The 57,671-nt window shown below is 43.9% G+C and carries 56 protein-coding genes, 1 tRNA gene and 1 riboswitch (2 of these 58 cut by a window edge); of the genes, 15 read left to right on the top strand and 42 right to left on the bottom strand.

What is annotated here, in order from left to right; genetic code table 11:
* The 4 genes from AMICO_RS02445 to AMICO_RS02430 all read right to left on the bottom strand — a co-directional run.
* Positions 1-113, bottom strand: the 5' portion of a protein-coding gene (locus AMICO_RS02445; RefSeq protein ID WP_013047890.1) for a cupin domain-containing protein. Its footprint begins 217 nt before the window's first position; only the first 113 of its 330 coding nucleotides appear in the window; the start codon lies at positions 111-113; the stop codon falls past the left edge of the window.
* Positions 114-333: 220 nt separating this feature from the next.
* Positions 334-1,005 (bottom strand): phenylalanine--tRNA ligase beta subunit-related protein, encoded by a 672-nt coding sequence (locus AMICO_RS02440; RefSeq protein ID WP_013047888.1) that lies wholly within the window; start codon positions 1,003-1,005, stop codon positions 334-336.
* A 115-nt stretch (positions 1,006-1,120) separates the two neighbouring features.
* A complete protein-coding gene (locus AMICO_RS02435; RefSeq protein ID WP_013047887.1) occupies positions 1,121-1,624 on the bottom strand; it encodes a L,D-transpeptidase in 504 nt (167 codons plus the stop codon).
* 70 nt (positions 1,625-1,694) lie between these two features.
* Positions 1,695-2,387, bottom strand: a complete 693-nt coding sequence (locus tag AMICO_RS02430) for a hypothetical protein (RefSeq protein WP_013047886.1) — start codon at positions 2,385-2,387, stop codon at positions 1,695-1,697.
* Between the two features lie 211 nt (positions 2,388-2,598).
* Between AMICO_RS02430 and AMICO_RS02425 the strand changes: the two genes are divergently transcribed.
* Positions 2,599-3,507 carry a DMT family transporter gene (locus AMICO_RS02425; protein WP_013047885.1) on the top strand — a complete coding sequence of 303 codons (909 nt, stop codon included), beginning with the start codon at positions 2,599-2,601 and terminating at the stop codon, positions 3,505-3,507.
* Positions 3,508-3,554: 47 nt separating this feature from the next.
* Here the strand turns inward: AMICO_RS02425 and AMICO_RS02420 are convergent, their stop codons facing one another.
* On the bottom strand, positions 3,555-3,767 hold the full coding sequence (locus AMICO_RS02420) for a hypothetical protein (protein ID WP_013047884.1): 213 nt from the start codon (positions 3,765-3,767) through the stop codon (positions 3,555-3,557).
* Between the two features lie 200 nt (positions 3,768-3,967).
* Positions 3,968-4,762, bottom strand: a complete 795-nt coding sequence (locus AMICO_RS02415; protein WP_013047883.1) for a mechanosensitive ion channel family protein — start codon at positions 4,760-4,762, stop codon at positions 3,968-3,970.
* 181 nt (positions 4,763-4,943) lie between these two features.
* On the opposite strand from AMICO_RS02415, the gene AMICO_RS02410 reads away from it, so the two are divergent.
* A complete protein-coding gene (locus tag AMICO_RS02410) occupies positions 4,944-5,414 on the top strand; it encodes a methylated-DNA--[protein]-cysteine S-methyltransferase (RefSeq protein WP_013047882.1) in 471 nt (156 codons plus the stop codon).
* A 54-nt stretch (positions 5,415-5,468) separates the two neighbouring features.
* On the opposite strand, the gene AMICO_RS10085 is transcribed toward AMICO_RS02410, so the two are convergent.
* The 3 genes from AMICO_RS10085 to AMICO_RS02400 all read right to left on the bottom strand — a co-directional run bounded on the left by AMICO_RS10085 (position 5,469) and on the right by AMICO_RS02400 (position 7,539).
* A complete protein-coding gene (locus AMICO_RS10085) occupies positions 5,469-6,428 on the bottom strand; it encodes a collagen-like triple helix repeat-containing protein (RefSeq protein ID WP_013047881.1) in 960 nt (319 codons plus the stop codon).
* 368 nt (positions 6,429-6,796) lie between these two features.
* Positions 6,797-7,045 (bottom strand): 4Fe-4S binding protein, encoded by a 249-nt coding sequence (locus AMICO_RS09800; protein WP_052292789.1) that lies wholly within the window; start codon positions 7,043-7,045, stop codon positions 6,797-6,799.
* Positions 7,042-7,539 (bottom strand): 4Fe-4S binding protein, encoded by a 498-nt coding sequence (locus AMICO_RS02400; RefSeq protein WP_052292788.1) that lies wholly within the window; start codon positions 7,537-7,539, stop codon positions 7,042-7,044. The genes AMICO_RS09800 and AMICO_RS02400 overlap by 4 nt, the downstream gene beginning before the upstream one ends.
* A 360-nt stretch (positions 7,540-7,899) precedes the next feature.
* On the opposite strand from AMICO_RS02400, the gene AMICO_RS02395 reads away from it, so the two are divergent.
* Positions 7,900-9,078: a hypothetical protein gene (locus AMICO_RS02395; protein WP_013047880.1), complete on the top strand. Its 1,179-nt coding sequence runs from the start codon at positions 7,900-7,902 to the stop codon at positions 9,076-9,078.
* A gap of 39 nt (positions 9,079-9,117) precedes the next feature.
* Here AMICO_RS02395 and AMICO_RS02390 read toward each other — a convergent pair whose 3' ends face one another.
* A complete protein-coding gene (locus tag AMICO_RS02390) occupies positions 9,118-9,933 on the bottom strand; it encodes an SDR family NAD(P)-dependent oxidoreductase (RefSeq protein ID WP_244392430.1) in 816 nt (271 codons plus the stop codon).
* Positions 9,934-10,085: 152 nt separating this feature from the next.
* Between AMICO_RS02390 and msrB the strand changes: the two genes are divergently transcribed.
* On the top strand, positions 10,086-10,607 hold the full coding sequence (gene msrB / locus AMICO_RS02385; protein WP_211204285.1) for a peptide-methionine (R)-S-oxide reductase MsrB: 522 nt from the start codon (positions 10,086-10,088) through the stop codon (positions 10,605-10,607).
* Between the two features lie 58 nt (positions 10,608-10,665).
* On the opposite strand, the gene AMICO_RS02380 is transcribed toward msrB, so the two are convergent.
* Both AMICO_RS02380 and AMICO_RS02375 read right to left on the bottom strand, forming a co-directional pair.
* On the bottom strand, positions 10,666-11,619 hold the full coding sequence (locus tag AMICO_RS02380) for a radical SAM protein (RefSeq protein ID WP_013047877.1): 954 nt from the start codon (positions 11,617-11,619) through the stop codon (positions 10,666-10,668).
* A gap of 110 nt (positions 11,620-11,729) precedes the next feature.
* Positions 11,730-11,987: a hypothetical protein gene (locus AMICO_RS02375; protein ID WP_169302791.1), complete on the bottom strand. Its 258-nt coding sequence runs from the start codon at positions 11,985-11,987 to the stop codon at positions 11,730-11,732.
* Between the two features lie 266 nt (positions 11,988-12,253).
* Between AMICO_RS02375 and AMICO_RS02370 the strand changes: the two genes are divergently transcribed.
* The 7 genes from AMICO_RS02370 (at position 12,254) to AMICO_RS10345 (ending at position 20,069) form a co-directional block, all read left to right on the top strand.
* Positions 12,254-12,952: a class I SAM-dependent methyltransferase gene (locus tag AMICO_RS02370; protein WP_013047876.1), complete on the top strand. Its 699-nt coding sequence runs from the start codon at positions 12,254-12,256 to the stop codon at positions 12,950-12,952.
* Between the two features lie 33 nt (positions 12,953-12,985).
* Positions 12,986-14,524 (top strand): ABC transporter substrate-binding protein, encoded by a 1,539-nt coding sequence (locus tag AMICO_RS02365; protein WP_013047875.1) that lies wholly within the window; start codon positions 12,986-12,988, stop codon positions 14,522-14,524.
* Positions 14,512-15,468: an ABC transporter permease gene (locus AMICO_RS02360; protein WP_013047874.1), complete on the top strand. Its 957-nt coding sequence runs from the start codon at positions 14,512-14,514 to the stop codon at positions 15,466-15,468. Before AMICO_RS02365 ends, AMICO_RS02360 begins: the two co-directional genes overlap by 13 nt.
* Positions 15,465-16,262, top strand: a complete 798-nt coding sequence (locus AMICO_RS02355) for an ABC transporter permease (protein WP_013047873.1) — start codon at positions 15,465-15,467, stop codon at positions 16,260-16,262. Before AMICO_RS02360 ends, AMICO_RS02355 begins: the two co-directional genes overlap by 4 nt.
* Positions 16,259-17,080 (top strand): ATP-binding cassette domain-containing protein, encoded by an 822-nt coding sequence (locus AMICO_RS09795; RefSeq protein ID WP_013047872.1) that lies wholly within the window; start codon positions 16,259-16,261, stop codon positions 17,078-17,080. The genes AMICO_RS02355 and AMICO_RS09795 overlap by 4 nt, the downstream gene beginning before the upstream one ends.
* Positions 17,080-17,766, top strand: a complete 687-nt coding sequence (locus AMICO_RS09790) for an ATP-binding cassette domain-containing protein (protein WP_013047871.1) — start codon at positions 17,080-17,082, stop codon at positions 17,764-17,766. The genes AMICO_RS09795 and AMICO_RS09790 overlap by 1 nt, the downstream gene beginning before the upstream one ends.
* A gap of 188 nt (positions 17,767-17,954) precedes the next feature.
* Positions 17,955-20,069 carry an LssY C-terminal domain-containing protein gene (locus AMICO_RS10345; RefSeq protein ID WP_013047870.1) on the top strand — a complete coding sequence of 705 codons (2,115 nt, stop codon included), beginning with the start codon at positions 17,955-17,957 and terminating at the stop codon, positions 20,067-20,069.
* A 90-nt stretch (positions 20,070-20,159) separates the two neighbouring features.
* Here the strand turns inward: AMICO_RS10345 and AMICO_RS02340 are convergent, their stop codons facing one another.
* From AMICO_RS02340 to AMICO_RS02230, 24 genes are all read right to left on the bottom strand, one after another.
* A complete protein-coding gene (locus AMICO_RS02340) occupies positions 20,160-22,760 on the bottom strand; it encodes a cation-translocating P-type ATPase (RefSeq protein ID WP_013047869.1) in 2,601 nt (866 codons plus the stop codon).
* A gap of 89 nt (positions 22,761-22,849) precedes the next feature.
* A riboswitch (NiCo riboswitch) is annotated at positions 22,850-22,930 on the bottom strand.
* A 76-nt stretch (positions 22,931-23,006) separates the two neighbouring features.
* Positions 23,007-24,185, bottom strand: coding sequence for a trans-sulfuration enzyme family protein (locus tag AMICO_RS02335; RefSeq protein WP_013047868.1), 1,179 nt, complete (start codon positions 24,183-24,185; stop codon positions 23,007-23,009).
* A gap of 75 nt (positions 24,186-24,260) precedes the next feature.
* Positions 24,261-24,851, bottom strand: coding sequence for a DUF6448 family protein (locus tag AMICO_RS02330; protein WP_013047867.1), 591 nt, complete (start codon positions 24,849-24,851; stop codon positions 24,261-24,263).
* Between the two features lie 251 nt (positions 24,852-25,102).
* Positions 25,103-26,404 (bottom strand): TRAP transporter large permease, encoded by a 1,302-nt coding sequence (locus AMICO_RS02325; protein ID WP_013047866.1) that lies wholly within the window; start codon positions 26,402-26,404, stop codon positions 25,103-25,105.
* Between the two features lie 9 nt (positions 26,405-26,413).
* The gene (locus AMICO_RS02320; RefSeq protein WP_273015724.1) at positions 26,414-26,872 is read right to left on the bottom strand and encodes a TRAP transporter small permease subunit; all 459 of its coding nucleotides are present in this window, start codon (positions 26,870-26,872) and stop codon (positions 26,414-26,416) included.
* Positions 26,873-27,023: 151 nt separating this feature from the next.
* Complete coding sequence (locus AMICO_RS02315) at positions 27,024-28,091, bottom strand: TRAP transporter substrate-binding protein (protein WP_013047864.1); 1,068 nt, start codon at positions 28,089-28,091, stop codon at positions 27,024-27,026.
* An 809-nt stretch (positions 28,092-28,900) separates the two neighbouring features.
* On the bottom strand, positions 28,901-29,902 hold the full coding sequence (locus tag AMICO_RS02310) for a uroporphyrinogen decarboxylase family protein (RefSeq protein ID WP_013047863.1): 1,002 nt from the start codon (positions 29,900-29,902) through the stop codon (positions 28,901-28,903).
* 121 nt (positions 29,903-30,023) lie between these two features.
* Entirely contained in the window at positions 30,024-30,644 is a 621-nt protein-coding gene (locus AMICO_RS02305) for a GntR family transcriptional regulator (protein ID WP_013047862.1), read from the bottom strand.
* Between the two features lie 513 nt (positions 30,645-31,157).
* Positions 31,158-31,949 carry a carbon-nitrogen family hydrolase gene (locus tag AMICO_RS02300; RefSeq protein ID WP_013047861.1) on the bottom strand — a complete coding sequence of 264 codons (792 nt, stop codon included), beginning with the start codon at positions 31,947-31,949 and terminating at the stop codon, positions 31,158-31,160.
* Positions 31,950-32,167: 218 nt separating this feature from the next.
* Complete coding sequence (locus AMICO_RS10140; RefSeq protein WP_013047860.1) at positions 32,168-32,317, bottom strand: hypothetical protein; 150 nt, start codon at positions 32,315-32,317, stop codon at positions 32,168-32,170.
* An 85-nt stretch (positions 32,318-32,402) separates the two neighbouring features.
* Positions 32,403-32,591, bottom strand: coding sequence for a YdbC family protein (locus AMICO_RS02295; protein ID WP_013047859.1), 189 nt, complete (start codon positions 32,589-32,591; stop codon positions 32,403-32,405).
* A 52-nt stretch (positions 32,592-32,643) separates the two neighbouring features.
* Positions 32,644-35,838: a type I restriction endonuclease subunit R gene (locus AMICO_RS02290; protein WP_013047858.1), complete on the bottom strand. Its 3,195-nt coding sequence runs from the start codon at positions 35,836-35,838 to the stop codon at positions 32,644-32,646.
* The gene (locus AMICO_RS02285) at positions 35,839-37,008 is read right to left on the bottom strand and encodes a restriction endonuclease subunit S (protein ID WP_013047857.1); all 1,170 of its coding nucleotides are present in this window, start codon (positions 37,006-37,008) and stop codon (positions 35,839-35,841) included. It abuts the gene before it with no gap.
* Positions 36,998-38,479, bottom strand: a complete 1,482-nt coding sequence (locus AMICO_RS02280; RefSeq protein WP_013047856.1) for a type I restriction-modification system subunit M — start codon at positions 38,477-38,479, stop codon at positions 36,998-37,000. The genes AMICO_RS02285 and AMICO_RS02280 overlap by 11 nt, the downstream gene beginning before the upstream one ends.
* Positions 38,480-38,492: 13 nt before the next feature.
* Positions 38,493-40,082, bottom strand: coding sequence for a restriction endonuclease subunit S (locus AMICO_RS02275; protein ID WP_041459312.1), 1,590 nt, complete (start codon positions 40,080-40,082; stop codon positions 38,493-38,495).
* A 225-nt stretch (positions 40,083-40,307) separates the two neighbouring features.
* Positions 40,308-40,394 (bottom strand) — tRNA-Leu (locus tag AMICO_RS02270).
* Between the two features lie 174 nt (positions 40,395-40,568).
* Entirely contained in the window at positions 40,569-42,134 is a 1,566-nt protein-coding gene (gene citF / locus AMICO_RS02265) for a citrate lyase subunit alpha (RefSeq protein WP_013047854.1), read from the bottom strand.
* Positions 42,131-43,018: an HpcH/HpaI aldolase/citrate lyase family protein gene (locus tag AMICO_RS02260; protein WP_013047853.1), complete on the bottom strand. Its 888-nt coding sequence runs from the start codon at positions 43,016-43,018 to the stop codon at positions 42,131-42,133. Before AMICO_RS02260 ends, citF begins: the two co-directional genes overlap by 4 nt.
* Positions 43,019-43,025: 7 nt before the next feature.
* A complete protein-coding gene (locus AMICO_RS02255; RefSeq protein ID WP_013047852.1) occupies positions 43,026-43,292 on the bottom strand; it encodes a citrate lyase ACP in 267 nt (88 codons plus the stop codon).
* Between the two features lie 63 nt (positions 43,293-43,355).
* A complete protein-coding gene (locus AMICO_RS02250; protein WP_013047851.1) occupies positions 43,356-45,296 on the bottom strand; it encodes a TRAP transporter permease in 1,941 nt (646 codons plus the stop codon).
* Between the two features lie 85 nt (positions 45,297-45,381).
* Entirely contained in the window at positions 45,382-46,332 is a 951-nt protein-coding gene (locus AMICO_RS02245; protein ID WP_013047850.1) for a TAXI family TRAP transporter solute-binding subunit, read from the bottom strand.
* A gap of 64 nt (positions 46,333-46,396) precedes the next feature.
* Positions 46,397-47,293 carry a DUF1932 domain-containing protein gene (locus AMICO_RS02240; RefSeq protein WP_013047849.1) on the bottom strand — a complete coding sequence of 299 codons (897 nt, stop codon included), beginning with the start codon at positions 47,291-47,293 and terminating at the stop codon, positions 46,397-46,399.
* Positions 47,294-47,308: 15 nt separating this feature from the next.
* Positions 47,309-48,022 carry an RraA family protein gene (locus AMICO_RS02235; protein WP_244392425.1) on the bottom strand — a complete coding sequence of 238 codons (714 nt, stop codon included), beginning with the start codon at positions 48,020-48,022 and terminating at the stop codon, positions 47,309-47,311.
* A complete protein-coding gene (locus AMICO_RS02230) occupies positions 48,023-48,910 on the bottom strand; it encodes an isocitrate lyase/PEP mutase family protein (protein WP_013047847.1) in 888 nt (295 codons plus the stop codon).
* 319 nt (positions 48,911-49,229) lie between these two features.
* Here AMICO_RS02230 and AMICO_RS02225 point away from each other — a divergent pair, with 319 nt between their 5' ends.
* From AMICO_RS02225 to AMICO_RS02215, 3 genes are all read left to right on the top strand, one after another.
* Entirely contained in the window at positions 49,230-50,033 is an 804-nt protein-coding gene (locus tag AMICO_RS02225; protein ID WP_013047846.1) for an IclR family transcriptional regulator, read from the top strand.
* Positions 50,034-50,090: 57 nt separating this feature from the next.
* Complete coding sequence (locus AMICO_RS02220) at positions 50,091-50,624, top strand: cob(I)yrinic acid a,c-diamide adenosyltransferase (protein WP_013047845.1); 534 nt, start codon at positions 50,091-50,093, stop codon at positions 50,622-50,624.
* Between the two features lie 92 nt (positions 50,625-50,716).
* Positions 50,717-51,409 (top strand): GntR family transcriptional regulator, encoded by a 693-nt coding sequence (locus AMICO_RS02215; RefSeq protein WP_013047844.1) that lies wholly within the window; start codon positions 50,717-50,719, stop codon positions 51,407-51,409.
* 42 nt (positions 51,410-51,451) lie between these two features.
* Here AMICO_RS02215 and AMICO_RS02210 read toward each other — a convergent pair whose 3' ends face one another.
* The 5 genes from AMICO_RS02210 to AMICO_RS02190 form a co-directional block, all read right to left on the bottom strand.
* Entirely contained in the window at positions 51,452-52,726 is a 1,275-nt protein-coding gene (locus AMICO_RS02210) for a replication-associated recombination protein A (RefSeq protein WP_013047843.1), read from the bottom strand.
* Positions 52,723-53,700, bottom strand: a complete 978-nt coding sequence (locus tag AMICO_RS09780; RefSeq protein WP_013047842.1) for an HAD family hydrolase — start codon at positions 53,698-53,700, stop codon at positions 52,723-52,725. The genes AMICO_RS02210 and AMICO_RS09780 overlap by 4 nt, the downstream gene beginning before the upstream one ends.
* Positions 53,701-54,020: 320 nt before the next feature.
* Positions 54,021-54,836 carry a formate/nitrite transporter family protein gene (locus AMICO_RS02200; RefSeq protein ID WP_013047841.1) on the bottom strand — a complete coding sequence of 272 codons (816 nt, stop codon included), beginning with the start codon at positions 54,834-54,836 and terminating at the stop codon, positions 54,021-54,023.
* 27 nt (positions 54,837-54,863) lie between these two features.
* Positions 54,864-55,421 carry an ATP-binding protein gene (locus AMICO_RS02195; protein ID WP_013047840.1) on the bottom strand — a complete coding sequence of 186 codons (558 nt, stop codon included), beginning with the start codon at positions 55,419-55,421 and terminating at the stop codon, positions 54,864-54,866.
* Positions 55,422-55,441: 20 nt separating this feature from the next.
* Positions 55,442-56,374, bottom strand: coding sequence for a hypothetical protein (locus AMICO_RS02190; RefSeq protein ID WP_013047839.1), 933 nt, complete (start codon positions 56,372-56,374; stop codon positions 55,442-55,444).
* Between the two features lie 140 nt (positions 56,375-56,514).
* Here AMICO_RS02190 and AMICO_RS02185 point away from each other — a divergent pair, with 140 nt between their 5' ends.
* Positions 56,515-57,231, top strand: coding sequence for a lipid-binding SYLF domain-containing protein (locus AMICO_RS02185; RefSeq protein ID WP_013047838.1), 717 nt, complete (start codon positions 56,515-56,517; stop codon positions 57,229-57,231).
* Between the two features lie 61 nt (positions 57,232-57,292).
* Here AMICO_RS02185 and AMICO_RS02180 read toward each other — a convergent pair whose 3' ends face one another.
* Positions 57,293-57,671, bottom strand: the 3' portion of a protein-coding gene (locus tag AMICO_RS02180; RefSeq protein ID WP_013047837.1) for a hypothetical protein. 62 nt of this gene lie beyond the right edge of the window; only the last 379 of its 441 coding nucleotides appear in the window; its start codon lies beyond the right edge, outside the window; it ends in the stop codon at positions 57,293-57,295.

Below are 57,671 nucleotides of genomic sequence, written 5' to 3'. Positions count from 1 at the left end.
ACTGTTCCTGTAGGATAGTCTATAAGAGTACGGCTGACAATCGCGCCCTCTTGAACCTCAACCATTTTTCCCGCTTCAAATTTTTCTCCTTTTTCAAAAGTCCCGTGGTTCATTTTTTCACTCCTCCTCTAGTAATAGAAATATGCACTGTGTATTTTTGACATGCTACCATAATTCCTACTACTTTACTAGTGTTTTTTAAATATCAAAATTGATGCTGAGAAGGCTCAGTTGCGAATGAACCCTGAATTTTTCCTCTATCAAAATAAAAAGCCTGTGTGAGAGGTGAACCTCTTTGATTTGCAATGAATCCACTGACTGCGCCCTCCACTATTATGGGGAAACAGCCATGAAATCGATTTTTGCTCTCGGAGAAAAAAGAAGTACATTATTTTTTATATCTTCCAAGTGGGATAAGGTGTCCTGTTTATCTATATTCTCCGGCGCATACACTACAAAAAGAACGTTTTGCGTTTCAGCAGTAATGGCTGTGCGCTTATCAGGGCCATAAATGACACTTGATATGACACCTTTATCGTCACAGATAAGCATATCGTTATCACAAACGAGTTTCTCCGTATCATTTATTAACGTGTAGTATCTATCACCATCTCCAATATCTGCAACTATGGGAAACTCAACTTTGTCGAAATCATGCCCTGCCGTAAGCAGCATATTTTTTAACTCAGCTATAAACATAGCGGTAACGAGACAATTGACAATGGGGATACTTCTCCCCTTTATTGCTACAGACTCAATCTGGTAAAGCACAGGATAATTCTGACCATACAACTTAAAATACTGGTCATAGACACGAAGTACTGGTTGATTTCGCAATTCTGCCCGAGACATCATACTAAATTTGCTTCGTAAATCTTCTTCCAGGTTCTCTCTCACGCGGTTAAGGCAATCATGACATGACCCGTTACTGACTTCTTTAATGATTAAAATACCAATATGGGCTTTCGGAAACTTCTTTAGAAAAGCATCAGTTGTTGTGATCATTTTCTTTCCCTCCTCTTCACGCTCTTCCCCAATCCCTCCTTGTTAATTCTAACCGTTTGCTGCCATGTCAAGAGGTTAATAATTAACTGTCATTCAACAATAAAAAACAAAGGCTTTATTCCTCAATAACAACAACCAAACCCGGCTCTACATGCTTAACTAAAAGTTCAAGATGATCATTTCTTAGCCGAACGCATCCTTCCGTTGCCCTTTGTCCAATAGAACCCGGATCATGGGTTCCGTGAATGCCTATGCCTGACCAGCCGGTCTTCAACCGGATAAACCATGGGCCATATGCCCCCTTAATGGGTCCCTTCCCATCCTTGAAATCGTGAACCCAATGGCTTGAGTCATGAATTCTTTCTACCATAAAAGTTCCCACGGGAGTTCGCAAATCTCCGACTCGCTGTTTATTACCCTTATTTCGCCCCACTGCTACGGGAAAAGACAATACTTCTTTCCCTTCTCTGTAGAGGGTGAGAACAAATTTTCTTTTTTCCACGACAATCCTGTCTGGAGGCTCATGAGCATAAGTCTTTTCTCCACTCAGGGCTGGATTGTTGGCCGCTGCGAAAAAGCAAAGGAAAAATGTCAACAGAATAAGGTTTTTAATCTTCATTGCCTAGTCCTCCAGTTTAGATTTATGCTCCATATCCCACGTTGTCTGGGTGCTGCTTTCTTAACCATTATCAATCTTGCGGCTGCATGCTCACCCCAGGAGGCATTCCCATGGAACTCAAATCTATATCCTCGTACTCTATGTTTCCAGGGGGGGTAAACTGGGATGAAGGAATGGAAGGATTCACCTCGAAAAGAGTGGCCTCCTCTTTCTGTTCCATAGTTCCCAAGCTCATCGCAGACTTTAAGGTGATGTGTTCCTCATATACCCACGTTCTCACGCCTGAAACCTCTGCTACCACGCATTCATACCCGAGTAACTTCTCTTTTCCCAGGATTTTCCCGCCCATTTCCTTAAACATTTCCTCCCCTTTTTCTTTCATTTGCTCGGGGGTCATGGCACCTGAATACATAGCTGCCATTTTTTCCATATCGCTATTTTTCATCCTTGTCCCCGTGTTCGTCAAAAGGTCAATGTTATATGTATAGCTATCAGTACGGATAAAAAGTGTTTTGTTTTGCGTTACCTCTTTTGTCCCACCAAAAGAAATAGTTGTTTCCTCATCTCGTAATTCATAATAATTTTTCCCATAACTATCAAAGAAAACCGTCTTTTTCCCCACTGTCTGTCCTGAGAGTTCGTACTCTATATGAGCCGATTTTACTGGGGGTGTAACTTTTGAGATCCCTTCTTGGGCATAACAAAAAATAAAGGTTACAAACAATACAAAAAATATTGCTCCCTTAAAAAACTTATTCTTCATTACTAGCGCCCCTCTCTATATGAATTCTTAAGCCACATACCCCTCTCATATTTACAAAATTCCCTTATCTGGTCGCTATGCAGTGTACTCATCTCTCCACCACCTTCTTCAAACAAATTTTAACACTGAAAAAATCAATGTAAATTAAACTTGTTTATTTTATCAAATTTGTATATTCTAAAAATATTATGGAAGATAAGAGGCTGATGAGATGAATAATGCCACAAATACTCAACAATCGAAATTGCCTGATCATTATAAGGGGGCAGCAGCGGCACTTTTATCAGCTTTTTTGTTTGGCTTTATCCCTATTCTAGCAGTATCTGCCTATAAAAAAGGCATTACCGTCATGACTTTTCACTTCATGCGATTTATCATCGCATCAATTGCTCTTTTCTGCCTGCTTTATTTTCAGAAGGGCCATCAGGTAGTAATGGTGGGCAAGAAGAACTTTTTACAGCTTTTTGTACTTGGCGGTATTCTTTTCACTCTCACAAGTTTTAGCTACTTCTCTAGTTTTCAGTATATCCCGGCATCCATGGCAGCGCTTATTTTTTACTCTTATCCAGCTCTTGTTGCTATTGGATCCTTGTATGTCAATAAAGAACCTCTTACAACAAAGATTATTCTTTCTATTACGCTTTCTACTGTGGGTCTTATATTTCTTTCTGGAAAGATTGACGCTTCGGTTAGTATGAAAGGTGTTCTTTTAGCAGGTTTTGCTGCTCTTTCTTACACATCCTATATCCTTTATGGAAACTCTCTCATGAAAAAGACACCATATCAAGTAGTTGTTGCCTTTGTCTGTTTCTTTTCAGCCGTGTCTTTTTTTATAGTAGGAAAAGCAACTCATAATCTTATTCTTCCTCACACTACTTCTACATGGCTGCTATTTTGCATTATTTCTCTTGTTTCCCTTTCTGGTTTCCTCGCGTTTTTTCTTGGGGTGAAACTAACAACCCCGTCAATAGCGGCCATTCTCAGCATGGCAGAACCCCTTGTAACTGTAGTTTTATCTCTATTAATCTTTAAGGAGTACCTGACCATTCTTCAATATCTGGGGGGGATTCTCGTGCTTGCTGGGTCTTTTTTAGCTCTCAAAGCATGTGCCTTGAGATGAAAGTCGACGTTGGCAAAAAGAATAAGCCCCCCAAGGGGGGCTTGAATTTAACGATATGATCCGTAAGAAGAGGGGCCTGTATAGCAGAAACGTTCATTCAGCAAAAAACGAACCCTGTCTGTGCACAGATCCCATGCCTCAGGCTCCTTATTGAGAAGAGACACCATTTCATTGAGCAATCCGTCAATGACAGCATTGGAAACGTTTGGATCTTTCGCAGTTTTTTCTATTTTATCGATAATTTCTTGCGCCTTGCTCATCGTGACAAACCTCCTTTCCAAAACATAAAAAGGATTATATCACTTGAGCTATTCGATAAATATAGATAATAAATAAGATTTATAACGAAATGAAATATTTTTCCTATCTCTGCTGTATCTGCTCCTTGCAACACCACTAAAGCTACGTCCCAAGCTGGTGGAAGACAAAGGTGAAGCTTCTCTTGGCCGAAATCAATAACTTACTGCTGCTTTAAATGCACGTCCATTTGAGGATATGGTATTGATATGCTCTCCTCATCAAAACGTCTCTTCACTGTTTCAATGATATCGAAATAGACGGTCCAGTAATCCTGGGCGTTTACCCAAACTCGGACCGTGAAGAAAATCGCGCTTTCCCCATGCTCTGACATTCTCACAAAGGTTTCTGGCTCTTTTAAAATTAACGCGTGGTTCCCCACAACTCCCTGCAACACCTCAATAACCTTATGAGAATCCGCCTCATGCCCGACGCCAAACTTGAAATCCACACGGCGAGTGCTCTTAACAGAGTAGTTTACGATGCTGGCATTTGAAAGGCTTCCGTTGGGAATGAAAATCACCTTATTATCAACGGTGACAAGTTCTGTATAGAGAATCTGTATAGCCTGGACAGTTCCACTGAATCCGCTTGCTTCTATATAGTCCCCCACCTTAAAAGGCCTCAAGGCCAAAAGCAATACTCCTCCCGCAAAATTAGACAAAGAGCCCTGAAAAGCCAAACCTACGGCAAAACCTGCTGCCGCAATAACAGCTACAAAGGATGTGGTATCTATTCCAAGAATACTAATAATTGATATGACCAAAAGAACCTTCAATAAGGCATTGACAAGAGAAACAATAAATGGCTTCAAAGTCTTATCAAGAGATGATCTTTCAATAATCTTTTCTACTGTTTTGGTAATCCAATGAATAACCTTTAATCCAATTAACACCGCTAAAATAGCCAAAGCTACGCTTTTAATGACTGGCATGGACAAATCAATAAAACTATTCATAAAACACTCTCCCTTTTCCTTTGATACTATCCATAACAACAAAAAAACAATGGATTGTCAATTAAACAAATTTGCCTCCCCATAAAGCCACTGGAGATGTCACTGAACTCAAGTAAAAATATGATCTTTCTGATAATATGAAAAGGGAACAAAACCCTCACCAAGAGGAGTGATTTTAAAAATGAGACATCTGTTTTTTTACCAAACCCCTATAGGAGAAATAGCCATAGCTGAAGAAAACGATGTAATAACCCACCTCTGCTTTCAAAGTAAAGATATTCTTAAAGACATGACAATCCATGAAACTAAAATTCTTAAAGAGGCTGGAAAACAACTTAAGGAATATATGGAGGGGAAACGAAAAGAATTTACTCTCCCCCTTGCACCAGTCGGCACTGAATTTATGATTCGTGTGTGGAAAAGTTTATGTGCCATACCCTACGGTGAAACACGAAGCTATAAGGAAATAGCTGAAAGTATCGGAAACAAAAAGGCCTCACGGGCAGTCGGTCTTGCCAACAATCGTAACCCCATTCCTATTTTTATCCCCTGCCACCGCGTTATCGGTGCTAATGGCAAACTTGTTGGGTATGGAGGAGGACTCCACATAAAATCCTTTCTCTTAAAGCTGGAAATGGAATATAAAAATTAAGTCTACAAAAAGGGCCCCTTATAAGGGGCCCTTTTACCGTGAGCCTTTATTCTATTATTCTTTTTTACTCAGCAAGGCTTTCAGTTCTTCTACCTCAGCTTGAAGGTTTTCAATGAGCTTCTCTTCATAGCTTTTTCCAAGCTTGAAGGTAAGGCGCAACCCATAACGATCAACTTCACCGCGAGTTACAGAGTAATCCCCAAAGGCCTCCAAAGTTGTACGTTTTGTATCAGTCAACCTGAGGTTAAGACCCAAAATGAACTGAGGATCCTCAAGATCGGAAAGCCTATCCTCAAACTGATCCATTCTGCTATTGACAGAATCCTGCCAGTTTTCTATGCTTCCAATTCGGCCATCCTGTTCCTCGTTCTTTTCGTTAATTTCCTGAAGGTCTTCATTTGTTAGCACATCCGCCCAAGTGGTATCGTAATCGTCACCAGAAGCTTTAACCAGGGCCTGACCTGCTGAACCACCCGTAGGAACACCTTCCCCCACGAGAGAATCGAGCCACTCTGACAATGTGCCTGTAAAACCGTTCTCCACCGCCACTTCATAAGCAGAGTTCCCATCTTCTCCTGGCTCACCTTGAGGACCTGGGGCTCCGCCATGTAAGGAATCGAGCCAGTCCTGCTCTGTCCCTTCAAAACCATTTAAAACTGCCAACTCGTAAGCAGAGAGGCCGTTGACTCCATCTTGTCCATCATCACCGGAAAGCCCCTGCTCCCCCTGTGGCCCCTGTTCGCCGATAAGAGAATCGAGCCAGTCCATTTCACTGCCTACAAAACCGTTTTCTACCGCTATTTCGTAGGCCGATTTCCCATCAGCGCCGGCGCCATACTGGTCTATTAACTCCATAATCCTCGCATCAATATCATCCTGTATATTAATCACTTCATTTTGCGGCGCCTTGTCAGTTGGATGAACCCACCATCCCTCTACTGGCGTGCTAGCTAAGGCAGCAGTCGCAGCCACTAATAACCCGCCTATTACGATTAGAGCAAATAACTTTTTCATTTTTATCCCTCCCTAAGGGATCTCACTTGTTTTTATGCGTGATCCCGAAAAACGTAAAAAGCAAATTGAATTAGCAACAAACTGCCAACCCACACATTTAATCTTAAAGAAATCTTTATTAAAATATACAACGCTAATTTTAAGTTACTCTAATGTTCTTTTAATTTATATTATTATATAACTCTTAAATTTAGCTTTGTCAACATGCTATCTGTATTGCTTTGTGAAATTTTGATTACTTTTAGAATTGTTTGCCTAATAAAAGTACGTTAAGACAATCAGCAAGAGACAACAACGAGAAGGGTGCTTTGGGGGGAGAATTTTAAATATTAATTAATATATTAAGTGGCTGTGAAAAGCACAGCCACTTAATGACGATCATTTTTGGGGGAAGAAAAGGAGAAGAAAATAACTTTTTTGGGACAAACATCTACACATGCACCGCAAGAAATACACTCAGAAGAATACATATCTCCCAAGCGAACCATGGCATTCACATCAAGGCTCATGGGACAGTTTTTTGTACAGAGCTTGCAGTCAATGCATTTTGAGCTGTCTGCTACAAGATGAAAATGATGAGTATTAAATTTTCTCGCCGCCCACTTCCCCAAAATCATAAAGGAGCCAACATACAGCCATAATGGCAAAAGGATCTTCGCCCTAATAGAAGGGATAGTGTCACCATGGCGCCCATGGCAACATAGAACATAAGATAGGATTTAGGGGTTCCAAGGGAAAAACCACCCTCTATGCCATATAGAGGTTTAATTGATAATATGCCACCGGCCATGACGAAGAAAACAACCAGCGTCATCAACCAAACAGCAGCAATACCATACTTGATAAGATTAAATTTTTCGCCTAAAACTCTTGAATCATTTGCTGGAAAAAGGGCTTCTTGTACTGCTCCGCCTGGGCATATCCAGCCACAAAAAACTCGCCCTGCAAAAAAGGCTATAACCGCAGAAACCACTATAAAAATAAGGCTCGATGTAACTATGCCTTTCAAAGCTCCCTGCAAAGTAAGAAGTGGCGAAAGATAGAACATGGTCACCGGAAGAGAGAGAATAAAAATAACCATAAGAGCCTTGCGTAAATTTTGCCGTTTCATGAAATAATCCCCCCTTAATTAACTATAAAACCAGGCAACATAATACCATATTAGGGTATAGCAAAGAAGTAATGGTAAAAGAATATACATTCCTCATTACATACATAAATTTTGCCCTTAAAATTATATTGCTGTTATTTTAATAATATATGTAGGTGCTATATTAGATGTAACTAATTCAGGTAAGATTATTAAGGTTATTGCTGTCAAAAAGCTCTGCTCATTTTATATTTATATGTTCACATGCAATTCGCAAAGCGTTCTCCGAAATTTGCCGGAACAACATACCATTCACTTTCTCTTCTTCAGTCACAACAAGTTCCCCTCTGGCAAAGCAATTTTTAATTACAGGGGGCTAGTATGAAAAAATATAATTTGTTAAAAACAGCAGATATTCCTTTTGATGTGATCCTTTTGATAATTATCGGAATGATTATGTTAATTACCGGGGGTTTGCTGCTTCCAATATCGGCAGGAGCGCTTCCTTATTATGAAAACGGTCTCTATGGCTTGCTTTTGTTTATTTTCGCTTTGCAAATAATTACCCTCGGCCAAACACCTTTCGGCAATATGCGCAGAACGAAACCATTACTTGCCATTGGGGTGGCCATTGCAGCAATAGGTATTGTAACGTGCTTTATTCCTGACATCTTTAACAATATTCCTCGAATACTACTCCTTCTCTGTTTTGGACTTGGTGGTTTCTTGTTGTTTCTGCAAATGTTATTTTCTAAAGATAAACTTCTGTCGTGGCTGAAATACGGGGGGATATTCCATTCTCTTGTCTTTGGATGTGGAGTGGTTTATTTGTTATCGATACTAATTGGAGCGCTTATTTTAAAACACAACCTGCTGACAACGTCGAAAACGGCAGTGGTCATAATGGTTTATGGTGTGACAATTATCTATCTTGCAGAGGTTCTTCGAAAAATATATCTCTTATATCCCGAAGCAGAAAAACTTAATGATACCGGTATTGCTCTTTCTACAGATAAGGCAATGATTTTACTGACGGGTATTTTTATGATATTGCTCGGAGTTCTCTTGATTCCTGTTAATTTAGGGCTGCTTCCATTTTCGGGAAGTGCACAGCTTGGATTGCTGATGACCATTTTCGCAATTCAGATGCTTGCCTTCGGGAACACGCCGATAGGACCATTTCCCCGTTCATGGCCAATCATCCTCTTCGGGCTCCTCTTTGCGGCCCTTGGAATTACATCTTGTATTATTCCTGAAATATTGGTTTCCCCTCTCACGGTGCTCGTCGGAGTTCTTAACATTCTCGGCGGTGCCATTATGCTTTGGAGAATATGCTCTCCTATACTGAAAAAAAGGGATAGGCCGCGAGATCCTGTACCTCTAGTATTAGTGAAACTTACCTTCGCTCAAGTCACATTAAATCTAGTGTCCGTACTTTTTGGCACATCAATGCTCGTTGCCCATATGATTCCAGGACGAGTAATTGGTGTGATTCTCACCATAAATGGTTGCGTTCTTTTATATTTGCTGCATATATTGAAACTTCTGGACAAAATGTAAAGAGATGTGAATATTATTGCCTGATACGTCACATTTTACTTAAAAATAGGTTCCCTTTGTCCGGTAATTTTCACGACGTTCACTCGCTAGTTTACGAGCGATCTCGTCGTATTCTTTTCTGTTTTCCCTATAAAGAGCTTCTATTTCTCGCATGATTTGAGGAAGGATAATAACAAGAGAGTTTCTTTCCATTTCTTGAAAAATATAATTAACAGCATCGTCCACACTTATTGAATCTGGAGGAGGCGTCAGTTCTCCAAATATTGACGTAGCAACATTACCGGGACAAAATACGCTGAATTGCAACCCATAAGCTTCCAATTCATATTGTAAACTCTCGGTCATAGATATAACTGCACTTTTAGTAGCAGCATAAACGGCCTGATATGGAACTGGAATGCGCCCTGTGATGGAACCCGTATTTATAATGTGCCCAAAACCCTGCTCTCTCATAAGAGGGATAGCTGTATACGTTCCGTGAACTACGCCCATTACATTCAAATCAATTATCAATTTCCAAATATCAAAGGTTATTTTTTCCGTAGGAAGTGTCATACCCATGCCTGCATTATTGAATACAAAATCAAGGTGTCCATCGAAATCTTTTGCTGTATATATAAGGTTTTCAACCTGCTCCAGCTTGGTAACATCTGTCAATTTTGAAAAAACTTTTCCCTCGTGGGCTATGCTTAAACGCTCAGATTCACTTTTAAGATTTTCTTCGTTTACATCACCCATAAAGACAGCCATGGCTCCTCTCGAAAGCAAATGCTCAGTAATTCCCAAACCTATGCCAGAAGCCGCTCCGGTTACTACCGCAACCTTATCTTCAAAATATTCGCTCACTACACACATCTCCTTTTTCTAAGGCAAAATTTTCGAGCCCCCTACGTTGAATCTGGACGCCCCTTCATCATTAGAGCCTTCCCAAATTATTAAATTATTATAAAATGTTTGCTTTAGTTGTACAAGAAGAATAATAAAGAATCCTCGTTTTTCACCTTTATATGATACTGTATAATACTATTGTAGGGTATAAGAAAGAAGGAGTGGTCATGAAATACACGTTACTATTGCTAACGGTAGGAACAATTATATTTTTTGTGACAACAAGCGTCTGTGCCACAACTATAGAACGAATAGAAAAAACTGACGAAGAGTGGAAAGCTATTCTTACGCCAGACCAGTACGTTATCACCAGAAAAAAGGGGACAGAACCCCCCTTCTCTGGAGCATACTGGAACTTACACGAAAAGGGCACCTATGTTTGTGTTTGTTGTGGCGCTGTCATTTTTTCATCGAAAGAAAAGTTTGATTCTGGCTCTGGATGGCCAAGCTTCTGGGCAACAGTAAAAGATGCACCCATCGCAACTAAACTGGATTCTTCTTTTGGAATGGAGCGGACGGAAGTGCTCTGTGCCCGTTGCGACGCACACCTGGGCCACCTTTTTTCAGACGGCCCTCCACCCACCGGGATGCGATACTGCATCAACTCTGCCGCTCTGAACTTTATTGCAGAAGAAGAATAAAAAAATGAAGGGTATAACCAGTCAGAGAAACATAAAATATATAGGGTCTAAAACGCTTTTAACGGCAAGCATCAAGCCGCAGCCCAAGATTACAGGCAATTTGAACAATTTTTAGGTATTCAGCACGACTTGGGCGGCAGTTTATCTCTGGGAAATTTTCACAGGATACCTCCCCTGCAGGGTGGTATTGGAACATTACGTTAACGTAGGTATGGGGAGAAACCTTCTCAGCAAGAAAGTGGAGGATCGCTTCACTGCCAGCAACTCCCCCAGGCATCACTAGATGCCGCACTAGAAGGCCACGTTTTGCCAAACCATGCTCGTCAAGTTTCAAATCTCCCACTTGACGATGCATTTCTATAATTGCCTGGCACGCAACTTCCGGATAATCAGAAGCGGTGAGATAACGAAGGGCCTGATCGGGGTTCCACATTTTGAAGTCTGGCATATAAATATCAATGATCCCATCTAGGAGTTGCAGGCTACACATCGAATCATAGGCAGAGGTATTATAAACTATTGGTAAATGAAGTCCATTTTCTGCAGCAATTGATACGGCCGCTATAATCTGTGGAACCACGTGGGATGGAGTCACTACATTTATATTGTGGCAGCCGGAAAGCTGTAGCTCTAACATGAAAAGAGCAAGCTGTTCAGGGGTAACTTCAACCCCTTCTCCCAAATGGGAAATCTCGTAGTTCTGACAAAAAATACAACCTAAATTGCAGAAAGCAAAAAAAATCGCACCGCTCCCACGTCGCCCGCGCAAACAATTCTCTTCTCCCAAATGTGCAAAGTGATTTGAAACTCGTGGAAGCAGCCCAGTCTTGCACACTCCTGTCTCGCCTGCCATGCGGTTCACCCCACAACAGCGAGGGCAAAAGGTGCAACTTTCGAGACCAGCCAGCGCTTGCTCCGCCCTTCGCTTCAATTCTCCACTATGCAGAAGAGAAACATACGCTGGCTCAAAATCTTTGCTCAAGAGAGTAAATCGATTGACACCTTCACGCATAGTTATCGCGTCCCCCCCTTTGCACTTTCAGCACAGAGCTCGGGCAACAGCTTCCCTTTGATTTGAAAAAACAAGGGCGTCGAAATTTCAAACGGACTTATCGGGTTAGATTATTTTATAGCCCTTATGACCACAAACGAACCTTCTCCATAGCCTTTCCTGACCGGTTCTGGTGCCTTAATATCTTTTAGCTGGTTGAAGACAGTCTGAGAAAAGCGGAACATCTGGAACCCGGCGTTTTTCAAACAAATCACTACTTCATCTACTGAATAAAAGGTTGCCTCACAGTAAAAAACGTTATGTTCCTTGAATTTCTGGTATACCTGACCCACAGGACTTGCCCGATCGATAAACCCGATCACCAACACGCCATTTTTTCAAAGGGTTTTATCCTTGCCATGTAATCACTCCCATATAAACAAGTTAAAACTCCTCACTAATGCTTCAACATTTTAATTGTACACCCGAATAACCAGACAACTTGAGCATGCTGGTACTTTCAACCCAAAAATTGGGCCCGAATACAAAGTTTGAACGAACAACAACCAATAGCAACAAGCAAACAAAAGTAACACTAAATACGAAATATGTGCTACTATTGTGTTGATTAAAAAATCCACTTTCGGAGGACCTCATGGATACAGGAATCTCCTCAAACACAACAGCAGAACGAGTGGCATCCTACTGGAGCTGGCGATCACAAGTATATGACACTACATGCTCTAAGCATACTCAATGGCATGACATCTTTCTCGCCCCTTTCAAAGATAAGAAATCTCTTAGACTTCTTGATATGGGGGCAGGAACGGGATTTCTATCTCTCGGCTTCGCAAAAAAAGGACACAGAGTCACTGGTATAGACCTCTCTCCCGAAATGGTAAATTTCGCAAGAAAGATGGCCCGAGAGAAAAATATTTCTATTGAGTTTTTTCTGGGAGACGCCCAGGAACCGCCCCTTTTTTCAAGCCCTTTTGATGGGATAACGTGCCGTAATCTTCTGTGGACCCTTCCCAACCCGCTAAGGGCTTTAACTGCCTGGAAAAGACTTTTGAAACCCCAAGGCCTCGTTGTGATTGCTGATGGGCTATGGGAACCCAGGTTATATCTGGCAAAGGAAGAGCCTGTCACGATCAAATTCAAAGAAGCCTATTCAGAGATTCGCGAGCAGCTCCCATACTTTTTAGGTCTTTCTGCTGAAAATGGATTTTCCCTACTGGAACAGGCGGGGTTTTCTGAAATCAGTCGGCACGATCATCTTTTCCATGAAAATCCCTATGAGTATAATAATGAATTTTTTGTTCTATCAGCAGTTAACGATTGCCGTAAAAAATAAATTATTAATAAAACTATAGTGAGGTTGATACAAATGAAAAGATGTATTTTTTTCGCTGTCTGTTTGTCTTTGTTCATGTTTTGTTTATCTTTAACTCCTGCATGGAGCGCTTCTGCCCAACCACTTACAATCGTATCTGCCTGGGAAGCTTCAGGAATGGATCCGGTAGTTTCGGGATTCGTCTTTACTCGGATGGGCTGTTTGGAAACACTTGTAACATCCGACAAAAAAGGTGGCATTGAACCGCGTTTAGCAACGAATTGGTCCGTTTCTGAAGACGGACTCACCTGGACCTTTAATCTTCGCAAAAACGTAGTTTTTCATGACGGAACACTCTTGACGGGAGAAACTGCCGCTCTCTCTCTTAATCGGACACTCGCGAAGGGAAGTATTTTTAAGGGAACTCCTGTTAAAGGATTCTCAGGGGATGGGACGAAGATATTGGCTACCACTGAAAGTCCCTTTTCTGCTCTCCCAGCCTATCTAGTCCACTATTCTGCCGCTATTTCTGCACCGGCATCTTTCGACAGCGAAGGAAAAGCCATAACAGTTATAGGAACCGGCTTTTACCGCATGACCTCCTTCAAGGAAGGAAAAATCATCGATTTTGAAGGCTTCGACAAATATTGGGGAGGAAAACCCGCGATAAACGAGGCTCGGTATTTCGCCGTCTCCAACCCTGAAACAAGAGTTCTTCTTGCTGAATCCGGAGAAGGAGACATCGTTGTGGATATCCCTGCTGAAGCAGCTCTCCGCCTTCGGGAAAACAAAAACCTCACGGTCATAAGCGACCCACTTCCCAGGGTGCGCCTTCTCACTGTAAATTCCGCGCTCCCCTTCTTCTCAAATGCAAAAGTACGTTCGGCTCTTTCATACCTCATTGACCGCGAAAGCATTACCACTGCATTGCTAAAAAATTCCAACGCCGCTGCTACACAGCTCTTTCCACCTGTTTCAGCATGGCACAATAAAAATTTGGCTCCCCTTGCCTACGACCCTGAAAAAGGCAGAGCCCTGCTCAAGGAGGAAGGGTGGGTTCCTGCAGGCAAGGAGGGTATTCTTACAAAAGACGGACATCCCTTCGCCTTCGAAATCTTAACCTATGCTGGCCGACCAGACCTGCCCCTTATAGCAGAGGTTATTCAGCAAGCATTAAAAAACGAGGGCATTGCTGTAAGCATCAGAGTTGAAAAGTCAAGCATGGTTCCCGAAAGACACAAGAACGGAACTCTTGAAACAGCCTTTATTGCAAGGAATTTTGGTTTCGTTGCGGATCCCATCGGAACACTGACAAGCGATTTCGGCCCTGAAAAGGAAAGAGGCGGATGGGGAGCCATGAACTGGTCCTCTCCACTGTTCGATGATGCCCTTACAACATATGGACAAACCTTTGCAAGTGAAAAACAGAAACCCTTACGGGGCACTATGACATCTATTCTTCAGGAAGAACTCCCTGTTATTCCCGTAGCATGGTATGACAATCACGTAACAATAAACAAAAGGGTCAAAGGTGTTTCTCTTGATCCTTCGGAAGTTCGTCCCTATCCGGAAGGAGTAGAATGGTCCGAATAGCATCTTTTATACGTACCTATCTTCTTCGTATGGTCATCGTGGCTCTGGGGGTGAGCACCCTGTGCTTTCTTGCAGTGGAGTTCTCCCCAGGGGACCGGGCCTTTGACGTGGCTATAGCGCGCTACGGCCTCGACGGCGCAACTGTCTCGGCGACAGAATATGTTCGAGACAGTGAGGGTCTCGACAGGCATCCTTTTGTCCGTTATCAGGCCTGGCTCTCTTCCTTGATTCGGGGGAAATGGGGTCACTCCATGATAGGAGGGGAAGAGATCTTTCCCATGTTGATACGCTCATTTCAGCGCACAGCCATTCTTGGCGGAGTATCCCTTATCTTTTCTCTGCTATTGGCCTTCCCTTTAGGGATTTATTGCGGCTGCCATCCCGGAGGTATTATTGATATCTCATCCTCAATATTATCCAGCCTGCTTGTCTCCTTCCCATCTTTTATCAAGGGAGCACTTCTCATCCTTTTGCTGGCCGTCAAGTTACAACTTTTCCCCGTGGCCGGCTTCACTTCAGGTTGGCATATAGCCTTGCCTGCCATAATCCTTGCCATTGGCCTCGCCGCAGAATCATGCAGGGTAATAGCTTCTTCTGTTAAGCAAGTCTGCCAATCAGAACATTACAACTTTGCCCAACACAAGGGACTCTTCGGGCACCAGCTTTTTTTACCCCACGGTCTTCTTAATGCTTTGGTTCCTATTACAACATATGTAGGATTACAGGCAGCCGAACTCCTCGACGGTGTTGTCGTTATTGAAACTCTATTTGCCTGTCCAGGATTAGGAAGTCATCTCCTTGATGCCCTTCGTTCTGGAGATATTCTGGCAATCCAGGGCGCCGGCCTCCTCCTCGGATGGATTTATGTCACGGTAAATTCCCTTACGGAATGGCTATCTGACAGCTTTACTCCTGCTGACAAGAAAGAAGGTCTCGTCCTATGACAACAAAGAAAAAAGGGGCGATCTTCCTTTTGGCTTTTCTTTTTATTAGTTTAGGAGGTTTCTTTTTACATGATTCTGACCCTTTTAGCCAAAATCTTCTTCATACCCTTGAAAGACCTTCAAAAAACCACATTCTGGGAACTGACCATCTTGGAAGGGATTTTGCAGCTCGCCTGGCACAAGGAGCCTTAAATTCCATTTATCTTTCGGCACTCTGTGTATTTGGCTCTGTAGTTATTGGTATGCTCTTTGGTTCTCTCGCTGCCTGTGGAAAAGAAAAGACAGAAAAGTGCCTGCTTGTCCTCACAGACATCGTCATGGCGTTCCCAGGCATTATTCTGGCCATAGTATTGAGTGCCCTTACAAGCGGAGGCCCCAATGCCGTTATAATTGCTCTCATTTTCACCGGATGGCCCCACTATTTTCGTATGGTTCGTTCACTGTTAAAAGGGATATTAGTCAGTCCATATGTAGAAGCCGCTAAACTTGCAGGATTTCCCCTCCCTATACTTCTAGTGAAATATGTTTTTCCTAAACTTATTCCCACACTGGGAGTTATGGCCACCCTTGCATGGGGGAAAGCCGTTCTTGAAATATCTTCTCTTGGTTTTCTGGGAATTGGAGTAGCCCCTCCAGAACCTGAATTAGGAGCCATGATCTCGGAGGGAATAGCATATATGAGAACAGATTCCAGGGTTGTTTTTTTACCAGGTGGAGTCATATGTCTCTTTGTCTTTGCTTTACTTCTTCTTGGCAACGAAAATACTGACAAAACGGGAGGGCCTCAATTATGACCTCTTTTCTCAGTGTAGAAAACCTGTCAATCTTGGATGAAGAGAATAAGCCCCTTGTGCGTAACGTTTCTTTTTCTATTCCCTCCGAAAGCGTCTTCTTTTTGGTGGGGGAAACGGGAAGCGGTAAGACTCCCATAGCCCAGGCTATAGCAGGAACGCTGGCTAAAAGGCTTTCTGTCTGCGGAAAAGTGTTTCTTAAAAAACAGAACCTCCTCTCCGTAAAGGAAAAGGAACTTAAAAAGCTCTGGGGGCGGTATCTCTTTCTTATGCCCCAGGAACCCTCCACTGCACTGAACCCTCTGCTTTCTGTATTTCGACAAGTTCGGGAAGTTTTCCAACATTTGAGAGGAATGGACCGGCATACAGCAAGAACCGCTACACAAAATCTCTTTTCTGCTCTAGGCATTACGCAAGAAGCTTCCAGAGAAAGACCTGGCAAGTTATCTGGGGGCATGGCTCAAAGGGCTCTCTTAGCCATGGCTCTCGCCTCACCAGCGGAATTTATCCTTTTAGATGAGCCTACCAAAGGGCTTGATTCATCGCGAAAGGAAGATGCCACTGCTCTCGTAAAAGGAATTATAAATGCGGGCAAAACACTTCTCTGCATCACCCATGACTTTTCTCTTCCGAAGCAAATTGGAGGTCAGACTGGCGTACTCTTCAGTGGACTTCTAGTTGAATCGGGAGATTCTCAAATAGTACTGCAACATCCTTCTCATCCTTATACCCAAGGTTTGTTGAACGCCCTCCCAGAGAGAGGGCTTCACCCTATTTCTGACGAACTTCTCGCTCAGCTTGAAAGGGCCTGGTGTCACTGATGAAAAACATATTTGCCGTTGAAGGACAATCCCTATCTAAGACCTTTTTACGAAAAGGAGGTTCTCAAATTGTTCTTTTCTCTCACCTTTCAGTCTCATTTAAAAAAGGGGAAGTAGTTGGACTTGTGGGACCTTCTGGCAAAGGAAAAACAACCCTCGGCGACATTTTGCTTGGCCTTATTGTTCCCGATAGAGGAAAAGTGTTGTGGAAGGGTCAAGATATACGCACTCTCTCCAAAACAAAGAAAAAGAATCTTCGCCCGTACTTTCAGAAGATTCATCAGGATCCTGGATCCTCTTTCCCCCAGAACCGATTGATACGTACCATTTTCGAGGATTTTTTCCGGTGGGGGTATCATCCCGCACTTTCTTCGGAGAAAGAATGGTGGAATGCTCTAGGGGAAGGGATGGAAAAAGCTTCACTTTCAGAACGACTTCTCCATCGGTACCCTTGCCAGCTCTCTGGTGGAGAACTTCAAAGATTTGCCCTGCTTCGGGCCTTGCTTTTTTCTCCCCTCTTTCTTGTAGCGGACGAACCAACCTCCCGCCTTGACCCTTCTGTTCAAGCTAAAGTTGCCCATATGCTCGTTGAAGAAGCCCATGTAAAGAGTATCGCAGTTCTGTTTATCTCCCATGACGAAGTCCTTTTAAACGCCCTTTGTTCAAGGATCATACGACTAGAGTAAATTTGAGACATCTTACCTTTGCTTAGTTTCCTTTCACGTGAAGAAAATCTTCGGCAAAAGCAAGCGGTCATCTAAGGAACCAGTTGGTTATAAGCCACCAATTTGCCGTATTGTATTTTAGAAAGATAATTTAAAATAAAAGAAGATCTTGGAAAGAGCGCCTTTTTCAAGTAAGGGGGGATATGGTTGTGGATATAGTCCATCTCCTGCTTCCAACTCTTGAACATTTCCGACTACTGGGTTACTGGATAATTCTTGCGCTTGCTCTGTGGGAATCGACGGCGTTCGTCGGCATGGCTATCCCAGGAGTTCTTTTGTTTCCAACTGTGGGTTTTCTTGTCGCCCATGGATATTTCGACCCTATTGACGCCTTCTGGTTCTGCTTCCTGGGAGCCATGGGGGGATATTGCCTGAGCTATTATTTGGGGACAGCGGGCGATCGCTTCGCTTCAAGGTTCGGACGGCTAACTTCGAAAATAGACGCGGGAAAGAAATACCTCTCAAAATATGGCTTATGGGCAATGATACCAGGTCGGTTCATGGCCATAGGATCTTTATTACCTTTTCTTGCCGGTTTTGCCAGATTACCCTTTCGTCATTTCGTGGCATACTCAGGGATTGCCAATGGGATTGGTATGGTTACGTACCTGCTTTTTGGCTATTTCGCGCGGCATGCCTGGATTTCTCTCGGAATTTGGTCCACTCGTCTGGTCTTTTTCTTAGCCACAACAGCTGGACTTCTTGGAATCTTTTATCTGATCCGTACTCTTGTTGTTAAGGGGGCCTGGCCATTGTTTATAGTCTTGGCCTCTATAATCTGCTCAGCTGCTGAAGGCGTCGGGAGAAATCCACTTTTAAAAACCTTCATAGATCGACATCCAAGGTGCGCAAGTTTCTTTTGGGAACGTTTCAATCCTGAACGCTTCGAGGGATTCCCGCTGACGATCCTGTGCCTCGCACTAGGCTATTCACTCGTATTGCTTGGCGGGGTTGTCGAAGATCTCCTGACGGCAGACCCAATTGTAGCTGTAGACAAGAGACTGGCGACCCTCCTGCTTGCTTTCAGAAGTCCCATTCTGCTGTGGATCTTTCTGAAGGTCACGCTTCTGGGAAGTTGGCAGATCGTGCTGGGAGGCGTTATTCTTTTCTCCCTCTACCTTCTTCTGGATAACAAAAAGTATTTTCTGGCACCATTTTGGGTGACTCTGGGAGGCTGTACATTTTTTACAACAGGTGGGAAATGGCTTTTCCAAAGACAAAGGCCCTTTAACATGACCCATCTCATGGAATTTTCCTTTCCCAGCGGACACACTGCCTATTCGGCTTTTTTCTATGGTTTCCTGGCCTATGCCCTTGCCCGAGGCACAACGGACCGAGGAAAGAAAGTTGATCTTTTTTTCCTGTGGGTACTCCTTGTAACAGCTGTTGGTTTCAGCCGTCTATATATCGGCGTGCATTACCTGAGCGATGTTCTGGCTGGCGCGTTGCTTGGTTTTTCCTGGCTTATCATCGGCATCAGCCTCTCGGAGTGGAGGAAGTCCAGAAGAACTAAACTTGAGGTAACAATGCCCCCCCCTGCCACAAGGAAGAAAACGTACTGGGGCCCTGCCTTATTTACGGCAGGAGTTTTTCTATACTTGTGCATTGTCGCCACATTTGTTCCTCCCTATTTCAAGGAATCTCCCCATCCCGCAGCTCTCACAGAATCAATGGACCCTTTGGCACCCTTTGAATTGAGAGGTTTATCCCGTTTTACCGAAACAATCTCTGGATCTCCGCAGGAACCTCTCAGCCTAATGATCTACGTTCAGAACGGAAACAACCTTATCACGGCTCTGGAAAAAGCTGGCTGGGTGAAGGCAGAGCTCGTTTCCTTCCGTTCCCTTGTCAAGGCCTTCAAGTCCGCTCTCTTGAACAATTCGTATCCTCAGGCCCCAGTTACGCCATCTTTCTGGAATGGGGTTCCTCTGGACATAGCCTTTGAAAAAGAGACTGAACTGCACTCTGTAAGGCAAAGACATCACATCCGCTTGTGGAAGACAGGATATCGTCTTTCGGATGGAAGTCTTCAATTTGTGGGTACAGCCAGTTTTGATAAAGGGGTTAACTGGCTTCATTTGAGCCATCGGATAGACCCAGTTATTGACACTGAGCGGAAAACTTTTGTCGATAATTGCCTGGAAGCAAAAATTGTTTCCAATTATGAAGAAATCACCTTTGTTGAGCCCTCAATGGGATCGAATTTTTCAGGAGATGCCTTTTTCTCCGATGGGAAAATGGTAATTTTACATCTCTTCCACTGAAGCTATCCATAAGAAGAGGGGCTCCCGATATACGGGAGCCCCTCTTTCAACCTGCAACAGGTATGGGAAAGAAGTACTACGATCTTAATGCTAACGATTTAGGAGCCGCTCATGCTTTTTTCGACTATGAATGTTCCATAATTCCTCGAATAGGGTCTTGATCAATTCAAACCATAATAATAGAGCCAAGCCTAGTCCGAAACATTTAGCGAATTCCATCGCGCTGAGGGTTTCAAACTTGAAGACTGCTTTCAACGGCCCGACAGCAAAAGAAGCGGCTAGAAAAAGGATCGATCCAACCAGAACACTCCAGAAAGCTCTGTTGGGAATCTTGAGCAACGCCCATGCGTTTTTTGTCCAGGAGCGATTCGTCAGTATAAGTGCAAGATTCGAAAAAACAAGGGTTGAAAAAGCCAGAGCCCTTGCTCTATCTGGAGAAGACCCTGCCTTAATGTAACTTGTAAAAACAAGAGCTACAACACAAAGGATACTGAACCCTTGAAAAAGGGCAAACAAAACGGTTCTTATGTCAAAAAGCGGCTTTGAACGATCTCGCGGAAGTCTCTGCATTACATCCTCTTCCTCCTCCTCGGCCTCGAATACTACCGAGCAAGTTGGGTCGATAATTAGTTCTAGAAAGACTATATGGACAGGAAGCAGAACCATCGGCCAATCCGAAAAGAACACCGGCAAGAGAGACATGCCGGCAATAGGCACGTGTACGGCAACAACAAAAGCCAAGGCCTTACGGATATTATCGAATATGCGTCGTCCCATGCGAACCGCTTTGGCAATAGAAGAGAAAGCGTCGTCTACGAGGACAAGGCCCGCTGATTCCCTAGCAACATCTGTCCCTCTACCTCCCATCGCTATCCCGATATGGGCACTTTTCAACGCAGGAGCATCATTAACACCGTCTCCCGTCATTGCCGTTATTTCTCCATTCGCCTTAAGAGCTTCTACGATGCGCAGTTTCTGTTCTGGGATAACCCGGGCAAAAACATTGACAGTCTGGATCTTTTCTCGGAGAGTAATTTCATCCAAAGAGTCTAGTTCCTGCCCAGTAATAACCAGGTCTGGTGAATTTAGCCCTATTGCTCGAGCGATATTTCTGGCCGTGCCAGGGTAGTCTCCAGTAATCATTATGGTACGAATACCAGCGGCATAACATTCCTGAATTGCTTTGGGAACGTCAGGGCGAACCGGATCAAGCAGCCCCACAAGACCAATAAATTCAAATTTGAAATCATGTTGCCCTATCGGCAAATCTTCTTCCGAAGAAAATTTGGCCCTCGCAATACCAAGTACTCTGAGCCCATTATCCGCAAGGAGAAGAATTCTGGACTCCACTTGCTCGACAATCGATGGATCCAAGTGGCATAAGTCCATGATTGCTTCTGGAGCCCCTTTTGCCGCTATTATCCAGTCCTTCCTTTCGGGGGAACACCAAACGTTTGACATGGCAAGAAGCTCCGGCGTAAGTGCATATTCTCGAACAAGGGACCACCCATAGTGTAAATGTTCCGTTCCCTTCAATAGGTCGTCTCCCGCTTTAAGGATGGCTTTTTCCATTGGGTCAAAGGGGTCTTTTTGGCTGGCGAGAATAGCGTATTCCAATAGTGCGTGAAGCTCTTCCGGCAAAGTTTCCCTTCTTTCTTGAAGATCTTTTGAAATCCCATCCGAGCAAAGAGCGCCCACTTTCATCTGGTTCAGTGTAAGGGTTCCTGTTTTATCTACGCATAGGACAGTAGCTGCCCCTAAAGTCTCTACGGCGGGAATCCTCCTTGTAAGAACACCCTTTTGTGAAATTCGCCAAGCCCCCATGGCTAGGAAGATGGTAAGAACAACTGGAAATTCCTCAGGAAGGATTGCCATGGCCAGGGCTATACCTGCTAGCAAACCCTCCAGCCAGTTACCTCGAGTCAGCCCATAAATCAGAACCAAGAGAAAACACAATCCTATTCCCAAAACTGAAAATATCTTTACGATCCGTTCCGTCTCCTTCTTAAGAAGTGTTTCTTCTTCTTTCAATGTCTGGAGGGCCTTGCCGATCTTTCCCATTTCGGTTTGGAAACCTATTCCTATTACCTCGGCAATACCCTTGCCATTTACGACAAGACTTCCTGAATAAATATACGGAGAGTCTTCTCCTCCAGGTCTTCTCTGAACATCGGCCTCCTCCAAAGGCCGCTTCCTCACGGCAACTGATTCCCCAGTCAACATGGATTCATCTACAGATAAATTCACGGCCGCGAACAAACGAGCATCTGCTGGGATACGGTCTCCTTCAGAAACCACTATGATATCTCCGCGAACTACCTCCCGCCCTGGAATTCGACGCTGAGCTCTTCCCCTTATCACAAGAGCTCGCGGACTCGATAAATCGCGGAGAGCTTCGAGAGCCCGCTCCGTTTTTCTCTCCTGAACAATAGTTATGCCCATAACCAGAAAGACAAAGCCCAGCAACATTGCCGCTTCCCGGAGCTCGCCGAGAATCAGATAAAGGGAGCCACAGGCAACAAGGAGAAGAAACATTGGCTCTTGGGCTACTTCAATGGCAATGTTAAATATGTTGTTTTTCTTAGTCGAGGGGAGTTCATTCGGTCCCTCCTCAATATGACGACGGGTTGCCTCTTCTTCATCAAGACCTGGAACCTGAGCCGCATCGAAAATATCCTTGCTGGGACTCAAAACATCTCCTCGCTTTCATAGCTTTTTCATATTAGAGATCTTGAAACACAATTTAAGGTACAAAAAAAGACCCGCAAGCCTAGCTTTCGCTAAGTCCCGCGAGTCTTGAAATCCCACTGCCTCAAAAGAGGCCCGGCCGCACTAAAAGCCGCCTGATCTTGTAAGGAAATTTTACGTGATACGCAGCCTATAAGTCAAGAGTGGCATAAGTAGTTTGTTATCGAACTGGGGAAAAAGTCCTTATTATTACATAACAGCAAAAGCCTCTTTCAGATCGTCAATCAGGTCCTCAACATCTTCAAGACCTACTGAAAGCCGAACCAGTCCCTTTGAGATGCCAGCTTTTTCCAACTCCTCATCGCTGAGAGCCGAATGGGTCATAGATGCAGGGTGCTGAACAAGAGATTCCGCATCGCCAAGGCTTACAGCCAAGGTCCAGAGCTTTGTGCTGTTAATGAATTTCTTCCCTGCCTCGTATCCGCCTTTCAGTTCCATAGCAATCATTGCTCCATAATATTTCATCTGTTTATCGGCGAGTTCTCTCTGAGGAAAATCATCAAGGCCGGGATACCAGACCTTTTCTACTTCAGGGCAACCGTTCAGGAAGCGAGCCACTTTAAGAGCCGTTTCGCAGTGTCTGGGTACACGAATGTGCAGGGTCTTCATCCCACGAAGCAAGAGATAGGAATCAAAGGGAGATAATGTCGCCCCGGTAAGATCTTTGAGCCCTTCCAGTTTGATACGCCCAATGAACTCCTTACTCCCCACAATAACTCCAGCGATAATGTCTCCGTGACCATTGAGATACTTTGTAGCAGAATGGACCACCACATCAGCCCCAAACTCAAGAGGACGCTGAATAACAGGAGTACAGTAAGTGTTATCTACTACAAGAATGGCGTTTCCTTCATGAGCGATGCGAGCCAGCCCCTCGAGATCGGCAATTTCCATGGTGGGGTTCGCTGGGGATTCGCAATAGATCATCCGGGTATTGGGCCTCATAGCAGCTTTCACTGCGGCAAGGTCTTTTAAGTCCATAAAGGTAGCTTCCATGCCAAAACGGGGGAACTGGTGGTTCATCAGGGCGTGAGTACATCCATAAAGAGATTTAGCAGCGATAACATGGTCTCCAGCAGAAAGGGCAGTCCACATAACAGAAGCAATGGCTCCCATGCCTGACGCTGCAACCGCGGCGGCTTCCCCGCCTTCAAGGGCTGCTATCTTTTCTTCAACGGCTGTGTGGTTAGGATTTCCTAAGCGGGTGTAAATGTAGCCCTCTTCCTCACCCTTAAACCTACGAGCTCCTTCATCTGCGTTATGGAAAGCGAAAGTAGATGTCTGGTAAATAGGGGTGGAAAGGGCTCCAGTGATTGGATCAGGGTGAGTTCCCAAATGAACACACTGAGTATCAAAACGGTATGACATATGCACTCCTCCTTGATACGCTTTGTATTTGCCTATTATTATGACATCAAAGTGCGGAAGTTTCACCTACCCTACTCAGTGATGATGTTCACCATGTGCGTGCCCTTTCATAGTCATGGCATGGATTCCCTCCACATAATGAACGAAGGATATATAGGCTTTTACAAAGTCCCTTCCCTTCTCTGGTGATTCTTCGGCACTCTGTTTTTTCTCCCATGCATGCTGGAACCGCTTCTCAACTGTCTGTTTAACGTGGTTAGAAATACGATTTGCCAAATCTGAAACATCGCCTGACTCGAGAGCTTCATCAGCCTTTGCAACAACAGGAGGCACACTGCTATCAGGCTTAATTCCCTCGTAGGACGCTCCTTCTCCCATCCTATGCACCCTGATCAAAGTTTCAAAAAACGCCCTCTCGGCCAATTTTCTGGCATCGGGACCCAGGTTTCTAACATAACAGGAAAGGTCGAAAGCTTCTCGTATCTCCGGCTCATCTTCGGGGCGAATCCATTTCAGAACCGGCGCCACATCCTGCTGCTCAAAAGCAATCAGAGCCGCTTTTATAACAGGCCCCGAAAGGGTGTCGCAATGAGCCTCCGCTTGGCGCTTTCCCATAAAAACCGCAACTATAACCACCGCTAAAGTCAAAATTAAAATCAATTCCATACCTTTCTCTCCTCTCTCTTCGTCTCATGTTCTTTTGACTTTTACCTACGCAAGTTATTCGAATTGCTAAAGTTAAGCCAGGAAGAACCTTTTACTATCGCCGCTTTTGCATGTTCTAATATCGACGGTTCAACTCGGATGCTTACGCCTCACCATTACAATGAATGGATAATACTTCTTCAAAGTACGGTGGACTGACGGGGCCTACAACTATAGCAAGCCCCGTCACATCAACTATCTATTTTTCTGTATTATCCAAAAAGAACCTCGGGAAGCCAAGTAATTAATTTAGGAAATGTTATACAAAGGGCTAAAGTGACCAATTGAGTTATGACAAAAGGTACAACGGAGCTATAAATATCTGACATAGTTACACTCTTTGGAGCAATTCCTTTCATCATAAACAACATGGTGCCAAAGGGTGGTGTAAGGTAACCTGTCTGTGTATTTACAGCGTAAAGAACACCTAACCACAAAGGGTTAAAGCCATAAATGGGAAGAAGGGGGAGAATGATAGGAGCTGTAATCATCAAGATGCTCCATGCATCAATCACGAAGCCCAATGCAAACCAAACAATCTGTATGGCTATCAACATAGTCCACCAGCCGATCTCGTATTTCTCAACCAGCCCTATAACCAACCTGGAGGCACCCATTCCCATGTATACAGAAGCGAAGGCTTGGGCGGAAAACAAAATCCACATCATAAATCCCTGGATTTTTATAGTTGCGTAGGCTGAGTTTCTGATTAATTGCCAATTCAAGCGACGGTGGATAGCGCTACATACCATGGCACCAAACGCACCTACAGCGGCAGCCTCAGTTGGAGTAGCAATACCAGTGTAAATTGAGCCCAGAACAGAAACTATTAGTAAAAAAGGAAGAATTATGCCTTTAAGGGATGTCATTTTTGCCTCCCAGTTAGTTCGCTCTTCATAGGGTATAGGAGGACCTAAGCTTGGATTCAAGTAGCATCTTATCAATATATAAACAATGATCAGGGAGGAACAGAGCAACCCTGCGCTCATCCCCCCAGCAAAGAGCCCGCCTATCGATACTTGGGCGATAGTTCCATAAAGAACCAATACTATGCTGGGAGGTATGAGGGGGCCCAAAACCCCTCCTGCCAAGATACAGCCAACCGCCAATGACTTATCATATCCCCTTTTAAGCATGGCGGGAAGGGCCATAACACCCATAACCACCACACCTGTAGAGGCAATCCCCGACATGGCGGCCAATAGGGTGCAGACTATTACAGTACCAACTGCCAACCCGCCTTTCAAGGATCCCATCCAGCGATACATCATCTCATACATATCCTCGGCTACACCAGACTGTTCCAATACTGCTGCCATCAACACGAAAAGGGGACAAGCTACCAAAGTAGTGGTCGACATCATTGAATAAGTTCTAGCAACAATAATAAAGAAAGATTCAGGTCCCCAAAAAATGGCGGCTAGTCCTCCAAGAACAAAGGCTACAGGAAGTCCTAGCCCCAAAAAAAGAAGCATGCTGCCAAATAGGAGAATCGAAATAAGCCCTATACCCATAGTATCACCTCAGTTGTCTTCAGTAACTTCGGTGGCGACTCCGGCAAATAGCTCGCGACCGGTCACGGCTATATAGAAATCTTTGATGGTTTTGGTTAATCCCTGAAGTAACACAAGGGTGGCTGCCACTGGTATGGTAAGTTTAATTGGCCAGACTGGGGGCCCCCAAGGGCTATTGGAGTATTCCTGCACCATCACGCTTGCCCAAGCCCAAGGCACGCTTTTCCAAAGCAAGATGCCCACAAATGCGTAGAACAGCATCCAGGTAACCAGATCGACTACTGCTTTTGTCCGAAGCGAGAAGCGCTGATAGAACACCTCTACATTGACAAATGCCCCCCAACGAAGGGCATAGGCTCCCCCAAGAATAAAGTGCGCTCCGTAAAGCATGCAGGAAGTATCGTGAGCCCAGATCGTAGGTTTATTAAATGCATACCTCATTATCACCTCGTACACCAATATGAACATTGTCGGATAGATAAGAAAGCCCAAAATCTTGCCCATCCAATCATTCAGATTATCAACGAATATTATAAATGTTTTTAAAAAACTCAATCGCCTCACCTCATTGGGCATTCACATTAACAAATAAGATGTTAATCCCCGCTGAATAATTGTCTTAATCTATGTAGCCGTAATCCTTCATAAACTGTTTAATAATCTCGATTCCCTTAACAACTCTTGGATCTTTTGGCCCAATTTCCTTGGCGATTTTATCTAAATATGGCAACGAGAACTCATTAGTTATTCTGTCTATATCTTCCTTGCCCCATTCTATGTAGGTGGTTCCCCACTCGGGGAAGGACTTGTTAAACATCTCTCGCTCCTGCATCCAACAGATATCGGCATAATCTTTTGTAAAAGCAACGGCAGCTGTTTCAACAATAGCCTTCAGATCATCTGGCAAAGCATCCCAAGCCTTTTTGGATACCCAGAGCTCCATCCCCTGGGGAGTTTGCCACGCGGGACCTATAAAATATGGACATACTTCATGGAGCTTGAGGTCACGATATAGCCACCAAGCGGTGCCACTGCCGTCAAGAGTTCCCATAGCAATAGCCGTATAGGTCTCTGGATGAGGGAGCATAACCGGTGCGGCCCCAAAGTGTTCCATTGTGTCCGACATGGAACCAAAGAACCTTACCTTGAACCCTTTAAGGTCATCCACTGAGTTTATAGGTTTTTTGCTCCAGAAGTACGTGTTTCCTACATTATGATTACCCAGGAAGTGGATGCCCTGCTCAGCTAAGCCCTCTCTTATCAGAGCATCGATTCCCCTGCGATGGTATAGTTCGTTAAATTCATCGTTGCTCCGGCAGACGAAGGGGGGCAAATTGCCCGACTGTAGCCAGCCTACAGGTATGGAACCTCTCCAAAACAACCCGCTAGTATTGGCCATTTGGATCATATTTGCCTGTAAGGAAGGAAATACCTCTTGGTAGTCTACAAGTTCTCCAGCGTAGTGCAAGGTAATATTTAGCCTCCCGCCAGACATCTCACGTACCCGTTCGATAAAAGGAGGAATGACATATTCAGTTGAAAGGGCTCCAGGTGTATGGTGGCTCTGAAATTTCCAGTTGATCACCTCTGACGGCTTCGCTATGGCTTGCGAAGGACAACCAATAACTATCAGACCTACAAACACTGCTACAGCTACTCTCAATGCAATCAAACTTCTGCATTTCATCGAAATCGCCTCCTTCAAATTAACTCGATATTCTCTGAAACCTGTGTTTATATGTACCTCCTCATTTTATTTTTGCTGATTACACACTATATAGCGCGAAATCAGAGGGGGAACCAGCAGATTTTATCCCGTATTTAATCTTGCTTATATCTACAAACTTCAGAAAGAAACCACCTTTCAATGAGCATACCCTCAGCGAAGCTACTTCTGATACTCTCTTACCATCGCCGTTCTCGTTGGAATATTCGGTAATTTTTGCATAAAAAACATTACACTCCAGCTATATCGCTGAGCATTATCCCTGTACCTGTCTACATACAGCAAAATCAGAGCATCGTACCAGAACCCCTCAATGATCTTTATATCTGGTACATCTAAGAGCTTCTGAATCTTTGTTGTACTCTATATACTTCTTGCATCGTGGTCTCTTGATACTTCAGGGAGGGTGCTTCTCTAAATACTCAAACTCTTCAGATTCTTAATTACCCATACCAACTCTCATGGTTACCTCTTACAGGGTAATTCTGGCCTGTGTCTCATTTACTCTTTTTCTCGTTCTGCAAGTTTCTTTTGTATCAACAATAAGAAATCATTTAGAACTAAAAGCAGTTTAATTTACTGAATTGTGTAAAAGATTTATCTTTGTGTCAATAAAAAATATTAAAAATTTTGTAGATAGGCCAGAGTTTTGTTCTGCTTACTTTGGCAAAAAAGACTCAACCCCCACTGGTTACCCAGGTGGGGGTTGAGTACACTGAAAACTCCTTCGAGATCTAGCCTGGCAGATTTTGAGTGCCGTGCTGTTTGACTTAAAGCTCTAGAAGCAGTTTTTTGGCCAACTCAAAACGATCTTCATTAATGCTAGACGGAACACAGCAACCGGGACCTAAAATAATTCGACCATCAGATACCTGCTGAAGAGCATCAAGCAGCTGAGCCTTGAGTTCATCGTCACTACCATTAGGCAAAACAGTAAACTCATCAACCCCGCCAATTAGAATCTTATCGCCGCATAATTCCCGTCCTTTACGCAGGTCTATATCTACCAAACGATCATGCCAATTCAAAGCTTGAACTGGATATTGGCTCATCATTTCAAACATCGGAGCATTGCCATGCATGTGCATAATGTTAAACCACATTTTCTTTGCATGCTCAAGGATACTGAGATCATATGGGCGACCAAAAGTTTCATACTCAGCAACACTCATCTTGTCATAATTGCCCAGCTGACTTGCAAAGAATATTCCATCGGCACCAGCGTTTACTAATTCCTTAACATAATTAATTGTTGTCTGGGTAATGGTTTCGATTCCTTCTCTAAATGCCTCTGGATTTTGCCTCATATGGATAAACATTTTATCGCCGCTCATTTTTTGAGCCGTTGTCAAAGAGTTAAATACAGTAACTACAACAGGCGCCTCGCCTTTATAATGATCGATAACACCTTTTGCCACATCTATCGTATCTTTCATAGAACCTTCATCCATGGGAAGAACATGGAGTTTTTTCCAATCTTCTACATTCTTGATCGAATAATCTGTAACGACACCTACACCAGCGCATGTATTGGGCCATTCACAATCTCTGGTGGGCCATTTAATTTTTGACCCCCAATCCTGTATAGAAAACAGCCCTTGATAAGTTACTTTTACAAAGTCCCAATGAAAACGTTCCTGAAATTGGATCGTTTTCTTAATTAACATTTTGGGGTCTTCATCATAGGGTGGGAAATGTTTCCACAAATTGATAGCCGGTGTTTCCAACCTTTTTCCCTCTAATAGAGCTTCAATTCTCTTGATCGGTTTCATAAAAAACCCTCCTTAGTTTTTTGTGATTTAGAGCTATAGAACTACCCCGACACGCAAGCTCTGCATGTATTTTCGACCTTCTACATCCGAACTAAATCATTTGACGAAGCTGGACATATCCTTAGTACCGCGTCAAATACTGGATAATATGAAATTCTGCATTCTTTAAATGTTTTTTCATAAGGGCTGTTGCTTCCTCTATATTCTTTTCTCTCAACCTAGACACTAACTGCTTATGAGTTTTAATAGACTCCGAATAAAAACTTAATGTTTTTAAATAAATACGCTTGTATCGATCGACACTTTCGTGAAGGGAATTGATTATAGCCAGGAGCCGGGGTCTATTGGCGTATTGGTAAAGAAAAGAGTGAAACTTCCAGTTTTGGTCGCTCCAATTAAAAGGATCTTTTTCCAAACTTGCTTCTTCAATAAGTTGCTCTGCTCTATCAAGAACTTTGTCGGAAAGATTAGGAAAGGCGAAACGAAGTGCCTCTGTTTCTAAAATAGAACGAATTTCAAAAATCTCTTTCGCTTCATCGGGGGAAAGCGTGGAAACGACAGCGCCTTTATAAGGATAAAAAGTTACCAACCCCGCTGCCTCTAATTGCATCAACGCTTCACGAACGGGAACACGACTTACTCCAAGCTGAAGGGCAATTTCATCTTGTCGAAGCTGTTGTCCACCAGTTAAATACCCTCTTATGATGGCTTCCCTAAGACTTTTTAAAACCTTTTCCTTCACCGTTTTTGCACCACCAGAACTTATTGGGGGTAATTGGGCTAAAGACAAAATCACATCGCCTCTCTTGCAATCAGGATAAATAGTTGACTCTCATTAATTTTATACAATACTTTATATTATATTTTATATGTTCTATGATACTAATCATCTAAAGAATGTCAATGGAACAAATGGAATAATGTGTAGGTGGGCTAGAACCTTGGCAAAAAGAAAAAAGGACGGTTTTCCAGTGGAAAAGATGTTAGGGAAATGGGGACCACGGTCACCCCATCCCAAAAGGATGAAGAATGGGGTTCCGGAAGAACATATCCGGACATGAAGGAATACAGAGAGGCCATTCCGCTCCTGTAGAAAACTCAGCGAAACAGCAGTCAAGCCACAGAAAAAGATACCCCGATGATTCAATTTGAATAAAATTATATTTAACTGAAAATGACTTTATAACGGCCTTGAGACTTGACTGCAGTCAACGTTGAGGGAATATGGCCTATGAGGAAGCACTTCTTCAAATTATTAGTCTAATTTATATGTCGTCGGTTGACGGTCACGAAACACGTTGATTGAACTACGAATATCAGCAATTATAGAAAGATCCAACTCTGCTGTAATTATCTCCTCTTGTAATCCCGCACGCACAAGTACCTTTCCCCAAGGATTTATTAGAGCAGAATTTCCTCCATATTTTATTTCGCCTGCTGTACCACAAGAATTTGTAAAAGCAAAGAACATCTGGTTTTCAATAGCTCTCGCTTCAGCAAGAACATTTATATGTGTAATTCTAACTGACGGCCATTGAGCAACAGCAAACACTACATCCGTTCCCTGTAATGCCAGCGTTCTTGCCAGTTCAGGGAAGCGTATATCGTAACAAATGACTATTCCGCAAATCACACCATCTAGTTTAAAGGTGCTGATGTGATTCCCCCAGGAAAAATAATTATGCTCACCCAATGGAGTGAACAGGTGAATTTTGTCATATTCGGCGATACACAAACCCTCTCTATCAAAAACAACCGCTGTGTTGTATATCTTGTTTTCACGCCTATTGCCAACAGAACCAGCTACAATATTAATATTTAACTCTTTCGCTAACGAGCCCAACTCCTGTTTAGTACGTTCCCCGTTATTATCACAAAGTGCAGTTAGGTTGTCTTTAGGGAAAAAACCAATATTCCATGTCTCAGGGAGAACTACTACATCCGGTTGTTCGGTTGCTACCGCCTCTCTTATCAGATTCTGTGCATGAGCAAAATTATAATCAACATTGGCCAGTTTCATATTCATTTGAATACAACTAATACGCACGATGAACCACCTTCATAAAAACACTCCTATCTTAAACTTCTGCTGCTACAACCTTGATACGATATTCAAATATCAGCTTTCAACCAGGAATCTTATCGTTCAAGTCACCACCGACCATTTTAGTTAGCGCTGAAAACAAATATGAATCATTATATATTAGTTTATTATTGCACAAAAAAACCACTATTACAAGTTTTCTTGCTTCAATTCCAATTTCCTTACGAAGCATCTTCGTCGATTAAACTAAAACCGCAAACTTCTGAGACATCCCCTTTTCGTTCTGAATGGTACCCCCTCTGGCTTTCATATTCAATGTCAAGATCATCGATAAACTGCCCCTCATTGACTTCAACTGGAAGCAACGGCATGAGTCGGTATCCTTGGTCAATTCGAACAGAGTAGACTCGTGTTTTCCTGTTCTTAAAGCTTTTTAGCTCCTCAAAATTGAGCCCTTTATCTTGCTATCTCGCAGTCAGCGTTATTGCCTTTACTCATTTTTGTATGAGTTGAATCCCAATCTCTAAGATCGTATTTAGGTTCTCTATCGTTCCAACTAACGAGGTTCAATTCTTTTTGCCACCCTTTTGACGACACTGAGAGCACGCCATAACTCTCTTTTATTTCATACTTTATATCTGCCATTTTGGCTCTCCTATTAATCAATTTCTGTTTATGCCTTTCGAAAAACACCTACTTAGCTTCCGTATGCAACTTCTTTTTGGCACATGAGTTTTGCCTGCGCTATCACAGTATCCACTGCTTGGGGAGTTTTATCCGGAGGGTAGTTATAGCGCTTCAACAGCCGCTTGATGTCCATTTTCATCTTTGCCTGTACATTTTCACGAATAGCCCAGTCTACGCTGATATTCCTTCTAATAGATAGCGTCAGGTCTTTTGCTATCTGCATTAAGATCTCGTCTCCCATAACATCCCGGGCCGACTCATTATCAGCCAGCGCATCATAAAAAGCTAATTCGTCCGAGGTAAGCCCCGTGCTCTCTCCACGTTTTTCCGCGCCACTAATTTCTTTGGCAAGCTCAATCAATTCCATAATTACCTGAGTGGTTTCAATAGTTCTGTTCTGATATTTTCTTATGGAGGCTTCAAGCATTTCAGAGAACCTCTTCGATTGAACAAGGTTGCGTCTTGAAAAGTTTTTGATGCTACCTTTGAGCAATCGATTCAACAACTCCACTGCCAAGTTTTTCTGCCGCATTCCTTTTACTTCCTCTAAGAATTCATCTGAAAGAATAGCAATATTGGGTTTCGAGAGACCAACAGAACTTAAAATATCAACCACTTCATTAGAGGAAATCGCCTTTGAAATCAACTGGTTAAGTTCGTTATCTAGCTGGGATGTGGTTTTCTTTTTGCTCCCGTCACTCATTATTTTGTGTAGACATGCCCTTACGGCTTTGTGAAATCCTACTTCAACGTTAAGTGTTTCAGCAGTATCTGTTGTAGCACACAGCGAATACGCCCGGGCCATTTCCGTCACTAGATTAATATAATCGTTCTTTCTATCTTCTCGAAGTCCAATAATAAAATCCATTGTTTCCGTAATGGCTTGCATCTTCTCACTCTGCCTGCCCGTGAAAAATTTTTCGTAACTATGCCCGTGAAGCAGTTCCTTTATTAAGTCGTATTTCTCCAAAAGAACCTGAGATGCCACCTCAGTATCTACTCCGGTTGTTTTCTTATCGCTTTCTGTATATTGTGCAAGCGCATTTTTCAAGTTTTCTGCAATACCAATATAATCAACAACGAGTCCGCCTTGTTTTTCTTTAAAAACCCGATTCACTCTCGCTATGGCCTGCATAAGGTTGTGCCCGCTCATAGGTTTATCTACATACATTGAATGCATGCTCGGCACATCAAACCCCGTGAGCCACATATCTCGGACAATAACCAGCTTAAGCTCGTCATTTCTATCTTTCATCCGTTTAGCCAGGGTTTCACGATCCGCTTTCGAGCCAATAAAGGCTTGCCAATCTGATGGGTCAGAAGAACTGCCCGTTATAACAACTTTGATTTTCCCAGACATTAAGTCATCGCTGTGCCAATCGGGACGCAGAGCAACTATTTCTTTATAGAGGTCTATGGCGATTCTGCGGCTCATGGCAACAATCATTCCTTTGCCGCCTTCGTTTTCCTGAGCCAGATCCCGTTTTTCAAAATGCTCTACGATATCTTTTGCAATCTGCTTTATCCGCTGCTCCGTCCCAACTATAGCTTCAAGCCTGGCCCATTTACTCTTAAGCCTTTCTTTCTGGCTATACTCCTGATATTCAGTGATTTCTTCGTATTCTGAATCAATCTGAGGTTTCATTTCTTCCGGCAGGTCTAATTTAGCAATTCTGCTTTCATAAAAAATCTTAACCGTTGTGCCATCTTCTACAGCCCTTGTCATATCATAGATATCGATATAATCCCCAAAAACCACTCTCGTATTTTTATCTGTCAGTTCTACAGGTGTTCCTGTAAAGCCTATATAAGAAGCGTTGGGAAGGCTGTCCCGCATATACTTTGCATAACCGTACTTTACATCTGCTTCTGTTTTTCCCATTACAATTTCTGCACCAAAACCGTATTGACTTCTGTGAGCCTCATCGGCAATAACAACCACATTCCGCCGATCTGTAAGCATCGTATTCGCAGTGTAGGGAGAAGAATTTTCCGCAACCCTGCCCCATCTATTAAAATCTATCACTTCTCCATTTGTCTCATTGGTAAAAGGGGCAAACTTCTGAATGGTTGTAAAGATAATGCCGCCGCTGGTACGGTTATTCAGAAGCTCTCTAAGATGAACTCTGTCTTGTGCCTGTACCGGCGTATTTCTTAAGAGCTCTTCGCTTTTAAGAAACGTGCTGAACAGCTGGTCGTCCAAATCGTTTCTATCTGTAATAACTACAATTGTCGGGTTTTCAAGTTCTTCATCAATAACCAGTTTCCCCGCATAAAAAACCATAGAAAGGCTTTTACCGCTGCCCTGAGTATGCCAAATAACGCCTACTCTTCTATCACCTTGTTCCATCGTTGCGCGCTGGGTGCTTTGAAGAGCCTTATTTACGGCATGATACTGATGATATCCTGCCAAAATCTTTTTGATTTCTTTACCATCACTTTGGAACAACACGAAATGCCTGATAATATCAAGGAAGCGGTCTTTCAAAAACATTCCTTTAATCAATACTTCAAGCTGAGGAATACAGAGGGGTGCCACATCATCACCATCAATAGTGCGCCAAGCCATAAAGCGGTCTTCATTAGATGTGAGAGTTCCAGCTCTGGCATTTACACCATCACTGATAACCGTAAAGGAATTATACGTAAACAAGGAAGGAATAGTCTTTTTATAGGTTTGAAGCTGGTTAAAAGCATCAGTAATATCTACATTCTCGTCACTTGCATTTTTCAGTTCTATAACGACCAATGGAATGCCATTAACAAATACAACTATATCTGGTCGTTTTTCTTTATCATGCTCTACAACAGTAAACTGATTCGCTACTAAAAAGTCATTGTTGGAAGGTGCTTCTAAATCAAAAATATAGGCTTTTTCAGTGCGATATCCGCCATCTTCCTGTTTTACCTGAACGTCAATGCCATCAGTGATCATTTTCTGGAAGGTTTTATTGTTCATAATGAGGCTAGGGCTCTGAGGAAACATTATCTGCCTAAACCCATCTTCCAGCGCATCGTCAGGAAGATCTGGATTTATTCGTGCAAGAGCCTCTTTTAATCTCTCTGTCAGTACTACATCGCTATAATAGGTACGTTCAGGATATGTTCCTTCTGGAGCAATATCTGGTGCAAAAACCACCTCATAACCTAGTTCTTCAAACCATTCAAGAGCGGCTTCTTCCAAATGGCACTCGCAAAAAGCCATCTATAGCACCTCCTCAATAGGTACTCTAACCTCCCCAGACATAAGTTTAGGCAGTAAGGCATCGCGGACTGATATTAATATTTGATTTTCCTCACTAAGTCTCCTCTTTTCTGCAAAAAAACGGGCTATCAAGTAATTAAATTCTGCAATTTTATCAACTGATGGGATAATAACCTTAACCGATTTTAAATTAGATTGGTTAATTTTTAGTTGTACTGCTCCTGTTACAATTGATTTAACATTAGTATTCTTCAATAATATATAAAGACTCTCTTCACTAAATCCATTTTTACCTTTCAAAACATGAGCATGATTATTAACCCAAAATTTACCCCAAACATATTGCAAAATAGGGTACCCTTTTCCATCTATAACGGTACCATCTTCCCCTAATAAAACATATACTCCATCAAATATATAATCATCGACATAGTCCATAAGCGAAGTTGCTCCATAGTACGGATAGACTTTTTGCATTTTTTCTCTTTTCCTACTTGATAAAGGAATGCGTTTTGAATCAAATAATTCTATAATTTCATCTAATGTTCCAACTCGCCACCCCTTAGGGATCTTGCCCAATTCGCTATCAATAAATTCGCCATTTTGAAATGGTTCAAAATCGACAAACCAGCTTTTGAAGATTGCTTGAGCCATTTCCTCAAGTGTTTTATTAATTCGATTATTGAGCTCTATCTTGTCATCAAGGCAAGAAAGAGTTGCTGCGATGGTTTTTTGCTCCTGCAGATTGGGGGTCCACATAACACTAAGCCCCATAATATCTTTTTTATTCACTCCCCCGAAAACAGTACCACTCTCTGTTTTCTTTAAATTTTTTACATTGTGCTTTAGCAAATAAAATAAATACAAGTTATTTCTATTTTTCATCCTCATGGCACAAATACCACGCCCAATACAAATTTTTTCCTGAGCGATGTTTAAATCTCCAACAGGAGCTCTTACGCTCATTAAAATGTCATTTTGGATTGCGATTTTTTTAACATTTGTACAAAATACATCAAATTTCGGGTATATCATCCCAAAAGTTTTATTGCCTTGTAAAAAAGGGACGCCTAAACCTTCTGTATTATAGAATTCGGATTTGGGAGATTGTCCCATTTCAATATCTACGATTTCTCCTAACTTAACTTCTCTCCACTCATTAGAACTCATAACCAATCGCTCCTAATCGCTGCTTGATCTCTTCTTCTAGTTTGTGGGATTTAGCGAACATCTCTGCCAGTTCACCTGTTAGCCGCGTCATCTTCTCTTCGAAGGGTTCGCCGTCGTCTTCCACTTCTTCTATGCCCACATATCGGCCAGGAGTCAGTATATATTCGTGCTCTCTTACTTCTTCAATATCGGCAGATTTGCAAAAACCCTGTATGTCTTTATATTCTTTTTTATTATCGCGCCAGTTGTGGTAGGTGTCGTAGATCTTTGCTATTTCTCCATCAGAAAATTCTCTATGCTTGCGGGTAACCATTGTTCCCATTTTACGAGCATCAATAAAGAGAATTTTATCTTGCTTGTTTTCTCGCTTTTTAGAGATAAACCACAGACAAACAGGAATGGTTACATTGTAAAAAAGGTTTGGTGGCATAGTAACAATGCAATCTACAAGTCCTGCTTCTATGATGTTCTTTCTTATTTCCGCTTCGGCTTTAGTGGTTGTACTCATAGATCCGTTAGCCAAGACAAAGCCCGCCACTCCGGTAGGAGAAAGTTTGCTGATAATATGTTCAATCCAGGCGTAGTTGGCGTTCTTTTCTGGCGGAATTCCATATTTCCAACGGGCATCATCTGGAATTAAGGTGTAATCGCTAACATTAAAAGGAGGATTAGCCAAGATATAATCGGCTCTTATATTTTTATGCAGATCATTTCCAAATGTATCTGCGTCTCGCGCTCCAAGATTTCCATCAATTCCCCTGATAGCCAGATTCATTTTGCAAAGTCTCCAGGTCGTAGCCGTATATTCTTGACCGAAGATGTGGATATCATCTTTTCGCCCCTGGTGCTCTTCAACAAAACGGGATGACTGCACAAACATGCCGCCAGAACCGCAACAAGGGTCATAAACTCTTCCTTTATACGGTTCAATCATGCCAACTAGAAGTTTTACGATGCTAGGCGGCGTATAAAATTCACCTTCGCTGGAACCGAATTTCCCTAAGAAATACTCATATACCCTGCCTAGAATATCTTGAGCTTTGGCTTCTTTGTTTCCGAGGTTGAAGGAAAACAAATCAACGAGCTCTCCTAATTTTGCTTTATCAAGCTCAGGCCTCGCGTAATTTTTGGGAAGGACTCCTTTTAGGTTTCTATTTTCTCGTTCAATAGTTATCATGGCATCATCTATAATTTGTCCAATGGTGCTCTGTTTCGCATTCTTTTTAATAAAATCCCACCTGGCGCTGGGTGGAACATAAAAAATGTTTTCTGCTACGTAGGCATCTCTGTCTTCTTCGAAACCTTCTTCTTCTGCTACCAGTTCGTTGTATTTTTCTTCAAAACTATCAGAGATATATTTCAAAAAGATAAGACCAAGAACAACATCCTTATAATCTGAAGGCTGAATATTGCCTCGCAGTTTATCTGCCATTTCCCATAATTTATCTTCAAATTCCAAGTTCACAGACATGGCTCTGATCCTCCTATAGCAAGTTGTTGTAAATGTTCATTTTTATATTCGACCAACGGGATTCCGCAAGGTTGATAGCTTCTTTATATGTTTTAAACTCTTGACAATACGTCTCAATCATTTTTTGTTGCTCGTATATCGGAAGAAACGGAATTTCCATCTCCATAATATCAGCATAATTAATATTCATGAGGATTGTTCCTCGCTGGAAACTTTGAATCATGGCCTGACCAACTGGGCTTTCTAAAAAGATTTTTATAAACTCGCCCTTTACTTTTTCCTTGGGACGAATTACGACCAAGTTTGCAGAAGCAATAATTGTTTTATCTTGAGCTTCAAACACAGCAGATTTAATAGATGTTCCTCGACAAGAAAGAACAACGTCACCAGAACTAAGTTCATAACGTTTTATCTTGTGTTCTTCCTCATCGATAGTATCTAAATCGTGATAATCTATCTCACCATCTTTAATATTAGAAATGTTAAGCACAGCTACGTTGCCAGGACCTAGGTCTTTTTTTAATATAGACTTTCCTCTGAAGACTTCAGCTACATTTTTGAGTTTTACTTTTGGGAGATCAGAATCTCTAAAGCATCGGATGTTTTCATTGTCGTTTGCTAAAAGAAGCTCTATTCGCCAATCTTTATGAGATAAAAAATCTTTGATTGATATCGTCTGTTTATCTCTGATATTAACTTTCTCTTCTTGAAGTTCGAAAGTTCCAATATTGACTTGTTCTTTAGGTAAGGAAGTTACAGAGAATAGATATGTTTTTATAGCTGTCGCCGGGCGAAATGTTCCTTCTGGAAGAAGATACATGTTTTCCACATAAAAATTCTCTGTTATATACGACCGTAGCTTTTCATAACCAAGACTGGCAAAAGTTATTTTTGCAGGAACAATAATATCTAAAGTGCTATTCTCATCAAGATGATTCAACATGTTCTCGAAAGCAATACCGTCACTATCTCTTGTCAAGAAGGTTTGGCTCGTTCCTTCTGGCCTATTGCTAAAAATTGGCAATGAATAGACATAATCGTATTTTTCATTTTCTAGGCATGGCATATAAATAGACTCGAATCGGATTTTTACATGTTCGTATTCTCCGAAGGCCAACTGTAAAAGAATGTGCATTGGCTTAAGATGCGTTGTTAATGTGATTTTTATGTTTGGAAAGCGTTTTATCAAATCCCCTAGCCCTGACAGATGCTTTTCAGCTTCTGTAATAAGCACTTTTTGGGGACAGAGCCGCTGTATTCTTTCACTTATATATTCAGTAAGATATTGGGGGGAAATAACGGTGCCCATTCGATCATTTTTGTATATTTCAATAGTGAAATCGACAAGGTCTATGTCTTTTAAGGCTTCAAAAATTTCTAAAAAATCATCTCTATCAGTAGGGAAGAACCCCAAGTGATCTTCTGTCGTTTTTTTCATAAGCTGAAATAAAACTTCTCTGTCTCTTTGTATGTTAGCTGTTTTATCAAAATTCTCTTTGAGTTTCTTTTGGGTCATTTTTACCCGAAGCATTTCATTAAGCAACTGCTCTCTTGAAGATAGCTGCCTCTGGAATAAGACGTTTAAGGCATTATCTATTCTCATCTCTAGGAAGGAGCTCCTTTCTGCTCTATTTTAATAATGAAATTATAGCCCCAATAACATGGTATGTAAATACTAAAATATTAATATTGGAAATGTTAAATTTTATATTGCACTTTATTTTATAAATGCAAATAAAGTAATGTGGGATTTGCGAAACTTCAAAATAAAAAATCCCCTTTCGTTCTGCTTTAGCAGAATCGAAAGGGGAAAATGTCTTTTCTATTATGGTGCCGGAGGGGAGACTCGAACTCCCACAGACCCGAGGCCCGGCGGATTTTGAGTCCGCTGCGTCTACCATTCCGCCACTCCGGCAACGCCAATATTTCTATCATATATGAAGGGTGATGTCCAGTAGGATATTTCAATTCCGTCTTTTTAAATGGATGGCAACAGTAGTTAAAAATACCCTTGGTCCAGTGCGTAAAGAAGGATAACTGCAGAGTAGTTCTTTTGTAGAGCCAAGCACTGCCGTTATCCTTTCTCTTTTTAACGCTTCATTCCATATACAACGTCAAGAATCGATCCGTCGCGATATTCTACTACCGCGGCGACTCGAGATTCGTCAAACTCAACAGGATCCATCACCCCGGTAAGAGCTTCTGTATCCTGGCGGAGTTTCTCAATATCCACCACATTCAAGCCACTATCCAAAGCCTGTTTTAGAAGATCTTCCCTGCGGGGGTTTATACAAATGCCACGCTCGGTGACAATTGCGTCCACGCTGGCTCCTGGAGTACAGATAGTCTGTACTCTCTTCTTTATGGATGGCAATCCTCGACGGAAGCTCGGCAACACGACTACCGTCAGCTTTGCACCCCCTGCTGCATCTGGGTGGCCGCCCATTCCGCTGCGAAGATATCCATCATGGCCTGTGAGAAGATTGACATTAAAGTCAACGTCCACATCAAGAGCTCCCAGCACGGCCACATCAAGCTGATGGGTCATGCACCCGGCATTTAATGGGTTTGCATACCAGGAAGCGTCGATTTCGTAGTGTGTGGGGTTCCTCAACATTGATGCCCCCATGGCTGGATCGAAGCTCTGAACGTCAAAGAGGGCCTGGAATCTACCCTCTTCCAGAAGGGAAACCATATCAGCAGTGATACCACCGAGAGCAAAGCTTCCAGTAATATCTTTTCGCTGCATATACTCACGTACATACTGGGTCACTGCCATGGAGATTCCGCCACCGCCTGCCTGGTAAGAGAACCCGGGACAGATAGCGCCAGATGCGGCTATGAGCTCATAAGCGTGATATGCCAGTGCCAACTGCGTTGGGCTTTTGGTAATACGTATCGAACCTGTAGCCAGTTTCTGGGGATCGCCAATGGAATCCAGTACCACCACTTGATGAACAAGATACTGAGGGATGGAGACCCGCGGCCTCAGTGGATATTCAACAAGGTTGTCTGTAACGGCGATAACATGTCGAGAGAAACGAGCGTCCTGCATACCGTAGCCAAGGGAGCCGAAAGCCGATGGGCCGCTCATGCCGGTCATATTGCCGGACATATCGCAGGCCGAAGCACCTATGAAAGCTACATCAACAGCAATGGATCCTTCTTCTACGGCTCTTGCCCGCCCTCCATGGGTACGGATAATAACTGGCGGAAGCTTTTCGTTCTCAGTCTGGAAATAGTCGCCTACGGCACCACGAATTGGAGCATAGATCTGGCTAATAAGGCCAGAACGGATGTAATCCACTACAAAATTATGGCATTCCAACAGAGCAGAACTCATCAATACGAGGTTTTTAAAGCCCATGCAGTTAAGCTCTTCAAGAACCTGAGCAACCACTCTATCACCATTGCGGAGGTGATGATGGAAGCCGATGGTCATGCCATCGCAGAGGCCTGAACGTTCAATAGCCGTGCGCAAGTCTGGGGCAATTTTATTGGTGCCCATTGGAACCACATCGCGCTCGACCTCCATAATGGTGTTAAAAGCTGGAGATGGGGCAACACCTGTTACTCCTTCGAAGGGACGAACTGAACCAATACCTGGAATCTCATCGGGAACAAGGCGCCCTGCCGCATTTCTCACCATGGTCATGGTAACACCTCCTCAGAGTTACAAGGAATGCCTGCCTGGGCCAGAACATTCATGGCCTGCCGAATCACTGGGCCGTCAACCATTTTCCCGTTGACGCTAAAAGCTCCTCTGCCCTCTGTTCTGGCAATTTTCGCCGCAGCGATGACGTCCTGAGCATGAGATAGAATGTCTTCGGAAGGGTAGAATCCCTGATTGATGATCCTGACCTGTGAAGGGTGGATCGCCGACTTGCCCGAGAAACCCATGGTTGCGGCTTTGCGGGTATTGGTCAACAATCCTTCTCCATCGTTTATATCTGTATAAACTGAGTCAAAACAGTCAATCTTCGCTGCTTTGGCAGCCAGGATCATATGACCGTTTGCATAAGCCAGTTCTTCTCCTGAGGATGTTTTGCGAATTCCCATGTCTGCTGTCAAGTCTTGTCCACCAAGACCGACACCTTTTACCCGTTTACAACTTCTTACCAGATTCGCTACATTTTCTACAGCCTGGGCCGATTCTAGTAGAATATGAAGCTCTATTCCGCCTTCTGAAAGTCCGTTTGCCTTCTCTAATTCTGTGATGCGGTTATCCACCATGCGAATATTCTCCACTGACTCTGCTTTTGGCAAACGAATCACATCTGGCCCTGCCGGAACAATTTCTTCTAAATCCAGCTCCCACCAAGGGGTGGACACATCATTGATCCTGACCACTTTTTCAACACAATCGAAAAAAAGACAGCGCAACGCATAGGCCACCAGGCGTCTGGCTTCATCCTTATGTGCTGGAGCAACCGCATCCTCCAGGTCAAGGATCACACAATCGGCACCGAGAGATGGGCAGCTTTGCAGCATTGCAGGATTATTTCCTGGTATATAAAGCAATGAACGGCGAAGTTTCACTATTTTTTCACGCCCTTTCCTTCAAGGCCCGCTCAAGAGCCACCTCGACCCGCGCACGGATCACAAAGGGCAAGGCCCCAAAATCCTCTACTATCAGGCAAACTTTGGGCGAACCATAACGATCCAGAGTCTCTCGAATCAGCGAGTCTGTACGAGTGGCAAAAAGCTGGCTATTTCTACCTTGATACTTCCATTCCATTGTTTCTGCTGGCTTAACTGTGACAAAGCAGTCACTTTTTCCGTCGGAACCAGCCTGTGCACTATGCACAATCATTTTTTAACCCCCCTTATATTGTATAAAGGTCTCCTCTACAAGAGGGAAGCCCGAACATTACTATTAAGCAAGATCTGGCAAATCTTTCGCTCGCTTTTTTGTAACTACATAAAGAACGACAAGTACTGCCAGGCCACAGAGGTCGGTGACCGTGCCTGGATAAAGCAATCCCAAGGCACCTGCAAAAGCGAGGAGCCGCTCATACCAGCGAAGGCGCGCCATTATATAGTTCTCAGCGGCAGAAGCCAGCAGGAATACGCCCACGATAGCTGAGATCATGGCCTGAAACGTCACAAACCAACTGGTAACGTTGGTCAACAGAATCTCTGGGGCTAAAACAAAGATAAAGGGAACGATAAACCCGGACAGGGCCAGTTTGACCGCGGCGAATGCCGTTTTGTTTGGGTCAGCTCCAGCTATGCCGGCTGCGGTATAAGCCCCTACGCAGACCGGTGGAGTCACCGATGAGAGCACTGCGTAGAAGAATACGAACAGATGTGCGTCCAAAGGCCTCACTCCGAGCAAGACCATAGCGGGAGCGGCCACAGCACTAGCCATGACGTAACTAGCAGTTGTAGGCATCCCCATGCCAAGAAGCATGGCAATGATCATGGTCACCACAAGAGTTATTATCAGGTGTCCCTGGGTCATGGCAAGAATCGCGTCACCGACGCGCAGAGCCACACCTGTAGCTCCCATCATGCCTATGACCACTCCGACAATAATACAAGCCATAGCAACAGAAAGAGCCCCTTTTGAACCGCTTTCAAGGGTAGATACAAGGGTCTTTACGTTAAGCCGATCAGATTTTTTTACGAAACTGAGGAGAACGCAGCTGAAAATGCCCCAGCATCCTGAATAGAGCGGATTGTAACCTTTTACAAGAAAATAGACTATTACAAAAAGTGGGATGGCCTTGTAGCCGCTGGTCAGAAGAACCTTGCCAACCTTAGGCAGCCTATCCTTCGGAAGACCTTTAAGACCTAGTTTGGAAGCCTCAAGACTGAGGGAACACCATATGCCCCAGAAAAAAAGAAGGGCGGGGATGATTGCGGCAGTAAGCACTCTGGTATAAGGCACCCCAAGAGTGTCGGCGATGATAAACGCCGCTGCTCCCATAACAGGAGGCATGATCTGTCCACCTGTGGATGCTGCCGCTTCCACAGCCCCAGCAAAATGTGGCTTGTACCCTATTTCTTTCATTAGGGGGATCGTAAAGGCGCCAGTGGTTGCCACGTTTGCAGATGTACTGCCGCTAATGGTTCCCATAAGAGCACTGGACACTACGGCAATTTTGGCTGGACCGCCTTTGAGATGTCCTGTCAGAGCCATAGCGAAGTCATTAAAGAATTCCGATGCCTTAGTAGACGTCAAAAAGGCCCCGAACAAGACGAACAGGTATATGTAAGTAGCAGATACTCCTGTCACAAGGCCGAATAATCCATCTGTAGTAAGATAGAGCTCTTCAATGATACGAGGAATGGAGAGCCCGAAGTGCTGTATAGGGCCAGGCATTGAGCGTCCAAAATAGGCAAAAAGGAGGAAAAGGAAACAGAAGCCTGGAAGAGCGTTGCCTAAGACGCGGCGTCCCGCCTCAAAAACCAGCACTGTAAAAATCCCGCCAAGTATCAATTCATAATCGTAGATCAATCCTGCCCGCATAGCGATATCTTCATAACCGAAAAAGACATAAAGAGCGCAACCGGCAGCAGCTAAAGCCAATATCCAGTCCACAAAAGGTACTCTATCTCGTGGAGAATCCTTAGTCCCTGGATAAAGAAGGAAAATCATGGTCATTACAAAAGCTACGTGGAAACTGCGCTGTTTCATCGTAGGCAACAACCCGAAAAAGGCCGTATAAAGCTGGAAAATAGCGAGGGAAACCGCCAAGATCATAATAAGCTTGCCCGAAAATCCTGTCAGGGATCGCCGCTTGCCGACCTTCTTGGCAGTGACAGCCGCATCAGAACTGTTCGATGAAACAGAGGAGACTGGAGAACTCACAACAACACCCCCAATGTAAAATCCTTTGCTAGTGTGTAAAAAGAAGGGGGCTTGATCGCCCCCCTATACGTTATAAAAACGTGGGTTACTTAACTAAACCGGCTTCTTTATAGTATTTAAGGGCTCCGGGGTGAACTTCCATAGAGCAACCATTGAGAGCGTTTTCAAGGCTGAAGTTTGCAAAGTAGTTAGGAAGCCGATCTTTTAAGAACTGTGAGTTCTCGTACATCATCTTAACGGTCTTGTAGATAACTTCGTCGCTCATGTCAGCATAGGTTATCAAGGCTCCCACAGCTGCAATTGTAGGTAGATCCTTATCGAATCCCTTGTAGGTGCCTGCAGGAATTACAGCAGAGGCAAAGAACGGGCATTGTTTCAGAATTGTTTGACGCTGTTCCTCATCGATAGAAAGAAGACGCACATTCTTGGAAATCATCTCTGTAATCTGAGCGTTGGGATAGGTAGTAAGCCAGATATGACCATTAACAGTGCCTGTCTGAAGGGCCTCTACGACCTCGGAGCGGCCATAACGGTCGATGGTGATATCCTCATCCTTTATGCCATAAGCGCCAAGAACAATACGGCAGTTTGTATCGATGCCGTTGCCAATTGGGCCGTAGTCTATCTTCTTCCCTTTGAGATCTGCAATACTTTCGATCCCATCGCCACTTATAAGGATATGTGCGGGCATAGGGTAGATCGCCGTCACAAAACGAAGCTGCTTGAGGGCACGCCCCTCAAAGCCGCCTGTTCCGTTCCAGGCTTCATCAACTGTTGCAGACTGTGCAAGGCCAAATTCCATGTCTTTTTTGGCAAGCGCCATCAAATTCTTCGCAGAACCGCCAGTAACAGCTGTGTAGTTGATGCCATTCTTTTCCTGGTTTCCCAGCTGAGCAATCGTGTTACCTATGAGATAGAATCCACCGCCAACACTGCTGGTCCCGATTCGGGCAAATTCCGCGGCGCAGGAAACTCCCGCAACTGCAAATACTAGACTTGCTGCGATTAAAGCACTGACCATACTTTTGCGAAACATATCCATACCTCCTCATTATTCTTTATATGATAGAAACAGTACAGATTTTCTGAGATAAGCCAAACTAGCGGTAATTTTTTCTATCCCACACAGAACAAGCTTCTTCTATTGTTTTCGGGGCTAACCCTGCAAGTTCATCTTTTAATCCCATTGCGGCGGAGAGCTCCAGTCTTTCTTTCGTTGCTGCAGCCATAACAGGTTTCAATCTGAGAGTTTCCATTAAAGCAATGGATTCCGCCACTTCGTGGGCTCTGCGTTCCGCATGGATCATATCGGCACCAAGCATTCGAGAAATTGTTTTTTCGAAAGGAAGCTGATCCACCGTAGCGGATATTGATTTAAGAACAACATCTTCCAGACCGCTCCTATGGGCCAGGAGAAAAGTTTCAACTAGAAGTGCGCCTAGTCCTTTCATGAAAACGCTACGGACCAGCTTTATCCGTGTTCCATCTCCTGCTGGCCCCTTTACTACATCGATCTTCATTCCCAGCGGAACCATCTTCTCCTGCCACAGACTCGCACCACAGCCTGAGGCTATCATAGGCACCTTATGCCTGTTGATTGTAAGAGGACCCATCATAGCCGAATCTGCAAAGTAAATGCTCCTGGCCTGAAATTCCTTTTCCCAGCGTTCTTTCTCAGCAGGCGCAGCTGTGGTCACGTCAACATACAGAGATCCCGCCGACATATGGGAAAGGGCAGACTTGGCAGCATGGCCTGCATATGGAGCCTGAACAGCACAGACAATCACTTTACACGATCTGAACAACTCTTCTGGCGTATCACAAAGAATAACATTGGCTTCATTGGCCCGTTTACGAAGGTTTTCCTCGTAGAGTGTCCCGCTTCCCAGCACCACATCGTAGGCACATATACCTGACAGTCCTTCGTCCCGGAGTCCTGAAGAGATGCAAAAGGAAACTTCTCCAAATCCTACAAAACCCAAAGATAATTCAGCCACAGTCCTTACCTCCACTTAGGGAAGCCATATACCGTCTATGGTCTCGCAGCCTTTTTGGTCGAGAGTTTTTTCAACCCAGCTACGATCACCTGTGCCATCAGCCAGTCGGGGACCCTTAACCTCTTCGTTTAAAAGCAGGCGACGGCCTCCTTCAAGACATTGTCGGGCCAGGCCCTTGGGAACAACTATGACCCCATCGGCATCGCCAACGATGATATCCCCGGGGCAGACAAAGATGCCGCCACAGGAAATTCCCACATTAACTTCTCCCGGGCCATCCTTATAAGGACCGCCGGGCGTAGAGCCTGTAGCATAGACCGGTACCCCCAGGCTATACAGAGCTTCAACATCACGAACCGGGCCTTCGATAACTATTCCAGCCACCTTTTTATGGCGGGCATAAAGAGCCATCATCTCCCCCATGAGAGCATAGCTTCGATCCCCTTCATTCGAGAGGACAATTACATCTCCCTCTTCTGCCATGTTCAAAGCCTTATGGAACATAAGGTTGTCCCCGCCACGAGCACGCACTGTCAGAGCCACACCCACCATATTGCATTCCGTTGGTGCGGTCATGAGACGAATATAGGAAGCCATGGCAGCGGAACGATTCATTCCGTCTGCAATGTTCGCTGCAGGAATATGTTTAAACTTCTCCACCAGGTCTTTCGGGGGAAGGTCTCGCTGGGTAAAGACTCGAAAACCAATACTCATATCAGGACTTTTCAATTAATCAACAAATTTAGGAAGATATTCTTTTTCCTGTTCGCGGAATCCGGGAACTCCTACGATATTTTTAAATTCGTCAAAGGAGAAGAGTACTTCCTTTCGATCAGGAGCAATATCGTCTTTAATGGCTTCAAGGTAGTTCTGAACTCCCTTCGCCGCAGCAAAAACCGATCCTACCGGCACGCTGATACGAGCCACTCCGAGCTCTTTCATCTGATTTACGGGAAGAAGGGGAGTTTTACCACCTTCGATGCTATCGAAGAAGTTAATGCTCACCAGGGCGTCGATTTCTTTAACGGCACGCTCAATTTCTTCGATAGTGCGAGGAGCCTCTACAAAAATCATGTCTGCGCCGGCCTCAGCGTAAGCATTGCCGCGGCGAATGGCTTCGTCAATGCCAGAAACAGCAATAGAGTCTGTACGGGCATTGATCACAAAGTCGGGATCAAGTTCATCTCGAACTTTGGCGCAGGCTTTGATTTTTAAAACCATTTCATCACAAGGTACAATAGTTTTTCCTTCAATATGGCCACATCGTTTGGGAAACATCTGATCTTCTATGTTCATACTGGCACAACCAGCTTTGATGAGCTTTTCGGTAACATACATGGCATTGATCGCATTACCAAAGCCAGTGTCTGCATCGGCCATTACAGGAATATTCACTGCGTCAACTATATTGCGGGTGAAATTTCGCATTTCCTCAAAAGAAAGAAAAGCCATATCAGGCAAACCAAGAAGCGTGGCCGCCAAACCAAAACCACTTACCTGCAACGCCTTAAAACCAACCTTTTCAATGAGCTTTGCGGAAAGAACATCATGAGCGCCCGGAACTACAAGGGCCTCTCTCTTCTCAAGCAATTGACGCAAAATAGTAGATTTTTTCACGAAGGCTCCTCCTTAGATTATTTTATATTGTGGAAGTAGCTTTCATATTATAAAATAAATTAAAATAAAGCAAGTGCAAACAAGTAAGAAATATCATGTTTAATACACGGTTAAACAAAGTGTAGAAATTCATCCCTTCTTCATCTCTAGTGATAGGGAGCGAAAAACTCTACTTTCTGATAGAGTATGAAGAAAGGATAAAATTGCAGATAATTGCTGAAAATATATTTTTTATGACTCTACTCTAATGCTATCTACCAGAGAGAAGAGAGCAACACCCGATCGTATAAAGGGATTTAACACAGAAGGGAGAATGACAATGAGACCCCAAAAAACAAAAGGAGCCTCATCAATTCGTAAGTGTCTCGCCGTCTTAGACTCTTTTACCTGGGACAATCCCCATCGGACACTGACTGAAATAGCGGAAGAGATCAACGCACCACTGCCGACGGCTTCCCGTATCACTGCAGTGCTTTGTGAGGAGGGTTTTCTAGATAAATGTGAGGGAAACCTATACCAGCTTGGCTGGAAATGTTATCGTATGGGAGCAATTTTCAAGGCCAGCGATCCTACAAAAAATGTAGCTCTTCCACATATGCGGAAATTGAGGGATACATTCAACGAGACGGTTAGTTTATACCAGCGCAAAGGCATATGGCGCATATGCTGTGAACAGGTATCAAGTACCTATCCTCTCAAACGCTTTGCAAATCCCGGCGACCGTTTTCCCCTCTGGGCGGGAGCGGCAGGACGCTGTTTTCTGGCTTACATGGCTCTTGAGGAAGTGGATGCTGTATTTGATGCCGCACCTGAAGAAGTGCGCCTCAAGCGGACAATTCTTATAGATAGGGCAACTAAGGTAAAAGACGATGGGTATGCAACCAGTATTGCGGAAAGGGAACCCGGCGTCTCTTCAGTTTCTTGTCCCATATTTAATTTCACGGGACTTCCCATAGCCTGCCTAACCATTTCAGGACCCAGCATCCGATTTACAGACGACGTTGTTCCTCGCATCATCCTTGCCCTCCTTCATGAAAGCCGTGAACTATCTATCGCCCTTGGAGCCCCTGAAGAACTAACCGTAGAAAGAAAGCCCACGAAATTTCCTCATTTACAGGACTAACGGAATAGCGTGCACATTTTCAAGACCTGGCACGAATTAAGAAGGGAGTGGCAGACAGTGGCTGAAACCTGGATCACAACCAAGGGTGGAGATTTTGGTGAGACAAGTCTCGGGAATGGTGATCGGGTTCCTAAAGATCACCTCAGGGTAGAAGTTTTTGGAACCATTGATGAGTGCCAGGCCCATGTAGGGATGGCAAGGGCTCTCTGCGAATACGAAGAAATTTGTGAAAATCTCTGTTGGCTTGAACAGCAATTGGGGCTGTTAATGGGTTACTTAGCTCTTTTCCCCGGCCTACCCTGCCCAAAAATTGAAGCTCTTGAAGCAATTATAGATAAAGTGGGAAATGTAACAGAAAGGAATTTTCGTTTTGTCCGGCCCGGCGATTCGAAAGCAGGAGCCGCATTACACGTAGCAAGAACTGTCGCTCGAAGGGCAGAACGTTTAGCGGTGAAACTTTTCCGCTCAAAAGAATTAAAGGAAGAAGGATATTCCTATATTAACCGGCTTTCTGATGTTATTTATGCTCTCTCTCTCTGGTACGATCATCTGGCGCGAACGCAGGAAGAAAAAAGCGAATGTCGCCAGTAACATGATTCGACGAGAAAGAGAAAAAGAGCACAAAGCTTTTCAATTAGTGTATAATGGGTGCAAAGTGCTTGGTTTAGAGGAGGATTGTGACTATGGACCAAAATACACTAACCCCAGCCACAAACCAGGGGTTGAGACAGATTGTTTATGAAAAGTTGAAAGACGCGATCGTAAATGGCGTTTTGAAACCAGGCTCTAAGCTTTCTGAGATAGAGCTTGCTGAACAGTTGGCTGTTTCCAGGACTCCGGTTCGAGAAGCTATTCGGCAATTGAGCCAAACTGGGCTTATCACCCTGACTCCTCGGAGAGGAGCTTTTGTCACTTTACCCTCTCTCAAGGATGCCTCTGATCTGTACGAACTGAGACAGGCACTAGAAATTATCGCCATAGAAAACGTATGCGAGAATCCTCCAATCAAGGATCTGAAGCTTTTTCGCGAAATTTTTTCTGCAATGTCCGGCCAAACATCCCACGAAGAATATCTGACTGAAGACCGCCGCTTTCACTGCTTCCTTTATGAGTGCAGCGGCAATAAGTATCTTCATAAAACACTCAACAACATTGTTGATTTGATCAATCTGTGCCGCCCCTACTCTATGCAATCCGACCCAACGATTATGGGTGTGTTCCTTAAAGGGCACCTCGCTATCATAGATGCCGTACTGCATGGCGACTGCAAGAAGGCTATAGCTGAAATGGGCAGCCATATCGAGGATACGAAACGAAGTCTTTTGGCTTTCCTGAGGCAACACCCTGGAGATTATACAAGCGTAGAAGAAGAATAAAGAATTGAAGGGGTCGTGGCTGGGATGCCCTCCGGCCTCTTCTTAGTTTTCCTGCTCTCTGGAAAAACGGCGCCAAAATCTCTTCAGGCGCTCATGAAAAGCTCTTTCCCTCCCCAAATTCCCTGGAAAATAAAAACGCTGGGGTGACGTGACATATTTTTGAGGAACCCAGTGTCGTGGGTCGTCATGAGGATAGATATACCCCGTTCCTCCAGGCTTAAGATGATTAGGAACTTCCTGCAGATTCCCCTTCTTAATTGATTGTGTTGCGTTGTCTATCGCCAGGTATGCGCTGTTGCTCTTTGGCGATGCCGCTAAATAAATGACAGCTTCAGAAAGAATGATCCTGGCTTCTGGAAGCCCTGTCATATCGGCAGCATATGATGCGGCAGCGGCAATCTGCAAAGCCTGGGGATCAGCAAGACCTACATCTTCCGCAGCAAAAATCATGAGGCGGCGGCAAATGAAGCGAATGTCTTCGCCCCCCTCAATAAGACGGGCAAGCCAGTAGAGAGCCGCATCAGGATCAGAACCCCGCATACTTTTGATAAGTGCTGAAATAATGGCATAATGATCGTCTGCCTTAGGATCAAAACGAATGGAAGCGGATGGAATAAGCCTGTCTACATGGGCCATGGTAAGTTCTGCGGCCCCTGAAGCGGCCACCGATGACGCTAAGAGTTCAAGGCGTGTTAAAGCCTGTCTGGCATCCCCGCCTGCCATCTTCGCCAAGACTGTGATAACATCTTCTGATACAGCAAGTTTGAGAGCCCCCAACCCTTTTTCTTCGTCTTTAAGTGCTTTATAAAGAATCTGTACCAAGTCTTCCTCCGCTAGAGGCTTAAGCTGAAAGACAACGAGACGGGAAAGAAGGGTTTTATTAATTTCGAACCAGGGGTTTTCTGTGGTAGTTCCAACGAGAATGATATCCCCCTTCTCTACTGAAGGAAGGAGGGCGTTTTGCTGGCTTTTATTGAAGTGGTAAATTTCATCTACAAAGGCGATTGCTGCCGATCCGCTTAGAATCTTGAGATTTTTAGCTTCTTCTACAAGATCTCGCAACTCTGAAACCTTGGCTGAAACTGCGTTAATTTCGAGCAGACTCCGTTCAGTTACCATGGCCATAAGCCGAACGAGAGTCGTTTTTCCAACCCCCGGCGGACCATACAGCACACAGCTTGGGACCTTGCCGCTTTGAAGAATTTGCCGCAAGGGAGTTCCCGGGGCAAGAAGATGATTTTGTCCTACGAAATCATCGAGAGAGGAAGGGCGCATCCGATCCGCTAGAGGTCTTTCCCACTGGGTTTGGGATATCATTTAATCTTTTCCTCCAATTCCCGTTCTATGGAATCCATACTCTCCGAAAGACGAATGCCCTCGCTTCCTTCCTTTACAGTTACGAGAGGGTAGCGCTGTTTAAGGGTTTTTTGGATCACCGACACCTGGTCTATGTCAAGAAAGGATGGCGCCAGCCCAGGCCAGATCCTCCATTGCTGAACGGAGAGCTTCACACTGGGAGTGCAAATAAGAGTTCCAACTCCAAGACGAGCTACTTCTTCGCAGTAATTGCAAATATCAGGTACATCATCGGGAATCTGAACCAAGAGTTTCCACGCTTTCTCCAGCCATCCCTTCCCTTTTTGCTTTTCGAGGGAGGAGTACTCCCAGGGAACGAGGGGAGCTGGGGAATTCAGGCTCTTTAAAAAATCATTCATGGTGGGATATATTGCATCAGCCCAATGCTGCCATTCCACCCGGGGACGCTCAACGAGCACAGCCCGCATTCCGGCCCGCCGCGCACCGATAAGGTCATAAACAAAGTCTCCCACCATAACACATTGTTCCGCAGGAACCCCTATCTCTTCAGCTGCAAGCCAGAGTGCCTCCGGATCAGGTTTCACAGGCCCATTGTCACGGCTAAAAACTTTTGGCGGAAGTGGAAAATCTATTCTCTCCGCAGCGCGGCGAATTGAATCCATGCAGTTCCTCGAAACTACTGCCCAGGGGATATTATGGTCGTTAAGCCACTTTACGAACTCTATGGATTTTTCAACAGGAACAGCCTGTTCAGCGCCATTCATTTCAAGGGAATAGATGTCTTGCCAAAGTTCCTTTTTTCTTTCTTCCGAGAGGGCTGTCATTCCTTCAATCAGGGGAGCTGGCTCGCCATTGAAGTATTTTGTGCGGATTCCTGAAAAATCAAGATTGGTGTCGGCGAGAACTCCATCCCAGTCGAGAATAAACCCCGCACTCTCTATAGGATGCCAAAAAGGAGTGTAGATTGTTTTCATAGTAAAGCCTCCTGATGTACATGATGACATCTAAAAAGAGGGACGCAAGACAATTCCTGCGCCCCTCTATGTCTCCCCGCAATGCCGTGTCATGGTCGTCTTGACCCGGTCCTAATTATTAAGGGTTTGTCGTGCCTTAGCTTCGGTGATGGTTACCCATCTCCTTTGCCGGCTCGAACTTCAACCCTCTTGAGATCGAGTGTTGGCTCAAGACTAAGTGCATGAACACGAACATCGCAGGGTTATTAACAACTTAGTCTTTCTATGCTTATTATAGCATATTTAAAGAGGCGTGCATGAGTGTCAACCTGTTGTAAACACTAATCTGAAGCCAGAAGTTTCTCCTTAAAGATGAAGAAATAGAATACGGCTATGAATAGAACTCCACCCACAATATTCCCTAAAGTTACAGGGATGAGGTTCTTTACAAGCCCTCCTAAATTCATCACCTGCAGCTGTGCATCAGAAAGCTGGGCTGCTTGCAGAAGGGACGGAACTCTTTTAAGAAGAAGCCCCATAGGTAAAAAGTACATGTTCGCAACGCAGTGTTCAAAACCAGAAGCCACAAAAGCCATTATGGGAAAGAAAATAGCCCATATCTTCCCTGTCACATCTGTAGAAGCCATGCTCAACCATACGGCAATAGTTACCAGCCAGTTGCAGAGGATTCCTCTGAAAAAGGCCTGACCGAAGGGCAGGCTCATTTTAGCTGCTGCAATATGAAGAGTCTTTACACCTATAGGTCCTTCCCATAATCCCGTGTTGTAAAGAAGAAAAACAACGATAAGTCCCCCCAAAAAATTAGCAAAATAGACCCAGGTCCAGGCTATGAAAATCTTTTTCATAGGGGTACACCCCACCAGAGCCCCAAGGGGCATCATGCAATTGCCCGTAAAAAGCTCAGCACCCCCAATGACTACAAGCATAAGGCCTACGGAAAAAACCGCTCCTGCCATAAACTTTGCTATACCACCTGGCAGATCATAGGTCACACAGGTCATAAGCCATCCGCCTAAAGAAATGTAGGCTCCCCCAAGAATACCAAGTAAAAGTATTTGTCTATGATTCCACGACGTCTTCGTCTGTGAGGCCGCACAGGCCATTTTCGCCATCTCCAAGGGCGACTTGTAATTCATATCCGATCACTCCCCCTAACGTGTACATCACTCGCAATGGTGCTTTAAAGTTTCAATGTTTTCCTCAAAGTAATCTTGAAGCCAGCAAGCTATTGCTGGATTTTGAACTTCTTTAATGTTCCCAAGAACTCTATTTAATTCAAAACTATCAAAAATGAATTTCTTCTCATTAAAGGAATGACAGTAAACAAGCTGAACATCAGGATGAGCAATAAGAAGGGAAATGAGCGATGCTGGCATATTCCCAAGCGGTGGACGGTCAATATGGTCATAGCGGAAACTTGCCCACACCCGAGTGCCCTTGCCAGGCGCAGACTCTATTTCAAACTCTCCATCGCATAACTCGGCAAGTTGTTTTAAAAAAGGTATTCCCAATCCTACTCTCCTTGTAGTTCGACTCGTATAAAAAGGGTCTGTTACAGCGAGCAATGTGTCCCCATCCATTCCTTTCCCGTTATCCTTTACCTCGAAATATAGCCACCCCCCCGCGCAGTCTTCTGTTATTCGTATATCCACCCATGTTGCTCCCGCATTAATGCTATTTTCTGCTATATCTAATACGTGTTGAGAAAAGTCTTCTAACACGGTGTCCCTCCTCGGTGTTTTTATTTAAGGGGAAGATAGATATTTGCCCTCAGCATTTCAAGAATGTTTGCATCAAAGGCTTCAGCGTCAAGACTGCTTAGGCTGTCACTCATTTCCTCAATGGCTTTTTCGGCCTTTTCGCAGAAAGACCTAATACCAAGAGAGTCCATGAGAACAGCAAAATTTTCTTCATCTTCTTCGAGGAACCGCCCAGTGAGCATCCCAAAAAGAATGGTAGCGGAGGCAAGCCAATTGGCAAGTTCCTGAGAAAGACTCCAAGCATCTTCAAAAAGAATAGAGAAATTGTAATCTTCTTCTTGCTGTTCATCAAGTGTTTCAAAATCAGGTTCCGGAATATAGCCTAAAATATAGAAAGGAATTTCAGGACCAACTTTGAAAGCATCCCATAAAGCTCGATAAGCCCCCTTATCCGGACCGGAAAGCATATATGCGGCAATAGCCATGGCATGCTGACGGGCCGCGGATATTTCTTCATCTCTTATGGCTCTCTCGAGAACCTCAGAAAACCGCTGAAGCTCAATAAGACAACGATACATAAGGGTTTTACCAAGAGTTACCCCTTCTTCATCGTATGAAATTATTTCTTCTGCAATCTCCAGTGCTTCTTCGGGCCGAGCTTCTGATAGCAGTGCAAACCCCAGTCGCTGCAATAAACCTATATAAATAATGCCCTCCTCTTCATCCATCAGTTCTTTGCGATTCACAAGATCGGCCTCTTCCACCATGTTGCGCATGGGTTCAAGGGCCTGCTTCAAAAGATCCAGCTTTTCATCAGAATACTCAGTAGTATCTGCAAGAAGGATAAGAGCCTCTGGATGCCCAGGATCTATTTCAAGAATCTGTCGGGCCAATTTAGAAATTGTTTCTATATCATCGCTTTGGTATGCTTGTTCAAGTAGCTTTTCTATTCGTTCCATTTCGGAATAAGACATATTGTTTCCTCCTAGCCTTATTAGTTATCTTGACAGTGTAAAGGAAAAAGTGGAGCCCCGTCAATTCTTTGGTTCTTGCGTGAATGAAAACAACACTCTAAGATAATAACGAGATGGTTTTGGGCGAAAGGAGAGATTCTATGATGACGCGACTAAGAAGAGGCCGTTGCCGCTTTTTTATTTTGGCAACACTGATAACCCTTATAAGCTTGGGATGGGGCTTTACCCAGGCTGCCTGGGCCAAAACCCCGGAAGAACGGATTGCCGGATCTGTAAAACTACTTCGAGAAATGCAAGAACAGTCCGATATAGGGACAATGGCAGATTTGCTGGAAAGAGCAAAAGGGGTGGCAATATTCCCCTCAGTCATTAAGGCGGGATTTGTCTTTGGCGGGAAATATGGTGAAGGTCTTGTACTCAAAAGAGATTCGGTGACGGGGAAATGGTATGGGCCAAGCTTTGTTACCATTGCAGGAGCTTCATGGGGATTGCAAATCGGAGCCGAGTCTATTGGATTGGTTCTTGTGATCACCAACGAAAGAGGTCTTGAAGGTTTTATGGGAAATAATGTGGAGCTCAGCGGAGACCTCGGGGTAGCAGCCGGGCCTCTGGGGCGTCGTGGAGAGCTTGGAACTGACATAAAGCTCAAAGCATCAATCTATAGCTACTCCATTACGAAGGGGCTTTTTGCTGGCATGTCTCTTGAAGGGGCAGCTATCAATGTGGACGATAACGCTAATACTGTCTATTGGGGAAAACCTACAACAGCTTCCCAGGCTCTTAAAAAGGGAGCGACGAGCAATAAGATCAAAACTCTTATCAATGAGCTGCAGAAAGTGATTAAGGAAGCGAAATAGCGCAAAAGAAATGCATAAGAATGGGAAGGGGTTAACCCCTTCCCATTCTTATGACATCCTGTTAGATAATGAGCTTCCGCCCGCCGCCTCGGCGCTCTTTTCCGCTTAATTGGTCAAGTTGCTGCAACACTTGAGGCGAAGCCACATCAATTTTAGGCTTTCTGGCTTCTTCCATAGCAGCTTCCTGCATCTTCTGTTCATACTCTTTTATCTGCTCTTTAAGTTTTTCTGCGTCTCCCTTGATCCAGAGCAAAATGCTCTCGGCTATGGCGTTCACAACCTCATCATCCGGTTCCTCTCTCGTAAGCCCCAGTTCTTTCAGCAAACGGTGTTCGTCACGAATGGATTCGACAACATCTTCATCAGTAATGAGCCCCTTTTTATATAGAACTCTGAAGATGATATTTAGACGGCTCTTAAGATTTTCTTCGTTCATGGCC

Origin of the sequence: Aminobacterium colombiense DSM 12261 (assembly GCF_000025885.1) — a bacterium.
GTDB lineage: Bacteria > Synergistota > Synergistia > Synergistales > Aminobacteriaceae > Aminobacterium > Aminobacterium colombiense.
This window is presented reverse-complemented; position numbering and strand designations above follow the sequence as displayed.

What these genes read in the sequence shown, in the direction of transcription:
- AMICO_RS02440 (WP_013047888.1), bottom strand. Translation starts at nt 1,005, where the DNA reads ATGATCACAACAACTGATGCTTTTCTAAAGAAGTTTCCGAAAGCCCAT.
- AMICO_RS02435 (WP_013047887.1), bottom strand. Translation starts at nt 1,624, where the DNA reads ATGAAGATTAAAAACCTTATTCTGTTGACATTTTTCCTTTGCTTTTTC.
- AMICO_RS02430 (WP_013047886.1), bottom strand. Translation starts at nt 2,387, where the DNA reads ATGAAGAATAAGTTTTTTAAGGGAGCAATATTTTTTGTATTGTTTGTA.
- AMICO_RS02425 (WP_013047885.1), top strand. Translation starts at nt 2,599, where the DNA reads ATGAATAATGCCACAAATACTCAACAATCGAAATTGCCTGATCATTAT.
- AMICO_RS02420 (WP_013047884.1), bottom strand. Translation starts at nt 3,767, where the DNA reads ATGAGCAAGGCGCAAGAAATTATCGATAAAATAGAAAAAACTGCGAAA.
- AMICO_RS02415 (WP_013047883.1), bottom strand. Translation starts at nt 4,762, where the DNA reads ATGAATAGTTTTATTGATTTGTCCATGCCAGTCATTAAAAGCGTAGCT.
- AMICO_RS02410 (WP_013047882.1), top strand. Translation starts at nt 4,944, where the DNA reads ATGAGACATCTGTTTTTTTACCAAACCCCTATAGGAGAAATAGCCATA.
- AMICO_RS10085 (WP_013047881.1), bottom strand. Translation starts at nt 6,428, where the DNA reads ATGAAAAAGTTATTTGCTCTAATCGTAATAGGCGGGTTATTAGTGGCT.
- AMICO_RS09800 (WP_052292789.1), bottom strand. Translation starts at nt 7,045, where the DNA reads ATGATTTTGGGGAAGTGGGCGGCGAGAAAATTTAATACTCATCATTTT.
- AMICO_RS02400 (WP_052292788.1), bottom strand. Translation starts at nt 7,539, where the DNA reads ATGAAACGGCAAAATTTACGCAAGGCTCTTATGGTTATTTTTATTCTC.
- AMICO_RS02395 (WP_013047880.1), top strand. Translation starts at nt 7,900, where the DNA reads ATGAAAAAATATAATTTGTTAAAAACAGCAGATATTCCTTTTGATGTG.
- AMICO_RS02390 (WP_244392430.1), bottom strand. Translation starts at nt 9,933, where the DNA reads ATGTGTGTAGTGAGCGAATATTTTGAAGATAAGGTTGCGGTAGTAACC.
- msrB (WP_211204285.1), top strand. Translation starts at nt 10,086, where the DNA reads ATGATACTGTATAATACTATTGTAGGGTATAAGAAAGAAGGAGTGGTC.
- AMICO_RS02380 (WP_013047877.1), bottom strand. Translation starts at nt 11,619, where the DNA reads ATGCGTGAAGGTGTCAATCGATTTACTCTCTTGAGCAAAGATTTTGAG.
- AMICO_RS02370 (WP_013047876.1), top strand. Translation starts at nt 12,254, where the DNA reads ATGGATACAGGAATCTCCTCAAACACAACAGCAGAACGAGTGGCATCC.
- AMICO_RS02365 (WP_013047875.1), top strand. Translation starts at nt 12,986, where the DNA reads ATGAAAAGATGTATTTTTTTCGCTGTCTGTTTGTCTTTGTTCATGTTT.
- AMICO_RS02360 (WP_013047874.1), top strand. Translation starts at nt 14,512, where the DNA reads ATGGTCCGAATAGCATCTTTTATACGTACCTATCTTCTTCGTATGGTC.
- AMICO_RS02355 (WP_013047873.1), top strand. Translation starts at nt 15,465, where the DNA reads ATGACAACAAAGAAAAAAGGGGCGATCTTCCTTTTGGCTTTTCTTTTT.
- AMICO_RS09795 (WP_013047872.1), top strand. Translation starts at nt 16,259, where the DNA reads ATGACCTCTTTTCTCAGTGTAGAAAACCTGTCAATCTTGGATGAAGAG.
- AMICO_RS09790 (WP_013047871.1), top strand. Translation starts at nt 17,080, where the DNA reads ATGAAAAACATATTTGCCGTTGAAGGACAATCCCTATCTAAGACCTTT.
- AMICO_RS02335 (WP_013047868.1), bottom strand. Translation starts at nt 24,185, where the DNA reads ATGTCATACCGTTTTGATACTCAGTGTGTTCATTTGGGAACTCACCCT.
- AMICO_RS02330 (WP_013047867.1), bottom strand. Translation starts at nt 24,851, where the DNA reads ATGGAATTGATTTTAATTTTGACTTTAGCGGTGGTTATAGTTGCGGTT.
- AMICO_RS02325 (WP_013047866.1), bottom strand. Translation starts at nt 26,404, where the DNA reads ATGGGTATAGGGCTTATTTCGATTCTCCTATTTGGCAGCATGCTTCTT.
- AMICO_RS02320 (WP_273015724.1), bottom strand. Translation starts at nt 26,872, where the DNA reads ATGTTCATATTGGTGTACGAGGTGATAATGAGGTATGCATTTAATAAA.
- AMICO_RS02315 (WP_013047864.1), bottom strand. Translation starts at nt 28,091, where the DNA reads ATGAAATGCAGAAGTTTGATTGCATTGAGAGTAGCTGTAGCAGTGTTT.
- AMICO_RS02310 (WP_013047863.1), bottom strand. Translation starts at nt 29,902, where the DNA reads ATGAAACCGATCAAGAGAATTGAAGCTCTATTAGAGGGAAAAAGGTTG.
- AMICO_RS10140 (WP_013047860.1), bottom strand. Translation starts at nt 32,317, where the DNA reads ATGCCGTTGCTTCCAGTTGAAGTCAATGAGGGGCAGTTTATCGATGAT.
- AMICO_RS02295 (WP_013047859.1), bottom strand. Translation starts at nt 32,591, where the DNA reads ATGGCAGATATAAAGTATGAAATAAAAGAGAGTTATGGCGTGCTCTCA.
- AMICO_RS02290 (WP_013047858.1), bottom strand. Translation starts at nt 35,838, where the DNA reads ATGGCTTTTTGCGAGTGCCATTTGGAAGAAGCCGCTCTTGAATGGTTT.
- AMICO_RS02285 (WP_013047857.1), bottom strand. Translation starts at nt 37,008, where the DNA reads ATGAGTTCTAATGAGTGGAGAGAAGTTAAGTTAGGAGAAATCGTAGAT.
- AMICO_RS02280 (WP_013047856.1), bottom strand. Translation starts at nt 38,479, where the DNA reads ATGTCTGTGAACTTGGAATTTGAAGATAAATTATGGGAAATGGCAGAT.
- AMICO_RS02275 (WP_041459312.1), bottom strand. Translation starts at nt 40,082, where the DNA reads ATGAGAATAGATAATGCCTTAAACGTCTTATTCCAGAGGCAGCTATCT.
- citF (WP_013047854.1), bottom strand. Translation starts at nt 42,134, where the DNA reads ATGACCATGGTGAGAAATGCGGCAGGGCGCCTTGTTCCCGATGAGATT.
- AMICO_RS02255 (WP_013047852.1), bottom strand. Translation starts at nt 43,292, where the DNA reads ATGATTGTGCATAGTGCACAGGCTGGTTCCGACGGAAAAAGTGACTGC.
- AMICO_RS02245 (WP_013047850.1), bottom strand. Translation starts at nt 46,332, where the DNA reads ATGTTTCGCAAAAGTATGGTCAGTGCTTTAATCGCAGCAAGTCTAGTA.
- AMICO_RS02225 (WP_013047846.1), top strand. Translation starts at nt 49,230, where the DNA reads ATGAGACCCCAAAAAACAAAAGGAGCCTCATCAATTCGTAAGTGTCTC.
- AMICO_RS02215 (WP_013047844.1), top strand. Translation starts at nt 50,717, where the DNA reads ATGGACCAAAATACACTAACCCCAGCCACAAACCAGGGGTTGAGACAG.
- AMICO_RS02210 (WP_013047843.1), bottom strand. Translation starts at nt 52,726, where the DNA reads ATGATATCCCAAACCCAGTGGGAAAGACCTCTAGCGGATCGGATGCGC.
- AMICO_RS09780 (WP_013047842.1), bottom strand. Translation starts at nt 53,700, where the DNA reads ATGAAAACAATCTACACTCCTTTTTGGCATCCTATAGAGAGTGCGGGG.
- AMICO_RS02200 (WP_013047841.1), bottom strand. Translation starts at nt 54,836, where the DNA reads ATGAATTACAAGTCGCCCTTGGAGATGGCGAAAATGGCCTGTGCGGCC.
- AMICO_RS02190 (WP_013047839.1), bottom strand. Translation starts at nt 56,374, where the DNA reads ATGTCTTATTCCGAAATGGAACGAATAGAAAAGCTACTTGAACAAGCA.
- AMICO_RS02185 (WP_013047838.1), top strand. Translation starts at nt 56,515, where the DNA reads ATGATGACGCGACTAAGAAGAGGCCGTTGCCGCTTTTTTATTTTGGCA.